The sequence below is a fragment of the Actinopolyspora alba genome, assembly GCF_900112765.1.
Classification (GTDB): domain Bacteria; phylum Actinomycetota; class Actinomycetes; order Mycobacteriales; family Pseudonocardiaceae; genus Actinopolyspora; species Actinopolyspora alba.
The window spans coordinates 115344-173014 of sequence record NZ_FOMZ01000013.1 but is presented as its reverse complement, the minus strand read 5'-3'; the positions used below and the strand labels follow the sequence as shown (position 1 = coordinate 173014).

At 68.7% G+C, this 57671-nt stretch carries 28 protein-coding genes and 1 pseudogene (2 of these 29 cut by a window edge); 20 read left to right on the top strand and 9 right to left on the bottom strand.

Translation table 11 applies throughout. From position 1 onward, the window contains the following. The coding region annotated (locus tag BM150_RS19035; protein ID WP_139219589.1) for a type I polyketide synthase crosses the window boundary (this coding region is incomplete at its 3' end): on the bottom strand, positions 1-3619 show 3619 of its 11119 nt. The annotated region extends 7500 nt beyond the left edge of the window. A gap of 339 nt (positions 3620-3958) precedes the next feature. Next, positions 3959-4720: a thioesterase II family protein gene (locus BM150_RS19030; protein WP_175496908.1), complete on the bottom strand. Its 762-nt coding sequence runs from the start codon at positions 4718-4720 to the stop codon at positions 3959-3961. Between the two features lie 575 nt (positions 4721-5295). Here BM150_RS19030 and BM150_RS19025 point away from each other — a divergent pair. From BM150_RS19025 to BM150_RS19015, 3 genes are all read left to right on the top strand, one after another. Beyond that, positions 5296-5991 (top strand): type 1 glutamine amidotransferase domain-containing protein, encoded by a 696-nt coding sequence (locus BM150_RS19025; RefSeq protein WP_092928676.1) that lies wholly within the window; start codon positions 5296-5298, stop codon positions 5989-5991. Between the two features lie 98 nt (positions 5992-6089). After that, positions 6090-6743 carry an SDR family oxidoreductase gene (locus BM150_RS19020; RefSeq protein WP_092928675.1) on the top strand — a complete coding sequence of 218 codons (654 nt, stop codon included), beginning with the start codon at positions 6090-6092 and terminating at the stop codon, positions 6741-6743. Between the two features lie 230 nt (positions 6744-6973). Beyond that, positions 6974-8020, top strand: coding sequence for a zinc-dependent alcohol dehydrogenase family protein (locus tag BM150_RS19015; RefSeq protein ID WP_092928674.1), 1047 nt, complete (start codon positions 6974-6976; stop codon positions 8018-8020). A gap of 57 nt (positions 8021-8077) precedes the next feature. On the opposite strand, the gene BM150_RS19010 is transcribed toward BM150_RS19015, so the two are convergent. The 4 genes from BM150_RS19010 to BM150_RS18995 all read right to left on the bottom strand — a co-directional run bounded on the left by BM150_RS19010 (position 8078) and on the right by BM150_RS18995 (position 9812). Further along, the gene (locus tag BM150_RS19010) at positions 8078-8740 is read right to left on the bottom strand and encodes a DUF4389 domain-containing protein (protein WP_092928673.1); all 663 of its coding nucleotides are present in this window, start codon (positions 8738-8740) and stop codon (positions 8078-8080) included. 345 nt (positions 8741-9085) lie between these two features. Continuing rightward, the gene (locus BM150_RS24235; RefSeq protein WP_175496907.1) at positions 9086-9229 is read right to left on the bottom strand and encodes a hypothetical protein; all 144 of its coding nucleotides are present in this window, start codon (positions 9227-9229) and stop codon (positions 9086-9088) included. Next, complete coding sequence (locus BM150_RS19000; protein ID WP_092928671.1) at positions 9226-9474, bottom strand: hypothetical protein; 249 nt, start codon at positions 9472-9474, stop codon at positions 9226-9228. The genes BM150_RS24235 and BM150_RS19000 overlap by 4 nt, the downstream gene beginning before the upstream one ends. Before the next feature lie 2 nt (positions 9475-9476). Next, complete coding sequence (locus tag BM150_RS18995; RefSeq protein ID WP_245755606.1) at positions 9477-9812, bottom strand: hypothetical protein; 336 nt, start codon at positions 9810-9812, stop codon at positions 9477-9479. Positions 9813-9923: 111 nt separating this feature from the next. Between BM150_RS18995 and BM150_RS18990 the strand changes: the two genes are divergently transcribed. Both BM150_RS18990 and BM150_RS18985 read left to right on the top strand, forming a co-directional pair. Further along, entirely contained in the window at positions 9924-10781 is an 858-nt protein-coding gene (locus BM150_RS18990; RefSeq protein WP_092928670.1) for a helix-turn-helix domain-containing protein, read from the top strand. A gap of 77 nt (positions 10782-10858) precedes the next feature. Further along, on the top strand, positions 10859-11053 hold the full coding sequence (locus BM150_RS18985; protein ID WP_092928669.1) for a DUF397 domain-containing protein: 195 nt from the start codon (positions 10859-10861) through the stop codon (positions 11051-11053). A 509-nt stretch (positions 11054-11562) separates the two neighbouring features. Here BM150_RS18985 and BM150_RS18980 read toward each other — a convergent pair. Continuing rightward, positions 11563-12791 (bottom strand): annotated as a pseudogene (locus BM150_RS18980) (RNA-guided endonuclease InsQ/TnpB family protein); the annotation flags it as partial. A 118-nt stretch (positions 12792-12909) separates the two neighbouring features. On the opposite strand from BM150_RS18980, the gene BM150_RS18975 reads away from it, so the two are divergent. From BM150_RS18975 to mycP, 4 genes are all read left to right on the top strand, one after another. After that, complete coding sequence (locus tag BM150_RS18975; protein ID WP_092928667.1) at positions 12910-13782, top strand: NsdA family TPR-like regulatory protein; 873 nt, start codon at positions 12910-12912, stop codon at positions 13780-13782. A 706-nt stretch (positions 13783-14488) separates the two neighbouring features. Next, positions 14489-15109 carry an L-threonylcarbamoyladenylate synthase gene (locus BM150_RS18970; RefSeq protein ID WP_092928666.1) on the top strand — a complete coding sequence of 207 codons (621 nt, stop codon included), beginning with the start codon at positions 14489-14491 and terminating at the stop codon, positions 15107-15109. 206 nt (positions 15110-15315) lie between these two features. Further along, on the top strand, positions 15316-17988 hold the full coding sequence (locus BM150_RS18965) for a hypothetical protein (RefSeq protein WP_092928665.1): 2673 nt from the start codon (positions 15316-15318) through the stop codon (positions 17986-17988). A gap of 71 nt (positions 17989-18059) precedes the next feature. Further along, positions 18060-19352, top strand: coding sequence for a type VII secretion-associated serine protease mycosin (gene mycP, locus BM150_RS18960; RefSeq protein ID WP_245755604.1), 1293 nt, complete (start codon positions 18060-18062; stop codon positions 19350-19352). A gap of 48 nt (positions 19353-19400) precedes the next feature. Here the strand turns inward: mycP and eccCa are convergent, their stop codons facing one another. Beyond that, on the bottom strand, positions 19401-23390 hold the full coding sequence (eccCa, locus tag BM150_RS18955; protein ID WP_245755603.1) for a type VII secretion protein EccCa: 3990 nt from the start codon (positions 23388-23390) through the stop codon (positions 19401-19403). 95 nt (positions 23391-23485) lie between these two features. Between eccCa and eccD the strand changes: the two genes are divergently transcribed. From eccD to BM150_RS18905, 10 genes are all read left to right on the top strand, one after another. After that, entirely contained in the window at positions 23486-24934 is a 1449-nt protein-coding gene (gene eccD / locus BM150_RS18950; protein ID WP_139219588.1) for a type VII secretion integral membrane protein EccD, read from the top strand. 91 nt (positions 24935-25025) lie between these two features. Further along, positions 25026-26447 (top strand): type VII secretion protein EccB, encoded by a 1422-nt coding sequence (eccB, locus tag BM150_RS18945; RefSeq protein ID WP_092928662.1) that lies wholly within the window; start codon positions 25026-25028, stop codon positions 26445-26447. A 155-nt stretch (positions 26448-26602) separates the two neighbouring features. Then, complete coding sequence (locus BM150_RS18940; protein ID WP_092928661.1) at positions 26603-26932, top strand: WXG100 family type VII secretion target; 330 nt, start codon at positions 26603-26605, stop codon at positions 26930-26932. A 46-nt stretch (positions 26933-26978) separates the two neighbouring features. Continuing rightward, positions 26979-27269, top strand: a complete 291-nt coding sequence (locus BM150_RS18935) for a WXG100 family type VII secretion target (protein WP_092928660.1) — start codon at positions 26979-26981, stop codon at positions 27267-27269. Positions 27270-27398: 129 nt separating this feature from the next. Further along, positions 27399-27800, top strand: a complete 402-nt coding sequence (locus BM150_RS18930) for a type VII secretion target (protein ID WP_092928659.1) — start codon at positions 27399-27401, stop codon at positions 27798-27800. Positions 27801-27925: 125 nt separating this feature from the next. Beyond that, complete coding sequence (locus tag BM150_RS18925; protein WP_139219587.1) at positions 27926-31402, top strand: WXG100 family type VII secretion target; 3477 nt, start codon at positions 27926-27928, stop codon at positions 31400-31402. A gap of 36 nt (positions 31403-31438) precedes the next feature. Continuing rightward, positions 31439-33121 carry a WXG100 family type VII secretion target gene (locus BM150_RS18920; RefSeq protein ID WP_092928657.1) on the top strand — a complete coding sequence of 561 codons (1683 nt, stop codon included), beginning with the start codon at positions 31439-31441 and terminating at the stop codon, positions 33119-33121. Positions 33122-33155: 34 nt separating this feature from the next. Next, entirely contained in the window at positions 33156-33626 is a 471-nt protein-coding gene (locus tag BM150_RS18915) for a YbaB/EbfC family nucleoid-associated protein (protein WP_217641751.1), read from the top strand. A 44-nt stretch (positions 33627-33670) separates the two neighbouring features. Beyond that, complete coding sequence (locus BM150_RS18910; protein ID WP_092928656.1) at positions 33671-34057, top strand: hypothetical protein; 387 nt, start codon at positions 33671-33673, stop codon at positions 34055-34057. Between the two features lie 380 nt (positions 34058-34437). Beyond that, a complete protein-coding gene (locus BM150_RS18905; RefSeq protein ID WP_092928655.1) occupies positions 34438-52437 on the top strand; it encodes a protein-glutamine glutaminase family protein in 18000 nt (5999 codons plus the stop codon). 120 nt (positions 52438-52557) lie between these two features. Here the strand turns inward: BM150_RS18905 and BM150_RS18900 are convergent, their stop codons facing one another. Beyond that, on the bottom strand, positions 52558-55392 hold the full coding sequence (locus tag BM150_RS18900; protein ID WP_092928654.1) for an AAA family ATPase: 2835 nt from the start codon (positions 55390-55392) through the stop codon (positions 52558-52560). 263 nt (positions 55393-55655) lie between these two features. Here BM150_RS18900 and BM150_RS18895 point away from each other — a divergent pair, with 263 nt between their 5' ends. Then, positions 55656-57671, top strand: the 5' portion of a protein-coding gene (locus BM150_RS18895) for a helix-turn-helix transcriptional regulator (RefSeq protein WP_175496906.1). 810 nt of this gene lie beyond the right edge of the window; the window shows 2016 of its 2826 coding nt (coding positions 1-2016); its start codon is at positions 55656-55658; its stop codon lies beyond the right edge, outside the window.

The following is a 57671-nucleotide window of genomic DNA, read 5'->3' as shown; positions in this document are numbered from 1 at the left end:
GCGTGTACGCGTCGATCCTGCCTGCGTCGCGCAACGCCTCGTTCTGGTACTCCTCGGTCCACAGACCGACGAACACACCGGTCCTCGACCCCTTCAGCTCCTCGGCCCGAAGCCCAGCGCGTTCCAGGGTTTCCCAGGTCGTTTCGAGGAGCAACCGCTGTTGCGGGTCGATCGATTTCGCCTCGTGCGGCGGAATCCCGAAGAACGTCGGGTCGAACCCGTCGATACCGTCGAGGAATCCACCGGATCGGCTGTAGGTGCTGCCCGCCGCGTCCGGATCGGGATCGAACACCGCGTCGATGTCGAACCGGGAGGCGGGAACGTCGGTGATGGCGTCCCCTCCGGTGCGCAGCAGTTCCCAGAACCCGTCGGGATCGACGACGCCGCCGGGGAAACGGCAGGCCGTGGCGACCACGGCGATGGGCTCCGCCGAGGAGTCGGCGACCGAGGCGGTGGCGTCCCCGTGCGGGACGGTGTTCGGGTCCACCGCTGAGTCCGCGCCCGTGGCACCCGACGCGGTGCCGAGTTCGAGCTCCTCGCGAAACCAGCCGGTCAATGCCCGAACCGTGCCGGTCCGGTAGAGCACGGGCGGGGGCACGCGGTGTTCGAGGGCCCGTTCGAGCCTGGTGCACAGGTCGAGGCCGAGCACCGAGGTGACGCCGAGTTCGTGGAAGGGCACGTCGAGCGGAACGTCTTCAGCCGCTTCCTCATCGAGCACGCGCGCGATCTCACGACGGAGGAACGACTCGAGCAGCGATACCCGCTCCCGCTGTTCGGCGGCTTCCAGCCGGGAGCGAAACGACGGAACGCGGTCGTCGTGCTCGTTAGCGGCGGAACTCGCCACCTGATCTTCCGGCGAGTCCGTGCCCACCGTGGCGGAATTTCCCGTCGTCTCGGGACGTCCAGCCGCGCCGTCGGCCTCGGGGGTCGCGGGGTCCAGCCAGTACGACTGGCGTTGCCAGGGATAGCTCGGTAGTGCCACCGGGGATTCGGGCTTCTCGTGGAGCTTCGCCCAGTCCACGGGAACTCCCCAGACGTGGAGTTCGGCGAGGTTAGCGAGCAGCGTCTCCCGTTCTGGGCGCTCCCGACGCAGTGACGAGACGACCTTCGCCGTCGCGCCGGCTTCGTAGGCGGTGTCCTCGACCGGTCTCCGCAAGGTCGGGTGCGGGCTCAGCTCGACGAACGTGTCGTATCCCTCGGCCAGCAGCCTGCGGACGGCTGGCTCGAACCGCACCGGCTCGCGGAGGTTGCGCCACCAGTAATCGGCACCGAACGGCTCGGTGACGTACTCGACGTCGACAGTGGACAGGAACGGTGTGGTGCAGCCGTGCGTGCGCACCGATCGGAGCGCGTCGAGCATCGGCTCGCGCAGCGGCTCCATCAGTGGGCTGTGCGAGGCGATCGGGGCGCGGAACGGCACGGTACGGCACGTGATGCCGTTCGCCTCGAAACGTTGTGCCAGTTCCGCGAGGGCGGCGCTGTCCCCGGAGAGGACCGAGGCGTGGGGACTGCTGTAGACGCCGACGACGACGCGCTGCTCGTACGGCTCGAGCCACGGCGTCAGCGCCTCGGCGGGAAGCTCGACCGACATGACCTCACCGGCGGTACCGCTGATGCTCGCGGTCAACCGGCTGCGCTCCCAGATGACCCGGACCGCGTCCTCCAGGGTCAGTGCGCCCGCGAGAAAGGCGGCGGCGACCTCGCCCATGCTGTTGCCGACGTAGGCGTCCGGTTCGACGCCCCGGGATCGCCACAGTTCGGCCAGCCCGACGGTCATGGCGAACAGGGCGGGCTGCACATCGTGCGCACCCGCCTCGGCACTGTCGCCGCCGGAGGACAGTTCCGCGAGCGGCGACCACGAGTAGGGGCGGGCCGCCGCGTCGATCCGGCGGATCGCGTCGGCGAACACCGGTTCCCGTTCGAGCAGTTCGCGCCCCATGCCGAGCCATTGCGAACCCTGCCCGGCGCACACGAACACCACGCGCCGCCCTGACTCGGCGATCCCGGTGGCTATGTTTCCGCTCGGCTCGCCGTGGAGATAGGCGTCGAGCTCGTCCGCGAGCTCGTCCGTCGAACGCACCACCGCGGCGAGGCGATGTTCGCGATGCATGCGCCGGGCACCGGTGGTGTGGGCGAGCCGGGAGAGCGAACCGTGCGTCGTCCCGTCCCATTCGGAGACACGATCACGGTGGGCCCGAACGTGCGCGGTGAGCGCGGCTCGTGAGTGAGCCGAGATCGTGACGACCTGAGCCCGTGCGGTGGTTTCCGCCGCATCCGGCTCGGCTTCGGGCGGCAGGAGCTCGGGGAACCGTCGCTTCGCCTCCGCCGCGGAAGCGAGCACCACGTGCGCGTTGGTCCCGGTGAGACCGAACGAGCTCACCCCGGCGAGTCGACCGCTTCCCCGAGAACCCGTCGCGCCGTTCGGGGAGTCGGGCTCGGACCACGCCTCGCACTCGGTGACTACCCGCAACCCCAGCTCGTCGAAGTCGACGTCCTCCCGTGGCGTCCGGAAGTGCAGGCTCGGCGGGAGGACTCCCTCGCGGAGCGCCCACACGGTCTTGACGAGACCGCACACCCCAGCTGCCGCCTCGGTGTGACCGATGTTCGTCTTGACCGAACCGATTCGGAGCCGGTCACCACCCTGCCCCCGGTACGCCGCCCCGAGGGCGGTGAGCTCGGCCGGGTCACCCGCGGGCGTCCCGGTGCCGTGCGCCTCGACGTAGCCCACTTCTTCCGGTGCCACGTCGGCGTCCCGACACGCCGAGCCGAGCACCTCCACCTGGGAGTCGACGCTCGGTCGCATGAGATCGGACGACGCCGAGCCGTTGCTGTTCACGGCTCCGCCGAGGAGGACGGCATGGATCGAGTCGCCGTCCGCGAGGGCCGCTTGGAACGGTTTGAGCACCACGAGTCCGACGGCCTCACTGCGCACGAAGCCATCGGCGGCGGCGTCACCGAACTTGCACCGCCCGTCCGGGGCGAGGCTCCCCGCGTTCGAGAACGCCATGCTGGTGCGCGGGGAGAGGATCAGATTGCTCCCACCCGCCAGGGCGACCGAGCACTCACCACGAGCGAGCGCCCGACTCGCCTGCTCCACCGCGACCAGCGAGGACGACCGGTCGGTGTCGATCACCATGCTCGGTCCCGAGGCGCCGAAGAAACGGGACAACCTGCCGGCCGCGGCGTTCCGCGAGCCGGCTCCGGTCAACGCGGACAGATCGACGTTATCCGCGGGGAGACGTTCGGCGTACTCGTTGGCGATCATCCCGAGGTACACGCCGGTCTCGGCGCCCGCTCGGAGCCCGGCGTCCTCGAACGCTTCCCACGCGACCTCCAGCAGCAGGCGTTGTTGGGGGTCCATGACGCGCGCCTCACGCCGGGAGAACGAGAAGAACCCCGCATCGAATCGATCGATTCCGTCGAGGAATCCGCCGTAGCGGGAACCGAGCGCACCCGGTGACCGTGCATCCGGGTCGTAGAACCTGTCGATGTCGAACCTGGAGGGGGGAACAACGTCGGTCGGGCACGACTCGCGGAGCAGCAGTCGCCACAGCTCCCGCGTCGAAGCGGCGCCCGGGAAGCGCCCGGCGGTTCCGACCACTGCGATGGGCACGTTCATTGAACCCCTCCAGGGGAACGTGAGGAAAGGAAAGCGACGATACCGGTCACACGAGGCAACGGAAAACCGAGAAAACTCACGGCCAGATTTAAAAATTCAATCCAAACTCGACCATCGGTAACACAGATACGGTTGGTCACGATTCCACTGCGTCACCAACGAGGATTCATCCTCGGGAAACATCCCCTATGGAACAGGACACGGGGAAGCCGACGGGGCCAGCGCCAATCCGTACACCTCTCGTTCCGATTCTCACTCCTGCGGGTCGTGAAGATTGCCCGTATTCTGTATGCGCCAAATAGCCCATGTCAATCCATCGAGGGAACCAACAGAGCATCATCACGCACCGTGATCGACGGTGAGTTCCTCGAGCAGTGCGGCGAGCTTCGGCAGGAACCCCGAGTGCTGGTCGTGGACGAAGAAGTGATCGCCGGGCAGGACAGCGGACTCGAAGGAACCGGCGGTGTGCTCGCGCCAACCTTCGAGCTCCTCGGCCCGTACCGCCCGATCCGCGTCGCCACCGAAGGCGTACAGCGCCGTGGCCAGCGGCGAGGCGGAGCCGAGCTCGTAGTGCGCGTACGCCTCCAGGTCCGCGCGCAACACGGGCATGAAGAGTTCACGAATCTCCGGATCGTCGAACCCGGAGAGCTTCCCGTAACGCTCGGAAACCCAGTTGACGAGGCGTTCGTCGTCGGCGACGACCTCCCGGGCAGGGCGACCGACGTCGATGTGCGGCGCCCCTCGCGCGGCCACGACGCACGCTTTCGGAGTTCGCTTGCCGCGCGCCTCGACGAGCCTGGTCGCCTCGAACATCACCAAGGCACCGAGGCTGTGCCCGAAGAAGACGAAGGGGAGATCGGTGAGCGACTCGATCGCTTCGACGAACGAGGCGGCGGCCGGTTCGACCCGGCGGAACGGCGGCTCGTGGTGCCGCGTCCATCGACCGGGCGGCTGAACGGGACACACCTCGACGGTCTCCGGCATCACCCGCTGCCAGGCCTGGAATGCCGAGGCCGCACCACCCGCGTGCGGGTAGCAGAACAGCCGGAGTCGGGCCCGCGGGTTGGCGTCACGGCGCTCGATCCACTTCGTCTGACTCACGCGCCGTATCTTGCACGATCCGTCCACTCCTGCGAAAGGGTTAACAGACAACGATCCGCCCCGAACTCCGTTACTCGATTCGCTGAGGGACCCCTTACTCGAGGCACGACCGGTCCGACGGACGAAATGAACAAGTGCCCACGAGACCAGAAACCGGACCGAAAACCCGAACGACCGACACCGCTCCCCGAACGGAACCCGGCGTGAAAACAAAAAGTCACGCTCGATTACAATTCGGAAAACATAGACCGAGAACGCTCAACCGAACCGACCGCATAATCTACTCAACAGTAAAAAAGATTCGGTCGTCGGCGAGTTTCCGGAGCTCTTCGATCTCCCCGGACTCGCGGCCGTTGACGTGTCCAGCGCGGCACCACCTCCACGGCCTACCCCTCGACCACCGTCGTGGAGACCGCGAACTCCCTTCGGGAATGCCACCGTCGGCTCCGCTGTTTTCCCGCGGGCCAACTTGGAAACCCTGTTGGTCCAACCAACTCGCGATCGCCCTGCCCCTCGACCACCCCGCTGAGCGGGTCGAGAGCGAGAAGAGATCCCGGATCTAGGAGTGTGGAAGCATGGCGAGGATCCTGTTCGTGATGACCGGCGCCGACCACTGGACGCTGGCAGACGGGACACAGCACCCGACCGGATACTGGGCGGAGGAGTTCACCGCCGCGTACCGCGTGTTCACCGAGGCGGGGCACCAGGTGGTCGTGGCCACTCCAGGCGGGGTCGTCCCACCGGTCGATCAGTCCAGCCTGGCCCCGGAGGCCAACGGCGGGCAGGAGCGAGCCGACCAGGTCGCCGCGACCCTGGAATCGGCCGAGGAGCTGCGGCGACCGGTGCGGCTGGAGGACGTGCGGCCGGACGACTACGCGGCGGTGTTCTACCCCGGTGGTCACGGCCCCATGGAGGATCTCTCCGTAAACGCGGAGTCGGCTCGGCTGCTGACCGAGGTCCTGAGTTCGGGCAAGCCGCTGGGCGTCGTCTGCCACGCCCCGGCCGCCCTGCTGGCCACCGAGGACGAGAACGGCACCAGCCCGTTCTCCGGATACCGGCTCACCGGGTTCACCAACGTGGAGGAGAAGCAGGCAGGTTTGGCCGACAAGGCGGCGTGGCTGCTGCAGGACAGGTTGGTGGCACTCGGGGCCGAGTTCTCCGAGGGACAGCCGTGGGAGCCCAACGTGGTGGTGGACCACAACCTGCACACCGGTCAGAACCCGGCTTCCTCGGAACCGCTGGCGGAGCGGATGCTTCCCTCGGTGAGCTGAACCGGCCCGGAAGGGCCCCGATGAACCGGCTCCTTGGAAACCGCGTGGACACAGAACACGTCCGGCGGCGTCCTTGGTGCGGAAAGGAACGGTACGACATGCGTGTCGTCATCGCGGGCGGACACGGCAAGATCGCGCTGCGGCTGACCGCGCTGCTTCACGAGCAGGAGGCGGAAGTCCTCGGCCTGATCCGGCAACCGGAGCACGCTCCCGATCTGGAAGCGGCGGGAGGCCACCCGCTCGAACTCGATCTGGAGCACAGCTCCCGTGCCGAGATCACGGAAGCCCTGCGGGGTTCCGACGCGGTAGTGTTCGCCGCCGGCGCGGGCAAGGGCAGCGGAGCCGAGCGAAAGTACACGGTGGACCGTGATGGTTCGGTAACGCTGGCCGGGGCAGCAGAGGACGCCGGAGTGCCACGTTTCCTGCAGATCTCCACGATGGGCGCCGGCCAGTCGCCGGATCCCGATTCCGGAGAGGTCTGGAAGGCCTACATCGACGCCAAGACCGGCGCCGAGCAGGACCTGCGCTCCAGAGACCTGGATTGGACCATCCTGCGCCCCGGGGCGTTGACCGACGATCCGGGAAGCGGTCTGGTCACCCTCTCCTCCCCTCCCGTCCCACGCGGCCGGGTGTCGCGGCAGGACGTTGCCGCCGTGCTGGCGGAGCTGCTCGCCACCCACCGGGGAAGTAGTCACACGCTCGAACTGACCGAGGGGGACACGCGGGTTCGGGAGGCCGTCGCCGCCCTTTGAGGCACCTCGGCGGCGGGGTGGCCGGTCCGGTGGGCGGCAGTGCGCTACTGATCGAAGTTTTCCGCTCGGGTTTTCGGGGCGCTCGGTTGGCGGAACCTCCCGCTGGCTCTCGCTCCGGGAGGCCCGACATCGGGTAGGTAAACCGAAAGAGCCCCGCGTCCCTCGACAACACGACAGGCAAGCATCAGTAAGCTGGCAGCGACAGCCGGAGCGGTTCGAAAGGGCCATTGATGCGTGCCGTTGTGTTCGACGAGTTCGGAGTCGCCCCGGAGGTGCGCACCGTCCCCGAGCCGCGGGTCGAACCGGACGGGGTGGTCGTCGCGGTCGAGGCCACCGGCCTGTGCCGCAGCGACTGGCACGCCTGGCAAGGCCACGAACCCGACGTCACCCCGCCGCACGTGGCCGGTCACGAACTGGCCGGGCGCCTCGTCGAAGTGGGATCCTCGGTGAGCGGCTGGCACCCCGGGGACCGGGTCACCGTGCCGTTCGTCTGCGCCTGCGGCACCTGCCACCAGTGCGCCACCGGGAACCAGCAGGTCTGCGAGCACCAGTTCCAGCCCGGCGCCACCCACTGGGGCTCGTTCGCCGAGCGGGTGGCCGTGCCCCGGGCCGGGACGAACCTCGTGGCGCTGCCCGACGAACTGCCCGCCACGTCGGCCGCCGCGCTGGGCTGTCGGTTCGCCACCGCCTTCCGGGCGGTGCTGCGGCAGGGGGCGGTACGCGCCGGCCAGTGGGTCGCGGTGCACGGCTGCGGCGGCGCGGGCGTCTCGGCGGTGGCGATCGCCGCTGCCGCCGGTGCCCGGGTGGTGGCCGTCGACCTCTCCGATGCGGCGCTGCGGCTCGCCGCCGAGCTGGGCGCGGAACGCACCGTGAACGGAAACCGCACTCCCGACACGGCCGAGGCGGTCCGGGAACTCACCGGCGGGGGTGCGCACGTGTCGCTGGACTGCGTGGGGCACCCGGCCAGCTGCGCGGCTTCGATCTCCTCGCTGCGCACGCGGGGCACGCACGTGCAGCTCGGGCTGCTGCCCCCTGAGCGTGGCCTGCCACCGGTGCCGATGCACGAGGTGATCGCCCGGGAGCTGCGCGTCCTCGGCACCCACGGGCTGCAGGCCCACGAGTACCCGGAGATGCTGCGGCTGGTCACCGGATCCCGCATCGACCTCGACCGACTGATCGGTCGCAGGGTCGGGCTGGACGAGATCCCGGCCGCGCTGGTGGCGATGAACGAGGCGACGCCGCCGAGCAGCGGGATCACCGTCGCCGAGCTCGGCTGAACCGGGACTGCCGTCCTGACCGGTTGTCTCGCGGTACCGTGTCGCAGGCCGCACCGATCACGGTGCCAGTCGGAACGGCGGATACCGGTCGGTGACGAGGATCCAGGCATAGGAGATGACACGGTTGTGCCACCGCCCCACCCCCACCAGGAAGTCGAACAACATTCGCGGATGGCGGCCGGTGAACACGATCGCGAACCACGCGGCCACCACGGCCACGACCGCCGCGATGTCCAGGAAGAACAGCACGACGTAGTGCGGAACGACCAGTAACCACTTCACCAGCGGAAGCCACCGATTGAGCGTGCGGTCCTCGGGAGCGTCGAAATCGAGGTGCACCGCCTGGTGCTCGTCGGTGGAGGGGTACCGGTCGTCCAGCAGAGCCAGGTAGACGATCACTCGGTTGGTGAAGCGCAACAGCTCGCGGTTCCAGTCGAACCACCAGCGCGGGTACTTGCGCCGGAACAGGAGCATCAGCAGCGGCGGAACGAAGAGCATCCCACCGGCGCTGGACAGCACCACCTCCGCCGACCCCTCGCCGAGTCGCATCGCCTGGCCGCCGACGCTGCTCAGCAGGACGAGAATCGGCACGGCCAGAATCAGCCTGAAGGCCGTGCCGACACGGTCGAGCTCCCTGTCCGGATACTCCACGTCGAAGCTGACCGGGTGGGGCCGCCGGGCCGAACCGGCTGAACCAGTTTCCGAAGCGTCGCCACTCACCCCGCACCTCCACGGACCGGAGTTCTGCGCTCCACCGAAGCGGCCCCGGAAGCTCCGCACCTACGTCAGCGGGAGGGACACCGCGTGCCCCGCACGGTGCTGTCCCCCACCAGCGAAAATCGGTCCGGTCACGGCGGCCGCGTGAACGCGACGGTACCTTCCAGCCCGCTCCTGCGCAGGATTCCGCCGCCCTGGAGAAGGGTCTCCCGATGTTCCTGCTGACACCCGTCGAGATCATCCGAGCGGTACTGCCGGAGCGGACCGAACGGGGAGACGACGCCTTCATCCTGACCACTGGAAATCACAGGAGTCCACCCCAGCACGGGATCAGCTCGTTCCCGGCGCTCACAGCCGTTCCAGTCCATCGAGAATCCGTTCCAACAGTGAGTACGGCACCGTGGTTCGTTTTCTCGGTGGTTCGTGCAGCTCGCCGGAGAACGCCGTGACGTAACCGCGTACGCGGTCTCTTCGGTGGCGCCGCTTCGTCACTGCTCACCTTCCGAGCTCTCGGCCCCGGACAGCTCGGCGAGCAGCGTCTCGGTGCAGTCCGGGCAGGTCGGCGCCTGGAACCAGTCGAGTTCGCTGGGTTTGGCCATCGCGCATGGCCTGCCGCACACCGAGGTGTCGGCCGACCGGCCGTCCCAGTTCCTGCCCCGGAAGGCGTGGCGGTGCCACTTGAACCCGGTCCGTTCGGGAACCGGTAGCCAGTAGTGCCACCGCTCGGTGGTTTCCATGATTATCCCTTCCAGTTCGGCTGGGCCCGGTGGAGCTTCAGGTACGCGGTGAAGCACAGATCGCAGAACGGCCGGATGTGCTGCATCCGGCGGTCACGGGCGGCGGGGGCTTCGGCGTAGTCGTGCCCGCCGAGCGTGCTCACCCCACCGCCGTCGAGCGGTAGCGCGTCCAACGTGGCGTGCTGGTGGGTGTCGCCGTTCGGCACGAACCACGACACGACAACCCGTCTGGTCTCCTCACCGATCTCCACGGAGTTCCCCGGTTCGACCGCAGCACGGCCGAGCTCCAGGCCCGCTCGCGAGGCGCTGATCGGCCTCGACGGTTGCGCTTCGCTCACGATCAGTCACCGTAGCGAACCGAAATCTTTAACTCAAGATTTGAATAACGCAGCTATATAGCTCATTTAGGTGATAGCTGTGAGCTAGCTGAACGACTACAGTGCTTTGCTATGGCACTCGGACCAACAGCACGTAGACGACGGTTGGGCGCGCATCTTTCCGAGCTTCGCGAGAAAACAGGACTTACCGTCTCCAACGTGGGCGAGCACATGGGCGCATCGCCGCAGACCATCCGAAACTGGGAAAAGGGCCAGGCCAGCATGAAGAAGATGGAGCTGGCCGCCCTGTTGGAGCTCTACGACGCGCCCCACGAAGTTCGGCAGACTTTGGAGGACGCGCGCCGGGAAGGATCGAAGCGCAGCTGGTGGTCGACCTACCGTCTACCCGAGTGGTTCAAGCCCTACGTGGGATTGGAAACGGACGCTGCGCTGGTGTGCAACTTCGAGCAGGAACTGATCCCCGGTTTGCTGCAGACCGAGGATTACGCTCGGGCGATCCACACCTCGGGTGGACACATCACCGACCCCGAGGACGTCGAGAAACGCGTGGCCGCACGGATGGAACGGCAACGCCGTCTGTTCGACAAGGACAACCCGCTGGAGCTACGCGCGGTGATCAGCGAGGCGGCCCTGCACCGCAAGGTGGGCGGCAGGAAGGTTTGGAGCGAGCAGCTGGAACATCTGTTGGCGATGGCCGATCTACCCAACGTCATGTTCCAGGTTGTTTCGTACGAAGCGGGCGAACACGCCAGCATGACATCAGGGTTCACCGTGTTGGAGTTCGCCGAACCCACAGACCCGGACGTGGCTTACATGGAAAGTCCGTTGGGTGGGCACGTGATCGAGGACAACTCGGACGTGACGCTGTTGCGGAACTTGTTCGACGAACTGCGATCCTCGGCGATGCCGCAGCGCGAGTGCATCGACCTGGTACGCGAGATCGCCCCAGGACAGCCCGTGACGACGTAGTTCGCCCCTGACCTGTCTCGCTAACCTGGGGCCGTACGATGCACCTCGGCGAGATCGAGACTTCGAAAGGGGCGGCAATGACAGACCTGTCGCGCGCGACGTGGCGGACAAGCTCGCGCAGCGGAAATGGCGGACAGTGCGTCGAGATCGCGATGACCTCCGAGGTCGTCGGTGTTCGCGACAGCAAAGACCGTGCGGCCGGTCACTTCGCAGCGGCCCCCGCGCAGTGGTCCGCCTTCATCGACGCCGTGAAGACCAACCGGTTCGACTGACCACCGGTCGAGCCACATCGCACCCCCGGATGCACTCCGGGGGTGCTTTCGTATCCCTCCCGAGTAGTGAGAGGTGGCACGATCGCGGTCGTGCCCCGCAACCACCACCTTCGACAGGCACGCGAAGCCACTCCCTCACCGCGCATCCCGGGCGCGGGCATGAGCCGTGCCGAGCTGGCCGAGCAGGCGAATCGGTGGCTCGCTGCCAACACGGGCAGTTCGGGCGCCCTGGACGCGCACGCTTTGGCCCGCTACGAGCGCGGAGCGGTGGTGCGGCCGAACAGGGATTACCGTGCGGCGTTGCGCGTCGTTCTCGGGGTGACGGAGGACTCGGAGCTCGGTTTCGACCGAGCGAGCACTCCCGCCGCTCGGAGCACGCCTTCCGCGCGAGCTCTGCCTGTCGACAACGCGATTTCCGAGCGGATCACCGATGCCCCGGCTGACAGTGAAACGTTGACTTCCTCCCTGCCCTGGGGGGCGGGGATTCCCATCGGGCTCGCGCCCGATAGTTCCTGCTTCACAGCCGACTGCCGAAGGGAGGAGACCCTTGCGGACTCACACCGGCTCCACAGGCTTCGCCGGACTATGGCCCGGCTACCGCTCGACCAGCGGCAAGGATGTTCTTCGCGGCGTTGTGGTCCCGGTCGTGCCGGGTGCCGCAGTCGGGGCACGTCCATGCCCGCGTGGAGAGTGTTAAGCTCGGCAGCAGGTGTCCGCACGCGGAGCACGTTTTCGAACTCGGATACCAGCGGTCGATCACGACCAGGGTTTTGCCCGCTCGGGTGGTCTTGTATTCCAGCTGGCGCCGGAACTCGCCCAGCGCGGCGTCCATGACGGCCCGGTTCAGTCCGGCCTTGGCTTTGACGTTGCGGCCGGGCTTGTCGGTGGTGCCCTTCGCGCTGCTGGTCATGCCGGACACGTTGAGGTCTTCGATCGCGATGACATCGGCACGTCGCACGAGGTTCGTGGTGGTGCGGTGCAGGAAGTCGGCGCGGGCGTGGCGGATCTTGCGGTGCGCGCGGGCGAGGGTGCGTTTGGCTTTGCGTCGGTTGTTCGAGTCACGCTGCTTGCGGGCCATCTGTCGTTGGTAGCGGGCGAGGGTGCGTTCCTTGCGGTCCAGGTGTTTGGGGTTGGCGATGGTCTCGCCGGTGGACAGCGTCGCGAAGTCCTTCACGCCGAGGTCGATGCCGAGGGCCTCGCCCGTGGGCGGGGCAGGTTCGGGATCGTCGGTGTCGACGGCGAACGTCACGTACCAGCGCCCGTCCTGCTCGCGAGAGACCACCACCATCGTCGGGTTGAGGTTCGCGAGGGTGTCGTCATCCCAGGACCACACGAACTCAAGCGGTGTGGATTGTTTCGCCAACGTCAACGTCCCGCCGCGCATACGGAACGCGCTGCGGGTGTAGTGCGCCGACTGCTTCCCGTTTCGGGATTTGAAGCGCGGATACTTCGCGCGTCCGGCGAAGAAGTTCGCGAATGCGGTGTGCTGATGCCGCAGGGTCTGTTGCAGCGGCACGCTGGACACTTCGGACAGGAAAGCCAGCTCGCTGGTGCGTTTCCACTCCGACAGGGCCGCGTCGGTTTCGGTGTAGGAAGTCTTCTTGCCCTCGGTGTGGTAGGCGCGGTGCCGCTGATCGAGAGTCTTGTTCCACACGAGGCGCACACACCCGAACGTGCGGCCCAACTGGGCCGCCTGGTCCGAGTCCGGGTAGGCCCGGCACTTGTACGCCATCCGCATACGATCATTTTACACGATCGTCGATCACGAGTAATCGTGAGTGCGTGGTCACCCAACAGCACTCGGGATCGGCTTCCTCTCCGGCATAAACGCCAGGGCTTCCGCCAATTGGAGAAGGGTGAACGAGCTGCGGGCCACGAGCGACCGCCTGGTCGCGCTGGACGGCAGTCTCGGTGGCGGCGAGGTCGCTCCGCTGGCACTGCGCGCCTTCCAACGCACCCAACGCATCCTGGACCAGGGCAGCTACCGCGCGTCAGTCGAACGTGATCTCGAAGCGACCGCGGCGGAACTCGCCGAGGTAGCGGGCTGGTGCCTGATCGACGCCGGACGGTTCACCGAGGCGCACCGGGTCAACGCGGAAGCCCTGCGCCTGGCCGTCATAGCGGGGGACAGGAGCATGGAGTGGTTCGTGATGTCCAACGACGCCCTGGTCAGCCTGTACCAGGGCAATCCGCACGGAGCACTGCGCATCGTGCGGCGCTTCAGCGAGGCGAACCTCCCCAACCGAGTGAGAGCCTTGTTCGAGATCCGGCAGGCCCGGGCACTGGCCGCCCTCGAATCGCCGGCAGCCCTGGATGTCTTCGACAAGGCACGCTCGGAGCTCACCGAGAGTTTCACCCGCCGCGATCCCTCGTGGACCTGGTGGGTGGACCAACGAGAACTCGCGGTTCAGCGCGGCCACGTCCATGACGGACTCGGACACTCCCACGACGCGCTGCGCGACATGCTCGAATCCTGGGAACTCTCTCGCGGAAAAGAACACCTGCGGTGGGCCACCCACATCACGGCGGCGAACGCCCTACGGCTGAGCCTGCGAGTGGGTGCCCGGCAGGAGGCCGAACGAGTCATCGCCGATGTACACCAGATGCTGGGAGAGGTTTCCTCGGGACGGACGGAAAGCATCCTTCGGAGAACCGTGGCGGAGATTCCGCGGAATATCCCTTCCACCTTGTCAGGAGAACTCGAACAGATCCGCACCGAACTGGACTGACCACGGACCGAATCGCATCCCCTCGACACGAATCCGAAATTTCTTTCATATTTGCTTTCTCGCACGAAAAAAGCGGAGCCCCCTGATCGAAACCAGGGAGCCCCGTGCTACTTTGTATCCGCCAAGACTCAAAATAGCAGTGCCGAGCGTAGCACGGAATACGCTTCCCGCCACATGCGGTCCAGGCAGCGTGTGGGTAGGGCTACAAGTCCTGGCCACGGTTCACAGCCGTGCGGGCCGCCGTCAGAGGGCGTGAAGTCCGCGCGTCAGGCAACGCACGATCTAGGCGAACCCGGCCGTGTACTTGGTAAGCCCTGGCGCTCATGCTCGGGCACTCCGCCCATCACCGTGGCTCTGCCCGTAACCCCCGGCTCGGCGCGGGTCTAACACCCCGCGCGGGGTGAAGCTCCAAAGTCACAATTCCGGTATACCGAGAACCTTCACCTCCCCCTCGATCCCGGGAGAAGTGTGTCGAACACACGACACACCCGAGATCGAGGGGGGACTCGCAGCCTTACGGGTCCACGCGGCACCCGAGCCCCCGCGAAAACCCCACGGGAGTTACCGAATATTCTCGGATTCCCTCGAAAGAATGGACGGCGGCCTGATTCCGGGGTCACCAGAGGCTGTCGAGGGTCGCGGTTCGGAGTTCCCCGGCGAAAGCGGCCGGATTTCGTGCTGGAGCCATCGGATCTAGGGTCGGAACATGGCGCAGTACTACGAAGTTCACCCACGCAATCCGCAGCGGCGGGCGCTCAACCAGGCGGCCGAGATCCTCCGCTCGGACGGCCTGGTGGTCTACCCCACCGACTCCTGCTTCGCGCTCGGCTGCCGGGTGGGCAACAAGGACGGGCTGGAACGCATCCGCACGATCCGCAAACTCGACCAGCACCACCACTTCACCCTGGTGTGCCGGAACTTCTCCGAGCTCGGCCAGCTCGTCAACATCAACAACGCGACCTTCCGCGCCGTCAAGGCCACCACCCCGGGCAGTTACACGTTCATCCTGCCCGCCACCAAGGAGGTCCCCCGCAGGCTGCTGCACCCGAAGAAGAAGACCATCGGCGTGCGCATCCCCGACCACGTCACCGCCCAGGCACTGCTGGACACGCTGGACGAACCCCTGCTGTCGAGCACCCTGCTGCTGCCCGACCAGCAGGAACCGATGACCAACGGGTGGGACATCAAACAGCGGCTCGACCGCGAGGTGGACGCCGTGATCGACTCCGGCGACTGCGGGACCGACCCCACCACCGTGGTCGACTTCTCCGAGGACGAGCCCGAGATAGCCCGCTACGGCGCGGGAGATCCCACCCCGTTCGAGTAGTTCCACCGTCTTCCCGTCCCACACCTGGCGAACCAGCACGACGAGGACCGAGCGGTGAGGGATGTCCCTGGGGACATCGGCGGAGCCCGGGCGGGCCGTTGCGCGCGCGAGCACGCGCGGCAGACTGTCGAAGCGGGACCGCTCCCCGATGGATCCGGGACGGGGTCCCGGCCGGGAGCGTGGCGAGACGAACCCCAGGACGGATCGTGCCCGACGAGAGCAGGTTGATGCCCGACCAGGAAGCGAGCAGTACGAGCCACCCCCAGGGCCAGGGTCTCCACGTCGAGAGTCTCGGCGGCAACACCGTGGTGCGCAAGCGGCACGACTCCGACGATCGGGAACGTGAACTCTTCGCCGCGATCCCCGCCTCTCGGGACAGCCGTGCCGTGCTGGCCACAACGGCGTCGATACGCGAGGCAGGCTTCCTCGACACGTTGTGGCACGCCTGCCGCCGCGCGATTCTTCCCGCCCTGGCACCGGCGTCCACCGCAGCGAGACGCGGAGCGCCGAGCCAACTCTGGATCGCGGTAGGGGGACTGACTCGACCCGGTCCCCGAGGCGGTTCGATGGCCGAGGCACTCGCCACCGAACTCGACACGGACGTGCTGGTCCCCGACGGGCGGTTGGAGCTGGTACCCGGCGGCTCGCTCTACGTCACCGGCGGACGATGGCGGTTGTACCGCGCCGGTCACCCACCTCGACCGCACGTCGTGCGGTACCCGACGCCGCTGTGGGAGAAGCAGCTACCCGCCGGTCCGGTGGCCGACTCCGGGCTGCTCGCCGAACCGGTTCCGGCGGGAATGCGGATCCGCGAGGACGGGCAGGAGTTCCCTTCTCGGGAGAAGGATCTCGCGGTGCCGCAGTCCCCGCACCACCCCCGCCTGCTGCTGGGCTCTCCCGGCGCGACGCCGATCCCCGCGACACGACTGGTGTCCATGCTGAACCGGCTGTACGGGGGGCTGCGGAGGCCCTGGGAACTCGTACCGACCACGGTGGAGGAGGCCGCACCGACGCGGCTGCGCGAGCTCGCCGAACGGCTGAGCAGCGACGTGCTGGCGACCACCGGTCCCGTGCTGCACGGCGGTTCGGGCGGCGAACGGTCGGTGGTGCGGGATCCGCACTCCCCCTGGGAACCGTTTCCCGTGTCGCTGTGGCACTCGGCCACCGGCCCCGCACGGGTGGCGCTGACCGCTCGGGCGCCGCGCGGCTGGGTGAGGTTCAACCAGCTGGTCTATCGACGTGCCGAGGCCGGACCCGCCCCCGCACCGGGTGAGATGGTGGCCAGGGTCGTGCCCGGTGGGCTGGCGCTGCTGCCGTTCGCCCAGTCCGGGTTCAGGGGCGCCGCGGACGAGATCACCTTCGAGCAGCACCGGATGACCGTCTCGGTCGGATCGCCCTACGTCCCGGTGCCGCCGGAAGCCCCGCACGTGCTGCGGCAACTGCTCGACGGACTCACCCCTCGGCAGCGCGGCAGGGTTCGGCTGCTGATCCTGGGCATCGCCGACGAGCGGACGCGTGGGGAACTCACCGCCATCGCGGGTGAACCGGACGGAAGTGGTCCGGCATACCCGCCGATCTCCACAGCCGACGGTGCTCCGGAAGCCACGAGCGCCCCGCTCCCCGAGACGGACGCCCCTGACACGACCCCGAACGAAACCACGGCGCACATCCCCGCGGTCGAAAGCAGCACCCCGGCCGACAGTGCGCTGACCGACGACGGCGCGTCGGCTGACGAGGCATCCTTCCGCGACACCGACGACGAGCAGCGGCCGGTGTTCCACGCCACGCCGATACCGACGCACCGGCCGCGCACGGTCTCCGAACCGCCCCCGGAACTGCTGTCCGAGCGGGCCGACCGACCGTCTCCGCTCGACACCTCGGGCCACCCCACCCAGGCACCACCGCACACGGGAGTTCCCGAAGAACCTGCCGACACTCCACCGGCGCCGCCGTCCGACCGGGAACCGGACTCCCCGACGAGTGAGGACCCCGAGCGACCGAGGCTCGTACCAGCGCGGGCGGGTGGGACCGGCACACCGCACGACCACCACAGCACGTCCGAGGAACGCTCGCGCTTCGCCCGGGCGGTGGGTGACGACTTCGACGAGGTGCTGCCCAGTGTGAACACGGTGCTGGCGACCCATCCGGCGCTGCGGGAGAACGAGGCCGACGAGGCCAAGGCCGACTTCGTGGCGGTCATCCTCTACACCGGACGCGGCGAGAACGGGGGAAACGCGGTGAACCGGTTACTGCGCACCGGAAACACCGGAGCCGCCCGGGACTACGTGTCCTGCCTGCTCTCGGGACTGCGACGGCTGCCGGTGCACCGCGGCCCGTCCTTCCGTTTCGGTGGTTCACCGGACGGAGACGTCGAGGGCTACGAGCCGGGCGCGGTGCTGTCCGAACCCGGCTTCCTCAGCGCCACGGCGGCGGACGACCTGACCGCGAACGAGGAGCACGGCGACGTGGTGATCTGGTCGCACTCGGCACGCCGGGTCTCGCTGTTCGGGCGGAACTCGCTGCCCGAGGAGGTCGTGTTCGCCGCCGACTGCCGGTTCAAGGTCCTCGCCACGGCGGACGGGGAGACCGGTCGGCCCACGCTGCTGCTGCGGGAACTGCGGCCGGACGAGCGGACCGACCACGGTGAACTCGACGAAACCGATCTGGCCGTGCTGCCCAAACTCCGGCGCGCGCTGCGACGCAAGCACGGCACCGAACCACGAGTGCTCTCCGAGCGGGACCAGTTGGACCGGCTGAGTTCCCCGGTGGGGCTGGTGCCGACCGAACTCCGCGGCGACGCGGAAGCACCACCCACCGCTTCCGGAGCCGAAGCGGCGCGACCGGACCACACGGCAGGCGTCGCGACCACCGCACGATGAGTCGACGCCGCCCGACACGGTCTTCGACGAGGAGCGCGGCCGCAGCGAAGCCGCGGTAGGGAGAACCAGCCATGTCCGCTCGCCGCCCAGGCGTGCTCACCGATCTCGTGCTGCTGCTGAGCGCGCTGCTGTTCGCGTGTGCTCCGCAGGCGGTCGCAGCTGGTCACACGCTCCCAAGGGGGACGGCGAGCGGGTTCGAGCTCGCGGCACGGTCGGCCACCGAGCAGTGCCGTCGGCCACCGGTCAAGACGGCGCGGGCACGCCCGTGGGCACAGGAGATGCTGGCACCGGAGCGGGTCCGGGAACTCACCCGTGGCGCGGGCGTGACGGTGGCGGTCGTCGACTCCGGTGTCGACGCGACGACGCCGCAGCTGGCCGGTGCCGTACTCGACGGTGTCGACGTCCTCTCCGACGGTGGGGGAACCGCCGACACCGACTGCCTCGGGCACGGCACGTTCGTCGCCGGGATCATCGCCGCACGCCCCGCCGAGGGAACCGGTTTCACCGGAGTCGCCCCGGCCGCCACGATCCTCCCCGTCCGCGACACCCGGTCCAAGCAGGGCGGCTCGGCCGAGTCCATGGCCCGCGGCATCCGCGCGGCCACCGAGGCGGGCGCGCAGGTCGTCAACATATCGGCCAGCACGAACTACGACGACGCGGCGCTGCGCGAGGCCGTCGAGTACGCGCTGTCACGTGACGTGCTGATCGTCGCGGCGGCGGCCAACGAGGCGCAGCGGGGCAACCCGGTCCCCTACCCCGCTTCCTACCCCGGCGTGCTCGCCGTCGGCGCGATCGACTCCACCGGCGAACGCGCGGAGTTCTCCCAGACCGGGAAGTTCATCGACCTCGTCGCACCAGGTGTCGATGTGGTCAGCGTCGGACCTGGCGGCCCGGGACACTGGCAGGACAGCGGGACCAGCTTCGCCGCACCGTTCGTCTCCGGAACGGCGGCGCTGGTGCGGGCCTACCACCCGGAGCTGACCGCGGCGCAGGTCAGGCACCGTCTGACGAGCACGGCGAGCCATCCCGGCACGGAGGTACCGGACGAGGCGACGGGCTGGGGCGTGGTGGACCCGTACTCCGCTGTCACCAGCGTGCTGCCCTCGGGACAGGGCACCGGATCCGGTGCCGGGACCGTCCGGGTGGAGCACCCGGACGTGCCCCGGGACGATCCGACACCGATGCGCGTGGTGCTGATCAGCACCGTGGGGGTGACGCTGCTGATCAGCCTGGCCGCGATCGGGGCGAGGTTGGGACCGGCCGGATGGCGGCGCGGGTGGCGCCGCCGGCGCGTGGCGCGTGTCGTCGACAGCGCAGGCGCCGACGGCAACGGGAAAGACCACCCGCACGTCTCGGCCCGGTGATACCCGGACCAGCGATACCCGGTACGGGAGAACTCCGCCGGGAACGGCTCACCGCTCGGCGGTCGCGAGGGGTTCGAGCAGCGGTGTCTGCACCAGCCGCACCGTGCGCTTGCGGTTGACGAACTGGGCCCTGCCGACCGGAAGCGTCTTCGGCGGCAGCTCACCGAGGAACTTGCCCTCGTCCTTCGGGCAGGAGAACAACAACCCCGGGGTGCCCAGCTCCCACATCCGCCGCAGCACCGGGTCCATCATGGACCTGCCCGCGCCCGAGGTGCTGCGGGCGATGATCAGGTGGAAGCCGATGTCGGCGGCCTGCGGCAGCAGCGAGGCCAGCGCCTGCACCGGGTTGTTCATGCCGGTCTGCACCAGCTCGTGGTCGTCGACGACGATGAACAGCCGCCCACCGGTCCACCAGTCCCGCTTGGGCAGTCGGTCCGGGGTGATCTCCGGCCCGGGCAGCCGATCGGTGAGCAGCCCGGCCGTCTCCTCGATGGTGGTGGCGAAGGTGTCGCCGGAGACCGAGTAGCCCAGCTGGTACTCCTGCGGCACCGCGTCGTGCAGTTCGCGGCGCAGGTCGGCGAACATCAGCCGTGCCTGGTCGGGTCGGTAGTGTCGTTGCACCGAACGCGCGATGTGGCGCAGCAGGTTCGTCTTTCCCGTCTCGGTGTCGCCGAAGATCATCAGGTGCGGGGTGACGTCGAAGTCGTGCCACAGCGGCGCGAGGTCGACGTCGTCGATGCCCAGCGAGATCCTGGGCAGACCGGTACTGCCCGCCAGCGGTTCCGGCAGCTCGGAGGCGTGCACCTCCACAGGCAACAGCCGCACCGGGGGCGCCTGCGGGACGCCGGGCACCGCGACCGCCTCGACCAGGTCGGTCACCGCGTCGGCGAGGTCGTCGGTTCGGGCACGACCGTCCACCCGGGGCAGCGCGGCGAGGAAGTGCTGCTTGTCGGTGGTCAGGCCACGCCCGGGCGAGTCGGGAACCTTGGCCGCGAGCCTGCTGTTGACTTCGGACTCCACCGGATCGCCCAGCCGCAGCTCCAGCCGCGTGCCGAGCACGCCGCGCAACCACGGACGCATGTCCGACCAGCGCGCGGCGCCGACGACCAGGTGGATGCCGAAGGTCAGCCCGCGCGCGGCGATCTCGCCGAGCCGGTCCTCCAGCTCGTCGAACTCGTTGCGCACGGTGTACCAGCCGTCGATGAACAGGAACACGTCGCCGTACGGGTCCTCGTCGACGAACCGCCCCGCGCGCTTGGCACGGCGGTAGGCCGACATCGAGTCCAGGTTGTTGGCCTGGAAGGCGACCTCCCGGCGTTCGAGCAGGTTGACGATCTCCTGCACGGTGCGGGTGACCCGGTCCCGGTCCAGGCGGCCCGCCACGCTTCCCACGTGCGGCAGGTCCCGCAGCGGTGCCAGTGAGCCACCACCGAAGTCCAGGCAGTAGAACTGCGCCTCGGCGGCCGAGTGGGTCAGCGCCAGCGCGGTGATCATGGTGCGCAGCACGGTGCTCTTGCCGCTCTGCGGGCCACCGACCACGCCGACGTGCCCCTGGGCACCGGAGAGGTCAGCCGTCAGCAGCTCGCGGCGCTGCTGCGCGGGCAGGTCGATCAGTCCCAGCGGCACCCGCAGTCCGTCCTCGGTGGAGCGCTCGGTCGACCGCAGGCCGGTGTCCGGGGATTCCAGCAGCGGCGGCAGCAGATCGTCCAGCGTGGGCGAGACCCGCATCGGCGGCAACCACACCTGGTGCGCCGCCGGGCCGTGATCGCTGAGCCGGTCGATGAGCACGTCCACGAGCGAGGTCTGCGGCCCGCTGTCATCCTCCGGCTCCGGTGGGGCCTCGACGGTGCGCCGAACGCGGGGTTCGACGTAGTCACCGCCGAACGGCACCAGCTGTTCCTCGATGACCTCCTTGCTGCGCTGCCTGCGCGGGGTGCGGTAGACACCCGACACGTAGGCGGCCTTGAACCGGGAGAGGGTCTGGGTGTCCGAACGCAGGTAACCGTTGCCCGGCGTGGTGGGCAGCTCGTAGGCGTCCGGCACACCGATCACGCTGCGGCTCTCCATCGCCGAGAACGTGCGCAGCCCGATGCGGTAGGACAGGTGGGTCTCCACCTTGCTGATGCGGCCCTCGTCGAGCCGCTGCGAGGCCAGCAGCAGGTGCACGCCGAGACTGCGGCCGAGCCTGCCGATCATGGCGAACACGTCGATGAACTCGGGTTTGCTGACCAGCATCTCGCTGAACTCGTCGACCACGACGAACAGGCTCGGCATCGGATCCAGCGGCACTCCGGAACGACGCGCCTTCTCGTACTCCCGCTGGGAACTGTAGTTCCCGGCCGAGCGCAGCAGCTCCTGTCGCCGGTTCATCTCCCCGGTGAGCGCGTCCTGCATCCGGTCGACCAGTTCGATCTCGTCGACCAGATTGGTGATCACCGCCGAGGTGTGCGGCAGCCGGTCGAAGCCGAGGAAGGCGGCACCACCCTTGAAGTCCACCAGCACGAGGTTGAGCTCGTCCGAGGCGTGCGTGGTCACCAGGGCCAGTACCAGGGTCCGCAGCAGCTCGCTCTTGCCGGAGCCGGTGGCGCCGATCAGCATCCCGTGCGGCCCCATGCCGTCCTCGGCGGACTCCTTGATGTCCAGTTCGATCGGGGTGCCGTTGCCCGCGATGCCGATCGGCACCCGCATGCGCTGCCATCCCGAGCGGTCCCGGCGCAGCTGGTCGACGTCGAAGGTACGCGCGTCGGGCACGCCCAGCAGCGAGGTCAGCTCGTAGTCGGTGGTCAGTGGCTCACCGGAGTCGCCGCTGGTGCCCATCCGGTGCGGCGCGATGTCGCGCGCCAGCGCCGAGGCAGTCACCACCCCCACTCCGTCCGGTCCGCACAGCGAAGTCGTGCTCTCCCGGCCCGCGCGGTCGAAGTCGACCGTGCGGATCTCGGCGGAGTCGACCTCCAGGTGCAGCACCGAACGGTCCGCCTGCCAGGTCAGCGCGCTGTCGATGTCGACGATCACGGTGTTGCGGTAGCCACCCCCGGAGAAGCGGTGTCCGGCCGGGATGTTCACCCCGTCGACCACGACCACCACGAACGGCTCACCACTGGTGATCGGGGTGGAGGGTTCGAAGCGGGGGCGCTCGGTGTAGGAATCTCCGCCCAGGAGCTCCTCCATGTCGGTGACGTTGTCCGAGATCAACCGCAGCGGCCCGGCCCCGTCGCGACGACCGTCGTCCTGGGCGTGCGGCAGCCACTTCGTCCAGAGCCACTCCTCGCGCCGCTCGTTTCCGACGCACACGGCCACGGTCAGGTCGGCCGGTGAGTGGAAGGCGACGAGCTGGCACAGCAGCGCCCGCACCAGCGAACGTTGCGCCTCGGGCTCGCCACGCAGCTGGATCCGGGCGAAGCCGCGAAGATAGACCGCGATCGGCGCGGAGGGCAACGTGGTGTAGGTGCGCAGGAACCGGCGCAGGGCGTAGGCGCTGAGCGGTTCGAGGTCCTCGACCGGTTTGGTCTGCGGTGGGACGAGCTTGACGGCGGAGCGCTGCTGCCCCAGTCCGAGCCGGACCTCCCCGAAGTCCTCGTGCGCCACGCGGCGTTCCCAGAGGCGGTAACTACGCACCAGCGACCACAGCGACCGCGGATCCGGATGTTTCCAGATCGCCGCGCGGTGCTGCTCGCCCAACGCGTCACGCACCTTGCGCCGCACCTGCGAGAGATAGCGCAGGTAGTCCCGGCGGTCACCGGTGAGCTGGTGCTTGCGGTCGGTGGATGCCCTGGCCAGCTGGCCGAGGACCATGGTGACCATGGCGACGCCCATCAGGCCGCCACCGATGTAGGTCATCATGCTCCCGGAACGGGCCGACGAGAGCATCATCATCGTCATGGCTCCGGCCATGACCGCCATCGGCAGATACATCAGCACCGTGCTCAGGCTGTTGCTCTGCGGCTCCGGCACGCTGGGCGGTTCCTGTAGCTCCACCTGGTCCGCGGGCATCGCAGGCCCCACGCGGCGGGCCGGCCTGCGGAACAGCGTCGTGCTCAACGCGCGTCTCCTCGTTGGTGCGGGATTCCCCTTGGTGTTGCGGAGGGGCCACCCGAACGCACCAATCCCCGCGCGCGAGTGACTACCTTCCGCCGTTGTCACGGTCTCGGCCAGCCAGCCAGCCAGGAAGGAAACCGGACACCAACGTGGACGACGCCACCAAGGATGTCACAAATCAGCTCTGCCGACTACGCCTGATCGTCAAGGACAGATCGGTCGAGATGGCGCTGCCCACCGACGTCGCCCTGATCGACCTGCTGCCCGCCATCCTGCGCCACGCGGGCGGAGAACTCGCCGACGAGGGGGTCGAGCACGAGGGGTGGGTGTTGCAGCGGTTCGGCAAGCCCCCTTTCGACGAGGAACGCACCACCGCCGAACTGGGACTGCTCGACGGCGAGACGGTCCACCTGCGACCGAGGGCCGAGCGCCTGCCGCCCATCGACTTCGACGACCTCGTGGACGGAATCGCCGAACAGGCACGACGCCGCTCCGATCCGTGGTCCGAACGACTCAGCCGGTGGATGCTGCTCGCCTTCGGCGGGACCGCGCTGCTCGTCGGCCTCGTGGTGCTCGGTTCCGGCGGGCCCGGGATCACCGGAACGATCACCGCCGGGGGAACCGCCCTCGTGCTGCTGCTGACGGCCACCGCGCTGGCACGAGGGCGGGCCGACACGATCACCGCCGTCGTGCTGGCCGGCCTGGCACTGCCCTACGCGGGGTTGTGCGGCTGGTACCTGCCGCTGCTTTCCTCGCCCCAGGCGCAGGCACCGGCGTGCATCGCCTGCGCCGCGATGCTGGTGGTGGCGGGGCTGGGCATCGGACTGGTGGGAACGGCCGAGGCCGCGTTGCTGTTCGTCAGCGGGCTGTTCACCGCCGTGCCGCTGGGCATCACCGCGGTCATCGACGCGGCGTCCCCGCTGGACAGCGGCCAGGCCGCGGGGATCGGCCTGATGCTGGTGCTGCTCGCACTCGGTTTCGTGCCCACCTCCTCCTTCCGGCTGGCCGGGCTGAGCCTGCCCCCACTGCCCACGAGTTCGGAGGAGTTCGGCCAGGACACCGATCCCTTCCCGCACGAGGTCGTGGTGGAGCGCTCGGCGGTGGCCGACCGGTACATGACCGGACTGTACGCGGCGCTGGGGCTGACCGCGGTGGTGCTGTTCACGGCGCTGCTCGTCCCCGGCGGGATGTGGTCGATGATCACCACCGCCGTGGCGGCACTGCTGCTCCTGTTGCGCTCCCGACACGTCGACAGCGCACGCCAGCGTTGGCCGCTACTGATCACGGCCGGTTACGCGCTCGCCCTGGACGGCGTGGTCCTGGCGCTGGGAATGGAACCGTTCGCCCGGCTCTGGTACGGCTTCACCGCCACCCTGGTACTCGCACTGCTGCTCGTGGTGGCCAGCACAACCCTGCCCGGCCGGAAACTGGCCCCGTACTGGGGACGGGCGGTCGACCTGCTGGAGACGTTCTCCGCACTGGCGCTGGTCCCGCTGCTGCTGGCGGCGCTCGACGTCTACATGTTCGTACGCGGCCTGGCGGGTTAGCGACCGCGACCACCCCCGGTGACCGAGAACCTCCGAAGAGGTCGGGCACTTCCTCCGAGATCACCGACCGCGAACCATCCCTGGGAGAACCATGCAGTCCAGACGCGACCAGGTGCAGGCCTACTTCTTCGTGGTGGGGCGCCTGGTATCCGCGCTGATGCGGGCGAGCCCGGACGACCAGACCACCCCGACCCGCCGCTTCGTGATGGGCACGGTCATCGGAACCCTGCTGGGTGCGCTGGTGGTGGCCGGTTTCGGCATCGTGGGGCTGATCTTTCCCGGCGGCAAGACCTCGTGGCAGGCCGAGGGCACGATCGTCGTGGAGAAGGAGACCGGAGCCCGCTACCTGTACCTGAACGGCACGCTGCGCCCGGTGCTGAACCACGCCTCGGCGCTGCTGGCCCGCAACCAGTCCGGCGGTGACCCCGAGCTGGTCTCGCGGAACTCGCTGCGGGGGACACCGCGCGGCACCCCGATCGGTATTCCCGGCGCACCGGACTCGATCCCGGAGCAAAAGCACCTGAGCCGGGCACCGTGGGTGGTGTGCGCGCGGACGGCCACGAAACCGTCCGGCGAGCAGGTTCCGATCACCCACCTCCGGGTGGGCGACGGCCCGAGTAGCGGGCTCGGTTCCGACGAAGGAGTCGTGGTGTCCACACCGGACGGCACGGAATACCTGGTGTGGCAGGGCAGGCGACTGAAGCTGACCGGGCGGTCCGTGACCGAGGCGCTGGGCTACGGCGATGTGGTCCCGTTCCCGGTCGCCACCTCCTGGATCAACACCATCCCGAGCGGCCCCGACCTCGCCGCGCCGGAGATTCCGAACGCGGGATCCCGGGCGCCGGAGGTGGCGGGGGAAGCAGCCACAGTGGGCCGGATCTACGAGATGCGCAACCCGGCGCTGGATTCGGAGTCCTCGTTCTACGTGATGCGATCGGACGGGCTATCCTCGCTGACCCCGCTGGCGGCGAGCCTGCTGCTCACCGCACCCTCCTCCGGAGCACAGCCGGTCGAGATCGGGCCCGAGGCCCTGTCCACCACACCGATCTCGGAAACCGACAGCGTTCCGGAGGGCTACCCGGCGGTGCCGCCCACTCCGAGGCAGCTCAGCCAGGGCGGAAAAACCCGTCCCTGCGCCTCGTTCCGGGTCGGTTCGGGACAGTCGAACACCCCCACCATCACGCTGACCCCCCGGAACCGGAGCACCACCACCGCGAGCTCGGGCGCAGAAGAGGTGGCCGAACGGATCACGATCCCGGCCGGGCAGGGCGTGCTGGCCCGCGACCTGCCCGCCCCCGGCGTGGCGGGCGGGACGAACTACCTGATCACCAGTCTCGGGGTGAAGTACCCACTGGCCACACCGGACGTGGCTGGAGTGCTGGGCTACGGCGGGGCGGAGCCGGTGGCGGTCCCCGGATCGCTGCTGTCGCTGCTGCCCTCCGGCCCCTCGCTGGACCCGAACACCGCGACGGTGACCCGAAAACCCGGCAACACGGGCGACGACTCCCCGTGAAGGATATCCCTGTCTCGAATCGAGCACGCCCTCACGGCTGCCCGCCCGGAGCGAATCGGTGATGGACTGACTCCCGCCGCCACGGGGACATCGGCGAAAGCAGGATTCCGCCGGCGGAGGACCGCTCCGTCCGGCGACCACGGAAGAGAGGTCACATGGCCACGCAGCAGACGAGGCTCACGCAGTCCAGTCTGGCCCAGCTCGCCAATCGCCACGAAGAGGTGGCGGGCCAGATCACCAGTCAGCAGACGTCGCTCGCGAGCAGCATCGACATGCTGGCGAGTGCCAACCGCGGCGACATGATGACGAGCCTGAAGAATGTCCACCAGCAGTGGGACCAGGCGTGCAGGGACATCGTGAAGAACCTGGAGCGGATGGCCCAGGAGGTCAACCGCACCGGGCGCGAGACCCAGGACCAGGACTCCGCGACCGCTCAGCAGATCGGCCAGATACAGACCCCGGGACTGTCCAGCTTCATGTCCTGACTCCCGTTATCGAACCCGCATTCCGCACGTACGAGGAGGCCCTCCCATGGCCGACGAGATCCAGTACCAGTACGCCGCGCTGCAGCAGGGCGTCGACGACATGCAACGGGTCACCCAGCAGATTCAGCAGCAGGTCGACGAGCTGCGCCAGCAGACGCAGCAGGCCCTGCAGGACTGGGACTCGCAGAGCTCGGAGAACTACAACCAGCTCGCGGGCAGGATTCGCACGGACTTCGAGGCGATGAACCAGATGCTCACCCGACTGCGGATGGCCACCAACCAGGCGCAGGAGGACATGAGCCAGACCGACCGCAAGCTGGCGAGCAACTTCGGCTGATCCCGTCGCGGATCGGTGCACACGCGCGGCACCGGAAGCGGTGACCGCACCGCCCGGTGCCGCGTGTTCACACCGTCCCCGAGTGAGCCACAACGCCCTCGACCGCACGCAACCGAGGAACCATCTCCCATGAGCACCCAAGGCAGCCAGACCTCACTCGACGCGTCCGAGGTCCGCAAGGCGGGCAATGCCATCGGCGACATCGCCGAGGACGTCAACGGTTTCTCCGAACTCAACGACGTGCACCCGAAGGCGGGTGACTTCGCCGTGGGCTCCTGGCTCAACCAGCTCATCGCCGCACGCCGGGACACCCTGCATCAGCACTGCAACGACCTGCAGCGGACGTTGCGGGAGGTCTCCGAACAGCTCAAGCACATCGCCACGGAGATCGAACGAACGGACCGGGACAACGGCGAACAGCTGGACAAGCTCAACGCGGAGCTGCAGAGCTCCGTGAACCAGCTGCGAAGCCAGAACCCCACGCTACCGATGGCCCCGAAGGGTCCCGACTCGCAGAACGGCTTCGTCTGAGTCGCTTTCCCGACCGACTGTCTATCCGTCCTCCGAGTTCCCCGAGATCCAGGTCCGTCACCTCGTAGACCGCTTCGTTGTTCCACGGGGACTCCGCCGCATCCGAACCGGAGCAGAACACGCCCATGGTTTCCCTCAATGACACCGACTACGGCCTCGACTACCAGGAGGACAGGGAAGCCCTGAACGAGAACAGGGAGAACCAGGAGGACGAGGCCACGGAAGAGGACGGTGAAAGCACGGAGGAAGGCGAGGACGACGAGCTCACCGAGGAGGAGAAGAAGCGCAGGGAGGAGCACACCGACGACAACGGCATCCGGCACTTCTACTCCCCCGAAGAGCTCGCCGAGGACGGCGGTGACTACGACAGAGTCTGGATCAACCAGGACTACTTCGACGACAGGGTGGACGACTCCGAAACCGACTCGGAGAACGTCCTGGACCGCGAGGAGGAGTACACCGACGAGGAGTCCGAGGGCGCGCAGGACTACCTCGACGGTTCCGAGGAGACCATTTCCGAGTCCGACGAGAGCGTGGAGGTGGAGGACGCCGAGGGCACCGAGTACTCCGGCGGCGACTCCGTCGGAGTGCAGGGCTCGACTCCCCCGGCTCCGCTGGAGGACTACACCCAGTTCTCCATGTCCCAGATTGTGCAGGCGCTCAGCGGTGACGCGGGCAGCCTGCGCGCGGCAGGCACGGCTTTCGGGAACATGACCGAGAAACTCTCCACCGCGCACGAGTCCTTCCGGAACCAGGTCGACAGGCTGCAGAATTCCTTCGAGGGCGAAGCGGGCAAGGCCTTCCAGCGGTACTCCGAGAGGTTGCTGGAATCGGCCGAAGAAGTGGTCACCTCGTTGCGCGACGGCCGCTATCAGGAAGGCATCGCCGAGACGGGGGACATGGCCGCACGCGGGAAGAACGCGGTCATTCCACTGGTGAAGGCCTATGCGGAGGCGGCTGCCTACGCCGAGGCCTTCGCCTCGCTGGGTTCCTCGGTCAAGGGATCGGCCGCTGCCGCCCGATCCGCCGAGAAGATCGCGAAGGAGATTCTGGACAACGCGCGCGAAGTGGTGGCCACCGTCGCCGACACCTATCAGGCATCGGGAAGTTCGCTGACTCCGCTGACCACTTCCCTACCCGGCACCGGATACGGCAGTGGGAACGGCTACGGCAGCCAGTACGGGAACGGCACCGGATACGGGAACCAGTACGGCAACGGCTACGGCAACGGCTACGGCAACGGTTATGGCAGCCAGTACGGGAACGGATACGGAACCGGATACGGGAACAGCACCGGGTACGGAAGCCAGTACGGCAGCGGCAACAGCAACGGCTACGGAACCGGGAACGGCTACGGCAGCGGCAACCAGTACACCAACGGCAACGGGTACGGCAGCGAGACCGCTGATTCGCTGACCGAAGGTGGCACGAACGGGAGCGGCGAACGCAGCGAGAAGGAACTCGCCGCGGAGCGCGCCCGGCAGGAAGAACTGGCCCGGCAGGCTCGGCAGGACGCCGAACGGCAGGGCGAGGAGGCCGTGTCGAAGCTGGCGAACGGCGATTCGGGCTACACCGGATCGAGCGAGCGCCCGCGGAACGTCGGCGCAGGCGGTGGCGACGGAAGCGGGTCGGGGGAAGCGGCACTGAACGCGGCTCGAAACGCGTCCGAGGACGCCCGAGCCGCGGGCCGGGAAGCGATGTCCGGGTTCGAGAGCAGTAACGGCAGCGGGGGCACCGGCCAGAGTGCTGGCGGCGGTGTGCTGGGAGGTACCGGTGGCTCCGGCACCCGGGGGAACAGCAGGAGCAGCGGCAGCAGGAACAACGCCAACGGTTCCGGGAACGGCGAAAGCGGGCAGCAGGAACCGGCCATCGATCAGAGCGCCGTGGATGAGGCACTCGACGACGCCACCGGCGCGGCACGCCAAGCGGGCCAACAGGCTCTCGAAGACCTCACCGGCAGCAGCGGCAGCGGAAGTGGTGGGAATGGCGGCGGCAGCGACATACCGACCAGCAGCTTCGACCCGGCCGGAAGCGGCGGGGGCTCCGGCAACAACCAGGGCTCCGGCGACGATCAGGCCGCGATCGATCAGAAAGCCGTGGACGAGGCACTCGACGACGCCACCGGCGCGGCACGCCAAGCGGGCCAACAGGCTCTCGAAGACCTCACCGGCGACGAGGGCACCGACGGGTCCGCGGATGACGGTACGGACGCGACCGGTTCGGGCAACGGCGAGTCCGAACAGGACGGGAACGCACTCGAACCGAAACAGCTGGGCAAAGCGCTGGATGACGCCGACGACGCGGCGAAGCAGGCCGGGCGGGAGGCTCTCGAAGCACTCAGTGCCGATGCCCCGGAGGGATCCGATGCGGCCGAGCAGGAGATCGGACGGGAGCAGGCCGGTGGCGTCGTCGACGACATGGCCAACGCGGCCCGCGCCGCCGGACAGGAATCCCTGAACGAACTGCTCGGCCCCGAAGCCGCCCAGAGCGAACAGGCCCAGAACATCCTCGACGACGTCACCGAACAAGCCCGCACCGCCGGGCAGAAGAGCCTGGACGAACTCACCTCGGACGGCGGCTCCATCACCGCGGGAGACATGAGCGGAGTCGTCGACGACGTGCTGGCGAAAGGCCGTTCGGCCGGTGAGGACGCCCTGGATGCGCTGAGCTCCACCGGCGATGGGGGCGACGTGGCCGGGGCTTCTCGGGTGTCCGACGCGTTCGACGAAACCGGCGGCTCCGAGGAGAACGCGGCTCAGGGGGCGATCGACGCGCTCAACGAGGAGGGCATCGACACCGGCGGCGGTTCGGTCGAACGGGGACGGGTCGACGACATCATCGACGACATGACGGACGCGGCCCGCGCCGCCGGACAGGAATCCCTGAACGAACTGCTCGGCCCCGAAGCCGCCCAGAGCGAACAGGCCCAGGACATCCTCGACGACGTCACCGAACAGGCCCGCACGGCGGGTGAGGAGAGCCTGCGACAAGCCGCCGCGGACGGTGAACCGCTGAGCTTCGACGAGGTCGGCGAGGTGATCGACGACGTGGTGGAGACCAGTCGCACCGCGGGCGACGAGGCGATGGCCTCGCTCGACGGAGCGGAGCAGCAGAGTCGGAGCCTCAGCGACTTCCTGGCACCGCAGCGGAACGCGGCGAGCGTGGCCTCGGAGGGTGTGAGCAGCCCGAGCCTGCCCGACCTCGATTCCGACAGCGGCACGGCGCTCACCGGCGGTGGCAGCGGCGGTGTGGGCGGCATAGGCAGCGTTGGTGGTGGGGGAAGTTCGATCCCCGGCGACATGGGCGGGGGTAACACGCTCGGAACGAACGCCACGACCACGGGACTGAGCGCCACGCCGCCGAGCTCGACACCACCCACCGTCGGCCCCGGAAGCGGCACGGCGGCGACGGCGCCGGGCACGGCCGCTTCCGGCGGTCGTGGGATGCCGATGATGCCGCCGATGATGGGCGGCGGAGGGGCCGGAGCAGGCGGTGGCGGCCAGCAGGACCGGGAACGTTCGACTTGGTTGACCGAGGACAACGGCGCGTGGTTCACGAACGACGAGGAAGTCGCTCCACCAGTGCTGGGTCACGACACCTAACGCGCCGATTCGGCAGCACGTCTGGAGAGGAATCGCATGAGCACGCCGAACGGTGCCGAGCAATCGGACCGATCCGAGATAGCGCGGATGGAAGAACACCACACGCTGGACACCGCCGCCGCCGCGGTGGCCGCCGCGGATCCGCAGCAGTTCTACCGGGACGGACAGCACTTCGAGAACACCGCGCAACGCCTGCGCACGGCCAACGACGCGTTTCGACGCGAGCTGCGCAGGGTCGAGGGCGCCTGGCAGGGTCCGGGCGCGCAGCGGTTCCAAACCACGGCGCGGCGGATCATGGACACAGTGGAGCAGCTGGTCGAAACGATCTCGGCGCCGAGCTACTCGGCGTTGCACGACCATCTCGGGGACGCGGCGTCGAACGCCGGAAGGCAGCTGCGGGAGCTGCGCTCCCAACGCGAGAGCGGGCGACAGGCCGTGGTCGACGATCCGGCCATGGCCGGAACACCGGAGGGGCAACAGCAACTCCGGCACCAGGAGCAGGCGCAGAACGAGCACGCCCAACTGGTGCTGCGGGACCTGGCGAGGATCTATCAGCAGGTCGGTGGGCAGTTGCGCGAACCCCCGCCGCACAGCACGCGGGGCAACCAGGTGAGCGATGCGGTTCACCGGGACGCCGGTGACGGGGTTGATGCCGGTGTGGCTGCCGGAACGGATGCGGTCACGACCACCACGACCGGAGTCGGTTTCGTCGGTGCCGCCACCCCCACGAGTACTTACGGCCCCGTCGGGGCGGGAGCCGCCGATACCCGGTCGATGTCCTCGGACACCGACAACACAGTGCGAAGCGGTGGGGTCGGCGGCGCGGAATCCGCCTTCGCGAGCGCCCGACCCGTGACGCACGTTGTGGGGAGCTCGGAGAACACTTCGGAAACGTTCGTGAGAAGCACCGGAGCACCGGTGACACTGGCCGGTGCGGCGCGGGAAGACGGTGGCGTGCTGGGACGCGGCGACGTGAACCGGACAACCGGGATCACTCCGGACAGCGGTGATCGGGTCGGGATGAGTTCGACGGGTACCGAGGTCCCGGGCGTGCTCGCCGCTCCCGGAATGTCCGTCGGCGCCACGAACGCTCGCGGCCGGGAACGCGGCGGAGAGGAGCAGCTCGAACACCGGACCGAGCTCGAATCGGCTTCGGATCTCCCCGGCGCCGGGAACGAACCGGGAATCGATGCCGCGACGTTCGGCACCGCGGTTCCGGTTTCCCGCCCCGAGTACTCCACCCCGAGCGCACCCACCGGCTACACCACGCCCACCACGCAGGGCGACGCGGCGAGCAGCAGGGGCTCGAAGCCCGTATCCCCCGGTGCCACGGTTCCCTCCCGAGTGTCGACCGTGGTCAGCCCGTCGAGCGCCTACGGAGCGAGCGCTGCCGGGATGAGCACCGCCGGCGAGCTCGGCGGCACGACCTCGTACTCGGCCGCGAACGCCAGGGCCGCCACCGGCGGAGCCACCCCGACCAGCGCCGGACGCCTCGCGAACAGTGCCGAAGTTCCCTCCGCCGTCACCCCGGCGAGCAACGGACGGGCCGGCCTGTCCGCGAGCCCGGAAAGGCTCGGCGGAGCACCGGGCGGCTCGGTGCCACCCACGGGAGGCAACGGTGATCGGGACGACCGCGAACGCGATCGGAACACCCTGCAGTACGAGGACGAGGACGTCTGGGGCGGGGCCGGTGGCTCCGGCGGCGTGCTCGGGCGTTGACCGACATCCGAATTCCGACGATCAGGGAGGCCACATGACATCCGAGGGTTTCCGGCGCGAGATGCCCGATCTGAGCTCGGCACTGGAGGTGTTCGAGGAGGAACAGCGCAAGCTGGCCGAGTTCCAGCGCAAGCTGGCCGAGACCACCACCGTGGTGGACGCGCCGAAGAAGCTGTTCACGGTCACGCTGGACGGTAACGGCGAACTCACCGAGCTGAAGTTCAACACCACCGGCTACCGCTCGATGCCACCGGCCGAGCTCTCCGCGCTGATCACCGAGACGCTGCAGAAGGCGCGTCGGCAGAGCCTGCAGACCATGCAGGAGCTCATGGGCAGCCCGATGGGAGGCACGGATTTCAACGACCTCGCCTCCGGGCAGGCGGATCTGGCCGACGTACTCGGCAAGGTGATGGAACCGTCGCTGGATCTGGTGCGCGAGGCCAACGGCGATTCGCCGTCGAAGAGTTCCGACAGGACCGAGGACGACGGCTGGGACCGGAGCTGAGCCCACCCCCGTGAACCTTCCCCGACAACACCACGGAGACGGACATGACTTCCGAGACCTACCTCGATGTTCCGGGTACCGAGAACGCGGGGCGACGGCTGTCGCAGGCAGTCGAGGAGTTCAAGGGGTCGCTGCGAAGCCTGGACTACGAGCTGGAGCGGGACCACGGCTGCTGGAGCGACGACGAGATCGGCGAACAGTTCGAGTCGTCCTACCTGGACGAGGCGAACAAGACGCGGGAAAGCCTGCGAAAGCTGCGGGAGTCCCTCACCGAGTTCGCCGACGTGGGGCTGCCCAACGTCATATCGAACGTTCAGGATCTGGACAGTTCCTACGGTGACGTCATGAAGCAGTACCGGAGCCAGGTCGAGGAATACCGCTCGAAGATGGCGGAGCACATGCTTCCCCCGGACGACGAGGAGTCCTCGTGATCGCACGGGTCCGGTAACGCCCTTCCGGAACGGCGGTCCCACCGAGCACGGCCCGGTGGAACCGCCGCGTCACCGGCCCCGGCGCGAGCGACGAGCGCGGTGACCCCACCACGCCCCGTCGGTTCCTCACGGAACCACCCGAGCAGACCGAGAACCTCTGACAAAAGGCTGCTTCCTCCCCCAAGCGCTTCAGCCTCAGCAGGACGAGGAGATCCGGTGCGTGAGTCGGATGCATCGCAAGGCGGGGAGGGCACGTGGCGTAGGCCGCTACTCGAGGTGCCCTCCAACGCAGCAAGGCGCCGACTCACGTGACGGCTACCCGGCCGGCTACGCAGTTCCGTTATGAGTTGTAAACCGCGCACGCTAAGGAATCGTGTCCCATGCCCACAGAACTCCCGGAGGGACTCCAGAAGGCACTGGAGATCGTCGGCGGGCAACGTTGGCCCGAAGGGGACGAGGACGGGCTGCGCAGGATGAGCGTGGCCTGGTCGGACATCTGCGCGGCGATCGACAAGCTGGAAGCCGCGGTGGAGCGCTCGGCCAACGACATCGGCACCACCATGCACGGCGAGTTCAGCGACGCCTACGGGAAGTACGTCACCGACACGTTGCGGCCGCTGTTGCGGGAGCTGCGCGAAAAGACCACCAAGCACTCGGAGTTGGCGAAGAACACCGCGGCCGACATCCAGTACGTCAAGATCAGCATCATCGTGCAGCTGGTGATCGTGGCCGCGACGCTGGCCTTCTCCTGGCTGCCCGGGATCGGGCAGGCGATCACCGCCGCCGCGGCCGCCACGGCACGAGCGGTGATCACGTCGCTCTTCCGCACGGTGCTGCAGAACATCATCGTCGGTGCGGCGGCGGGAGTCGCCCTCGAGGTCGGGCTGGACGTGGCGATCCAGGGGATGCAGATGCTCACCGGAGTTCGCACCGACTGGAACGAGGACTTCACGAAGGGCGCGGCGATCGGCGGGGCGCTCGGCGGTGCGATGGGCGGTGCCGTGTACGGCGTTTTCCAAGGGCTCGGTGGGTTCGCACGGGGCGGTATCGGTGACGTCGGCGGTGCTGGCGTCGACAAGGTAGTCCGCGGTCCAGGCGCGGAGGGAGCCGAGGGCGTCCTCGGGCAGGGCGCGAAGGACTTCCTCGACACCACCGGAGGGAAACTCGGCTTCGACGCGGCCAACATCCTCGGCCAGGGAGGAGCCGGGTTCGCCGCCGACGGGGCGACCAACTCCGCGCTCGGCTCGGAGGAGTGGAACCCCTTCTCCTTCACCTCGTCGATGGCCGACGGGTTCGAGAAACGCGGTGGCGGCTCCTACTACGGGGGCAACGGCGACGGCGGGACGGACACCAGCGGACTGGACGGGTTGGGGGACTTCGACGACGTCGCCACCGACCTCCCCGGCACGGAGGACCTGCCGAAGACGATCGGTGATCCGGAGAGATCGGGAGTCACCGATGCGCAGGGGCCCGGAAACGAGTCCTCGTGGACCGGCGAGGACAGCGACGGCAACACCCTCGACGGCAGTTTCTTCAATGAGGACGCGGGCGACGACGGGGCCAGCGACAGGAGCTGGCTGAGCGGCACCACGCTCGGTGCGACGGAAACGACCCGAAACACCTTCGGACTGGGGCCTGACGGTGTGGATCAGTCGAGCTACGAGGTGATCGACGAGAAGACAGCAGGATTCGGAGAGATAGCGGGCGACGACTCGTCAGTGGTCGGTTCGCAGCACGACCCCCCTGCCGAGAACGAGCAAGAGGGTCACGGAACGGGGCCGGACAGCGTCGTCCAGGACAGCGTCGCTCGGGACAGCACCGAATGGGACAGCACCGGAGCGGACGCTCCGGACGGACACGAATTCGATGGCCGGCACGATTTCGGGCCGGGGAACGAAACTCCCTCGGACAGCGGGACGCAGCGGCCCCTCGAGGACATCGACCGACAGCACGACAACCCCCGGCAGGACGACAACGGCGACACGGACACGAGCGGTTCCACCGTCCTGACGTCCGCCTCGGAGGACCACTCCGCGGGTCAGCCTCCGCCGGCTCAGGCACAGAGCCCGGCTCACGACGAAACCGACCCTCTCGTCGCGGGCGGAGGGCGGATCGAGCCGGAGGACACCGCGCAGCAGAACGGCCCGAGCTCCACGCGGTTCCAGGACCAGCACAGCGATCCCGGAGACCCACCATCGCAGCCGACCCAACCACCGCGAGGGGATGCCGGAAACACCGGTGGCACGGAAATACCGAGCACCACCGGTACGCCCGATTCGGACAGCGCGGAGACCACCGTCCGATCGTCGAGCACCGACACGGAATCCACCCCGCACAGCACCACCGGACAGCGCGACACGCACGGCACCTCGAACGCCGCGGCCCGGCAGGACGGCTCGACGACCGACGGCACCACCGACGCTCGCCCCCCGACGGAGGTGGACGGCACACAGCGCGGCACCGACACCACCGAATCCTCGCGGCAGGACCGCACGAGCACGGACTCGACGGACGCCTCCACGACGGAGCGTAACGCGGTTTCGAACTACCCCGCTTCCGAGCAGAACGGCTCCGAGACACGTACCGAAGGGGCGGGGCCGTCCACACGCCCCGGGGAACCGGCCGACTCCCGGTTCGAGCAATCGTCGCGAACCCCGACTCACGTACCCGACGAAACAACCGGCAACGCCCCACGGCCGGAGCAGGCAAGCGGCGAGGACACCACCGCTCAGTCGGAGACAGACGCACCGAACACCCGGAACACCACCGAGCAGAATCCGACACCCGTGCTCACCCCGCAGGCGGGCAATGCCTCGTCCGCGCCGTCGAATACCAGCGGCGGGAACGGCGACAGCACCGGCAACACGACTCCGGGACGCCCGGACACCGCTGACCGCACGGCCGAAGCGCCCCGGAGCACCGCCCTCTCGGAGAACAGCTCCGGTAACGAAACCACCTCCACACCGTCCCGCACGGACCTCGACTACTCTCCGGTGAACACGGCTTCCGAAGGCCCGGAAGCCGGGCCACACCCCACCGGGAGCGAGCCGAACGCGGAAACCAACCGGCCCCCGGACGCCGAGAAGGCCACCGGGCGGAACACGACTCCGGAAAACGGCGCGGAATCCTCCAGCACCGTGACACCCTTGGTCGACCGGAACGGTTCCAACTCCCAGTGGAACAGCCCCGCCCAGCGCGGCAACACCGGGCCGTCCTCGTCGGGTCACCCGGAATCGACGACTCCCGGCAGGAGCACCACTCCGAACGCCGACAACCCGTCGAAGGTTCGCACCGAATCCTCGAACTCGACGAGCAGGAGCGAGACTCCGCGTTCCACCGGGCGTCCGAGCACCACCTCACAGCCCACACGACCGGCCCCCGAGTCGGGGACGACGCGCCAAGCGCCCGCGGGCACCACCGGTGACCCCAACCGCACGAGCGAGTTCTCCCGGAGCAACGTTCTCCGGGACACCGCCGCCAGCGACTCGGCACCGACACGACCGGCTCCCACGGCGGAGTCGACGCAGCGGGCCGAGGTGCTGCACGGCTTGCTTCTCACTCTCCCGGTCGACAGCGGTGCGGTTCTCCGCGAGCTCCACCAGCTGCGGGGCGATCCCGCCGCGAGCCAGTCGCTGCAGGAGAGCTTCCGGGCGCGCACCGGCGGCATGGACCTGTGGATGCCGTTGGCGTTGAACCTCGACCAGCCCGACTACTTCCGGGCGATGGACCTGCTGGGGCTGCCACGCGACTACGTGACGGGTCCGGCCCAGCCAGGAGCGCCGTCGACCTCCGCACCGCCGGGAATGGGATTCGCCCCCGCCTACAACCAGTCGGTGTGGAACTTCGCCGGTCAACTGGTCCAGCACAACTCTGCGGGTCGGTTCGACGACGCGATGACGATGCTGCACGGAGTCGGCCGCGACATCCGCGCGCTGTGGGCGATCCAGGACGCCTACCGGACGCAGACAGGCAGCGAACTGAGCTCCGATCTGATGAGCACGGCACCCTGGCGTTCCCACGAAGTGTTGCACGCCATGGGCTCCTACTCCACCGATCCGGTGTCGATGGAGCAGGCATCGTACTGGCACGAGCAGCTCAAGCGGTCCACCTTCGAGCACCACGCGCGGGGTCGTACCACCATCCGCACCGATCATCCCGAGGACGGCTGCTACATCCGCGCCCACCTGTGGGCGCTGGACCTGCAGCGCATGGGGGCCGCGCCGAGCAAGATCTTCGTGGCACGCATCAACCCGGACCTGTCGGTGCGAACGCCGTACTCCGCCGACGCGCTCCCCGGTCTGGCCGGACAGGTCAACTGGAGCTACCACGTCGCCCCCTCGGTCATCGTCAGCACCCCGGACGGCCCGAAGCTGCACGTGCTCGACCCCTCCACCAGCGACGCCCCGGTATCGTTCGACAACTGGCTGTCCAACATGGGTGTCGATGTCGGAAGCGAGACGACCCAGATCCTGGGCGGCTCACCGCAGCGCGTCCAGCAGGTTCTCGACGCCGACTTCACGAGCGATCCCGCCGGATGGGGACTAGCCACCAACGGCAGTTGGATGCCCAGTGGACGCGCCATGGTGATCGCCTCCGATCCCAGCGCGCTGTTCTTTCCCCAACCGTGGAACCCGACTCAGAACCCGCAGTCGCTCCAGGACGCCGACGCACAGGTCCGCGAGTACTACGAGGACCTGCTGGTGCAGCACAACGACTCGGCCCAGCAACGGGCCGAAGACCGTGCACGGTTGGAGAACCTGCTCAACAACGTGGGCGCGATACACCAGAGCGATCCTGGCGCCCTCTCGATCGACCCGAACGATCCGAACTCGCTGAGCTTCGACCCCACCAACCTGAACGGGACCGACGCGAACGGCACCGACCTGTTCTCGTCGGGTTCCTTCGCACCGGGCTTTCAGGACCGGCTGGACGCGCTGCTCAACGACCCCGTTTTCAACGCGCTGCTCAACGACACCACCGGCGGCTTCGACCCGCACGCGTTCGACATGGGCAACTTCGGCCCGAACGAGCCAGGTGGGAACGGTCCCGCCTCGAACGGCGGCGGTGATCCCAGCGGCAACGGCGCACCCGCGCCCGGTTCGGTGCCACCGGGCGCACCGCCGTCCGACGGGACGATCAATCCCGGCGCGCTGTTCGCCCCCGACTCGTCGAACCCGCACACCTTCAGCGAGTGGAACGACCCGCGCACCTTCCGGGACCATTCCGGTGGTTCCGGCAGCCGCCCCTCCCCGCTGGGCATCGACGAGGACACGGGCAGCTCCGACCGAACCGAGGACGCTTCGTCGCGGGAACACGACTCGAACACCGGCGGTAGCGAACCCTCCTCGTGGGACAGGTCGTGGCAGCACAGCACCGCCTCCACCGCCGACTGGTTCGAGCCCGAGAGCACTCCGCTCCGTCCCGATCAGTGGCGCGAGCAGCGCGAGCACACTCCGGCCCACGAGGTCGCCACCGAGGTCCGCGACGTGCGCATGAACAGCACGGCCAACGACCTGGAGTTCTACGAGGGCCGCATCCGCTACGACCTCCGTCACATGGACGTGGCGGGGCAGGGCGTACAGGAGTACACCTTCCGCGCCCACCTCTCCCCCGCCCCCACCATCACCCCGGAACAGCTGCGCGACCTGCGCGACCGGCTCACCGAGACCGTGGACAACCTGTTCAACCAGGGGAACCGGCTGCCTTCGGGTGACCAGTTCCACGCCCGCGTCGAATTCGTCGACACCCCGGCCGAGGCCCACGACACCATCCACGTCAGCGGCGAGGGGCACACCGACCAGAACCACTGGAACATCCACGCCTCCCCGAACATCCACGCCCACGAGATCGGCCACTACTTCGGTCTCCCGGACGAGTCCCCGGACCCCCGAGGTGCGCTCGACAGCCCGGACACCCGCCGTGTGTTCAACCGGGGGGATCCGCCCCGGGCCACCGACTTGCGCACCGGTGACCCGCACCCCTCGCACAACTCCGTTCGACTGGACGACGGCCTGATGGGCCACTCCGTCGACCACGATCCCCACCTCAAACCCCGTCACCTCTGGGCCATCGAGAACACCGCCCACAGCCAGGGCGCCCGGCCCGACATCATCCCCCGCTCCGCCGGTTCCCCCCGGCCCGAGAACGACCTCCCGTCCGAGAACGGCCCGAGCACCGCGAATCCCGATCCCGTCACGGAACGGCCCGACGCCACGAACCCGCCACTGCGACCGGGGCAATCGACGTCGAAACCCGAGGAGATCGAACTCGGGGAACCGGCGAGAGACGGGAAACGGGAATCCGCCCCGGAGCACGGCCCGGAGAACTCGGGGCCGAAACCAGCGAATCGCGACACCGAGAGCGACGGTCGAGAGCAGCTCACCCACCGCGAGGCCGAACAGCGCGACACGAACCAGCACGATGCCGGAGCGCAGGACACCCAGCGGCGGGACACCGAGCAGTCGGGCACAGCGGAGAACGCCGCGAAACCGACACCGACGATCACCCTCACCAAGCCGGGCGAGACACGGGAACAACTGGTGGATCTGGGCAACACCCCCGGGTACTTCCAGGAGGGCAAGGCACTGGGGAACGTCGCGCTCACCGAGCTGGACACCGGCGGGGTAACCGACCGAGTGCGGCAACTGCTGCCGAACCCGAGGGGGCTGACGGTGGAGGGAGTCGACGCGATCGAACCGGCGGCCAGGCAGAACTTCGAGTCGTTCATGGACCGGGGCCGCCAGTTCCCGGTGCGCGTGGGCACCGAGTGGTTCGAGGTACGCGTGCGCGCGACGCCGCGCCTGCCCAATGACCTCGGCCCCGTGTCCTCGGCGACGCCGGCCAAGAGCAAGGTCGACGTGACCACACAGTCGAGCAACACCAATCCGCGCACCACCACGGTCTCCAACTCGAACAGTGCGGCGTTCAACGCCACGGGTGGGCCGCTGGTCGGTCCCTACGGCTCGCTGGGCGCGGGCGTTCCCCTGGCAACACCGAACTCCTCGCAGCACAGGGAGTTCGCCACGCAGGAGCAGCGCAACTTCCGGTCGGGCAAGAGTTCCTCCACCGCCGAAGTTCCCGTCGACTTCGACGTCGACATCCGTGACACCTCGGGACAGTCGGTACGAGCCGAGGGGACAACGGAGATCCCCGGCATCACCACCGGCAGCGCCGAACTGCGGATTCCCGAAGACGTGGGAAGGATGAACCGTTATCCAGAGGTGGAAACGAGAACACCGCCCGAGGGCTGGGGATCGCGCCTGGAACATCCGGGAACCGAAGCGGTAGTCGACGTCGGGGACGGATTCGACGCGATCGCGGGGCAGCTGCATCCCTCGATCACCAGGTTGGGGGCGCCAGGGCGAAACGTGCTGCGCGAGTTTCTCGGCGCCACGAACATACGCAACAGCATGGAGCAGCTGCAGCACGGCTGGGTGACCTCCCCGGATCTGCTCAGCCCGCACGGCAGCCGGGGCACCGCGGTACAGATGCGTGCCTCCTTCGGCAGGGCCGAACTGGTCGGCACCTCCGAAGACACGACCATGCGGTTGCACGAGTCCTCCACCACGAGCAGCAGCGTCTCGGCCACGAGCAAGTCCGGTTTCGAGGTCAACGCGGGCGTGGGGGGCCGCGCGTTCGGGCTCGGGACGGTGGGAGGTGGTGCGGGGATCACCGGCGGCTACGGCTCCAGCCGGAGCTCGAACTCGGTGACCGGTGTGGAGTCGACCTCCCGCTCGGGAATGCAGGTCAAGGGAAACCAAGGTCTGTACAAGGTGGACACCACCATCGAGGTCCGCACTCCCAACGGTCGAGCGACCAGCTTCACCGCCACCAGCTACCTGCGGGCCGGCCTGCCGGAAGCCGCTGAGCAGGGACTCCCGGTGCCACCGGGAACCAGGAACTCGATCACCACGCCCACCGAGCAGCGGTTCCCGCCACCGTTCCTGGCTGACAAAGCCACGGCAGGCGACGTCAAGGTCGGCGAGCACGGCCCCATGAATCGGGTGCAGGCCGAAGTCGAACGAACGCTGGGCAGGATCAAGGGCTTCGACAAGTTCCTGCCGGACTGGCACTCCCAACGCACCGCGCGCGAGACCGGCAAACACCTCTCGGACAACCAGGAGAGGTTCGACAACCTGCGCAAGCTCGGCGCCGAGCTCTCGCCCGCCGCACTGCGCACCAAGCTGGACAGCCTGCTGGGGCCCGGGGTCCGGGTACAGCTCAAAAAACGGGGCCTGTTCACCAGCGACTACGTCAACATCACGGTCAAGGCCCGGCTCGGCACCCCCGAGCACATGGGGCAGGCCGACCAACGCAACGTTCGCTCGATCGCGGCCGATTCGGCGAAGTGGGACAACTCCACCGGCGTCGAGAAGGGTTGGTCCGCCGGAGTGGAAGGCCGAGTACGACTGCTCCCGGACACGGGACTGACACGATCGGTGCTATCCCCGACCGTCGAGTTGAAGTACAGCGACACGACGACGCACAAGATGACCGCAAATCCGACAGCGGGTCACCAATCGCTGCTGGTGGGCGACTCGAAATCCCAGCTCTTCCGCTACCCGGTGGAATTCGACGTCGAGATCAGCAGCTACAGCCGCAGCCGCTCCTGGGTCAAGCGGATCACTCCCGGCTCTCCGGTGCGCGAAGTGCCGGAACCGAAGGTCTTGGCCCGCACCGCCGGCCCGAATCGACCGGTGGACGAGGGCGTGGTGGAGATCCCGGCGCTCCGGGACCCGATGACGCTGTGGCTGGCCGATTCGACGACCTCGGGACACGACCTCGCGGAGTTCCGTCCCGGCCAGCCACGTACTCGCGAACTCGGGGAGTCGGACCCGTCCGACATCCGCGAGCTGCTGAGTGACCGGAACCGGCCAAAGGCACCGAACTGGCTGCACGTCGAGGCGGTGACACACACCGGGGCACTGCGTGACGAGGCAGTCCGGTTGCTCGACCAGGCAGCGGACGGGGACGGGGCACTCGGTGTGCCGGGCAGCGTCTCACGCAACGTGCTCGACCGGTTCTTCAGCCCGGAGAACGTCAAGGCAAAGCTGCGCCAGTTCGTCGATCACGGACTGGTGGAGGACGGGTTGGTCCACGGCCGCAGGGTTCACGACCGCAGGGGTGGGGTGGCCATGGGCTTCGGGCTGAGCAATCCCCGGTTGGTATCCGCCTCCGACGGGATCAGCACCGAGAACAACGATGTCGGTGGGTTCAAGGCCGGTACGAGCACCACCCACAAGACGGGGTGGGAATTCAACGCCTCCTTCAACGGCACCGCCCGCCCGACCGGTACCTCCGCCGACTCGACCAGCGGGCTCGGCGGTGGGGCGCTCGCCGCCAAACCGTGGAGTAGGTCGAAGTCCGAGACTCACGGCTCCGAGATCTCGGGCAGCCTGGAGCGCAACGTCATCACTCCGAAGGACGCACGGACGATGCTGGTGCAGCTGGACGCCGATGTGACGTTGCTGGCCGAGAGCCACGAGCGGAACGTACTGCACAACGGCACACCGCTGGCCGAGGGCTCGGTTGTCACACTTCCCGGCGGGGTGTTCCTACGCGTCAGCGAGGAACAGGCGCGCTCGCTCGGCGTGCTCGACGAACCGACAGCGGCTCCGACTCCCCGCCCGGAACGTCTGGACGTGCCGAGCACGATCGCTCGGGAACAGCCCAGCTCGCTGGGACTGAGCGCGGTCGACGACGTCCCGGACCTGACTCGGCTGATCGACGAGGTACGCGAGAGGCTCGGCCCGGAAGGCGCGAAGCTGCTGCCGGAGTCGGTCCTCAACGACTCGATGCGCAACCTGCGACAGCTGGCCGGACTGACCTCTCGGGAGAACGTGACGGCGCTGCTGGACACCGCGCTGGACGGGGGTGTTCCGCTGCTGGTGCACCGGCCCGGGGTGTTCGGACGGGACAGCTACCAGGTGATGCTCAACGCCAAACTCGGTGACGCCGAGTTCGTCGACGTGGTCAACGATGGAGTCGGCGTCGACCACACCCTCAACAGAGGTTTCAAGGACACCGACACCAACGCCGAGGGGCGCGGCTGGAGCGGGGGGCTGAACGCTCTCGGCGGAGTCGCCCCGGCCACCGGCGAGCCAAAGCTGTCGACCACGGCGGGCACCGGGCTGGGCGCCGGGACGAGCGTGGGGCAGAACCACTCGACGAACCGGACGGAGTCGTCCTCCAAGCAGGTCGGCTACGCACGCAAGGCAGGCGGTCCGATGGCCCGTTACGAGGTTCCGGTCCGGTTCGAGTTGACCGTGCTGCGCGACGACCGGGAGCCAACCACGGTTTCGCTGGACGAGCAGCGGGTACGGTTGCGTCTGCTCGCCGACAACCAGCGGATGAGCACGGACGACGAATCCGATCGATCCGGTGGTTACGCGCCGGAACAGCGGGTGGGCAGTCCACAGGACGCGCGGGAACAGGAGTTGCGCGCCTGGCAGCGGCACAACCCAACCCTCCCGAAGACCGCCGCGCCGGAGGGGATTCGAGGAACCGAAGCGCTGCGGGAGGCCGCGGTGGAAGCCCTGCGGCAGGCGGGCGCGGGCAAGGGATTGACCGCCGACGGTACGGGTGGGCTGCACACGCTGCGTGCCACGCTGAGCTCGGAAATGCTGCAGCCGCACCTGCCGGAGATGCTCGACGGCGCGCTGCCGGTACCGAAACTGCACGAGGCCACACTGCTGCGGAACCGGCACGCCGAGGTAGAGGTCTACACGCGGGTGCACAATCCACGATTGGTCGCCCTCAGCGACGGGCTGGAGATGGCCAACCCACGCGCCGACTCCACCTCCGACACAGCCGAGGCCAAGCACGAGGACACCGGAGCCACCTCGGTGGCCCCCGGGCAGGGCCGGGCGTTGTGGAACGACGGTTCGGGTGGATTGCTCAACACGCGCGGGGCGGATTTCAAACGCAACGCCGAGGTCGGCGACACCTCGACAGGGGGAACCACCGGAGGACGGACCAGCGCCGTCAAACCGGACGAACGCAGCGGCCTGGTGGAGTACGACGTCGAGTACCGCGTCGTGGGCAAGGTGGACGGGTCCACCGGGGTCGTCGACCTCTCGGTTCCAGGCTCGACACGGCTGCGGGTCAGCGAACCGGATCTGGCCGGACTGCTCGGCCGGGATCTGCCCGAACAGCTCTCCGAGGCGCAGAGCACGCTCAAGCGGAAGGCCGACGCCTGGCGCGAGGCCGAGATCGCGGCGGACAAAGCTCGACACGACTCGGTCGAGCGGCTCAACGAGATCGCGCCCCGCCGAGCGGGGGCCGAACGGACACTGACCGAGCGGCGAAACGAACTCGACCGGGCCGAACAGCGGGTACGCACCGCCGAACAGCGGTTCGAACGGTTCCGAGTGAAGCAGGAGACGGCGCAGGCCCGGTTGGAGGAGGCACGCGACGATCCGCGGCTCGACGAGGTCTCGCGTAAGGCCGATGCGGCCGTGAACCGGTTGGGAAGGTACAGCGCACATCGCGCCGAACTGGAAGCGGACCTGGAACGAGCGCGTAATCGGCAACCGCACGACGCCGGACATCTGGTGAAGACCGAGCGGGAGCTGCGTGACGCCGTGGAGCGCGAACGCGACGCCGAAGCGGAGTACGCCCACGCCGACGCCGAACGACAGCGAATGCGGGACGAGGTGCGAGGCGCCCAGGACCGACTCGACTACGCGAACGAGTCGCTGCGCACCGTCGAAGATTCGCTGCGAGAGGCGCGGGCGGCGCGGGAGACAGCCCTCGGTCGGATGCCCGAATCGGAGAGCACGCTCAGCAATGTGGAAAACGAGGTGTCCACCGTAGAGCGCGAGCTCGAAACGGCCCGGGGCAAGGCCCAAGACGCCCAGTCCGAGTGGTGGAGGGCCAAATCGGCGGTGGACCGGCAGCTGTCCGAATTCCGGGACGATGGGGAGACCGAACCGCGTGCCGGGCTCGATCTTCCCCGTACTCGGGAAGTCCGTGGCGATGACCTCTCCGGACCCGCCGCTGCCGGAACGGCACCGACCCGACCGCCGCCGTGGGGCGCCCTGGATGACCGGGCACGACCGGATCGCCTGCCCCCCATCCCCGAAGAGATCGAGCTGGAGACCTTCCACCAGGAATCAAACATCGAACAGCCTGGTCGGAACACCTCGACCACGAACCGCACCGCGCACGAAACCGTCGAGCAGCAATCGATCGCTGGCGAGTTCGACCGGATACACGACGCGGCGAACGACGGGACACGGACCACCCTCGACAGCACCGGGCGGCAGGAGACCAGCGGACAGCAGGAGACCACCGAGCGACCCGCTTCGCACACCGCCTCGACACCACCCCGCCAGGACAACACCACGAGCTCACCCGAGACCCCGCTCGACCGGGTCAGGGCGGACCGCCCCAAGGTCGCCGAGGACATCGACGGCGCGTCCGTGCGTGAGTCGGTACTCGAACTGCTCGCCGGCAACAAGCGACTGCGGGGCGATCCGAATCTGCGGGACTTCGTAGAGATCGCCTTCTCCGACGAGAACCTGCGGAAGAGGTTCCACGAGTCGGCCGAGGGTAGCTACGAGGTGGAGCTGGGCCCCCGGGCGGGTAAGCACGGCGGGCGGATCAGCCTGGACCTGGTCGGGCTGCGCGAGGCGGCGCGGAACGACTCGCGCGAGGGAACCGAGGAGTTCACCAGTTCGCGGACGCACGACAAGGCCGAGCACAGCTCCACCAACAAGCGCTCCCCGCTCGGGACCGGAGGGTTCAACATCCGGATACCGTGGCTGCACCTGCTGACGCACCTGCAGGTGGCCGGCCTGGTCAACTCCCGGGACTCGGACCTGACCGCGCGGAACTCGCACGAGAAAACCACCACGCTCACCGAGCACGGCAGGCCGAGCCGGACTGCGGAGCACACGGTCGATTACCGGATCACCCTGCGCACCCCGGGCCGGTTCAGCTGGAACGACGAGGTGACCCAGAGCGGGGCCGCCGACGCGAAGGTGCACCTGACCTGGCCGGACAACACGGCACGGGATTCGACCGAGCCCTGGCGGCACCCGGGCGAGATCGAACACGTCGAGCTCTCCGGTCTCGGTGACGTCCACCGCGCGGTGTCCGAGGAGTTGGGACTGCGGGTCGGGGATCCAGCGGGCCGGGAGCTGCGCGACTGGTTGCACTCGCTGGGCGAGGAAGTGTTCGAGGGGCCGGTTCGCAGGAGCTTCGCCTTCGGCGGTGAACGGACTCCGACCGAGATCGTGGTGGGCATCGCCGACGGCGCGAACGCCCAGCGACTTCCCGACGTCGAGGGGACGGTCAAGCACACCGCCAAGGACAAGGCGGAGTCCACCTCCGGGCAGGCGAACACCCGCCAGCGCGGGGGCGGACTGTGGGTGGCCGGGGGCGACATCACCGGCCTGACCGGGGCACTGGCCGGACCGAGTGTCTCGCACATCCGCAGCACCCGGAACGAGGACACCCTCACCAGTGGTCACGAACGCGAGACCACCAGCGACTACCGCGGACGGCTGCGCAAACAACGCCTCGACACGCGGTACCTGGTGCGGGTGGGAAACGAACAGCGTGAGGTCCCGAACGACGAACCGCACCACGACAACGAGAGCGCCTCCGGCGACAACGAACCGAACCGGGACGACGAACACACCACCCGCGGGAACGCCGAACCGCACAACCCGCGATCGGCGAAACGATACGAACCCGAGCGCCTGCTGCGGGTGGACGGTGCGGCGACGGTGTGGACGCGCGACACCGATGACGGGTCGACTCGGGATTCCTTTCCCACCGGGATCGACCGCCACCGCGTCCCGGATCGGCTCGACGCCCACCACCGGCTGCCGGAACAGACGGTGCGGGCCATCACCGGACCGGTGCTGAGCAAGCTGCACGCCGACGGGACGCTACCGGGCAAGGACCTTCCCGACCTCGCCGAACGGCTCAACACCTTCGTCCGCAACCATCCCGGGGAGATCACCGGTGGAGACGGGTTGCGCCTGCCACTGGGCTCGATGCACCCGGGGGCTCCGGACGTGTTCGTACGCGGCACGATGGACCGCTCCGGGGCCAGATATCTGGGCAGCACTGACGGCAAATCGGCCAAGAGCAGGCTCGGGGGGCACGACGGGCACAGCGCCGGACGTGGCCACGGCAGTACCACCACGGCCGGAATCAGCGGGATCACCCCCGCCTCGATCCCCAACCCGATCGGGCCCGACGAGCACAACAACTTCTCCGGACTGCAAGCCGCCGTGGAGACCTCGAGCAGTCGGGGCGAGACCAGTTCACATCTGAGCGGCTACGAGCGGTCGTCGGAGAGCTCCCCGGTACACGAGTTCGGCTACCCGACCGAGTTCGAGGTGCGGATCGGTGGTCGGTGGTCGGACCCGCCGGACCCGGACACCACGAGCAGGATCAACTCGGACGTGCGGGTGTCGGCCCCCGAACGCACGGGGACCCGCTTCGATGAGCCGCACTCCGAATCGGACACCAGGGGCACCGGGCGGGAAAACCGGAACACCGGAGCGGAGACCCGCCGGAGCGGAACGACCGACTCCTGGCAACGGGGCCGGGCACCGCGTCATGACCGGGAAGGGCACCTCCCCCCGGGATTCGAGCTGGAAACGCTCAAACCCGTGCCGGGGTTGCGCCGCACCATGACGGACATGCTCGGTGCGATCACGGGGTCACGATGGCCGGGTCGCCTGATGGCTCCGTTCGTCGGTGGCAGGCCCCCGGCTTTCGACGAGTCCGTCGATCACGGGATGACCAGCAGCCGCGACCGGAGCAGCGGCGCGCTCGACGAACGCAACGCCGCGCTCGACGAGGTCGAGTCCTTCACCAGCACCGATGCTCGTGCCGCCCGGTTCGAACGAGCAGCGCTGCACCGCGACACCACTTGGTTGCAGAGCCACAACTCCGGTGGAATGGTGGGCAACCGGGAGTTGACCGCCAGAGCCGACCTGTCCACCAGGCTGGACACCCCGCGCGTGGTCGGCAGGGACGACGCGCACCGCTTCGGCGGTACCGACGAGCGCGCGGAGCGGGGTCTGGATTCCAAGACCAAGCGGAACCGCAGCTACCGGCTCGGCCTCGACATCACGCACTACTTCTCGAGCGGGAACCCGGCGGCACTAATCGGCCCGTCCTTCGAGGCGGGCGGGAAGTACACCACCGAGAACGCGGAGACCTCGAAGGCCGACACCGCCAAGAGCGGCTCTTCGCACCACCACTCGGACCGGGGCTACCTGGTGCGCTACGACGCGGTGCACGAGGTGCGGACCTCGACGCGGCGATCCTGGCAGGACCCCTTCCGACTGCTGCACCGGGGCGATCCGGACGAGCGGAGCAAATGGGTACGGGTACCCGACGCCGTCGAGGTGTGGGTCCCCGCCTCGGAACTGCACCAGGTCGGCAGGCTGAACGAATCGGACATCGAACGGCTGTCCGATGAGGACGCCGAGCACTACCGGAACAACATCGAGCGGTCGGACACCGATACCGGGCATCAACAGGGCACTGCCGCCGGTCCCACGCAACAGGCGCCCCGGGAAAACGACGTCTCCGAACGAGCGGCGGACGAGGAACGCTCCACGGTGCGTCCCCCGGCGAACGTGGGTCGGGGCAGCGGACGGGTCGAGCTCTACCGGCTGGGCGCCGCACGGGAGCTGCTGGAACAGGTGCGGCAGCGGCTGGACGGGTGGTCCCGCGAGCACGGGCGGCCCGGTGCCCGCGCTCGGATGCTCGACCTCGCCTACGAGGCGCTGGGCAAACCTCGGGTGGAGCGACAACCGAGCGTGGCGAAGTTCGACGCGATCAACGAACGAGTCGTCGACGACGTGCTGAGTCAGCTGGGCAGCAGGCACGGTTTCAACAACGCCGTCGAGGAGATGCTCAACGGGGGACGGCACGTGCACCTCACCGGGGACACCCCCTTCGGCAAGGTCGAGCAGCTGGTGGTGCTGCAAGCACGTCCCGGTGCGGGGCGGTACCAGGGGACGCTGTCCGAACACGCCACCACCGACTCGCACGGCGACAGCGGCGCCACCGGACGAAGCGATCAGCGTGGGTGGGACTTCAACACCATGATCGGGGTATCGCCCTTCTACGGGACCAGCGGAAACCCCGGCAGCGTGCACATGCACGGCTTCACCGGTTCCTACGGCAACAAACGCGGCTTCGAGAACACCACGAGCACCGAGCACTCCGCCACCACCACCGGTAAGGAGGGCGGGGTGCGGTTCCTGCACGACCTGACCATCGACATGGAGGTCTATCCCTACGCCCGGCCGGGCACCTACAGCAACCGGCTCGGCGAGTGGTTCGACCGGCTCGCCCCGCGCCGCTTCGGGGAGCCGTGGCGCAGCAGCTTCGAGCTGCGCGGGGCGGCGCGTTCCACCGTCCCCCGCTCCGAGGTGCTGCCCGTCGACGGGCCGGCACCGGAGCCCCTGACCCGGGTCGACGGCTCGTTCCGGCGGAGCCGGGGTGACCGGGCGGATCAGCCCGCCTGGTCGGCGGAGGCGAAGGTGCGGGTGCGGCCGTTCGCCGCACCGGCGTTGCACGAGGAGCTCGGCAAGCTCGCCCACGGCGACCCCGACCTGGAACCGCCCAGGCCGGGCCTGCGTCCGGGCAACGCCTCCCGACTGCACACCGTCACCGATGTCGGCCACCTGCGCTCGAACCTGCGGAACGCGCTGTCGACCGGTGGCCACACCGTCGACCTCTCGGGAGGACACCTGGAGTCGGTGCGGATCAACGCCGATCTGAGCCGTCGCGAACTGCTCGGCGAGATCGAGCGGGGCTCGCTGACCCACACCGGCACCGAGCGGCGGGAGACGAAGTCGACCTCGCAACGCGGTGCCCAGGCGGGAGCGATGAGCTCGATGGACTTCCGCCAACAGGGACTGGAGGGAGCACCGCTGCGACCGCACCAGGGGCTGGTCAGCATCAACCGGACCCTCGGGGACTGGAACACCGATGAGTCGGCGGAGAACTCCACCGGCGAGGAATCCACGGACAAGAGCGAGGAGACCCGCTACCTGGTGCGGGTGACACCGGAGTGGGAGCTGACTCCGTCCTACCGTGGCGAGAATCCGGCGGAATGGAAAAAGCCGCTGCGCACCGGGCCGGACGAGCCGATTCTGCTCGAAGTGGACCGGGACGGACTGATCCGGTTGGGGCTGCACGAAACGGAACCGTCCCGCGAAACGGCCGGGGAGCGGGTCCGGGAATCACCCGGGGAGCGGGCTCCGGAGTCGACTTCGGAGCGGATCGAGCAGCCGGGTTCCGGAGGCGGAGAGCACGACGAACGGACCGACTCCGATCACCGACCCGTCGATTCGGAAGAGCCCCACACCTCCGAGCCCCAGGAAGACACCACCGAGGAGGTGCGATCCGAACTCCACAGCGGGCAGACATCGATCCCGCTCCCGACGGGTAGCGAGTCCGCTGGGGATATACCGCCCCGACCGGCCCCGCTTACCCCCGACGAACCGGTCAACCCTTACGCCCAACCGCCGCAGCAGTACACCGAGGTGCGTGACGGCTTCGCGCCCGTCTCCCGGAGCCACGACGGTTCCTGGGAGGTGCGTGGTGACTCCGAGACCGGTTTCCTGGCCTGGCACGGCGGATCGGGGCTGATGGCCTTCTACGAGGAGGCGGGTCCTTCGGACGGGAGCTTCGTCAGCAGCACCACCGGCAGGCTGCTGCGTGACACACCGGTGTTCGAGTGGTATCGGGGAGAGTCGACGGACGAGCCGATCGGCCACAGCCAGTTCCGGACCGAGAGCCTGCCCGAAGTGGCCTCGGCCTCCCCGGTGCCACCACAGGGTGCGGACTCGGTCGCCCCGGACGGTGCCGACACCGGGTTCACGCTGCCGAACGCGCTGTGGCGCCAGGACGACGGGGAGCTGTACCACTTCAGCAACAAACCACCCGAGCGGATCCTCGCCGAGGGCGGGCTGCTGCCGAAGGGCAACGGCACCGGACGACATCTGCTGGACTACGTCGTCAACGGCCACCGGGACACCAACTTCATGAGCGCCACCAGGGATCCGGAGATGATGTCCCGACTGCGCTGGAAGAACCCGGACCGCGTGTTCGGCTCGACCTACCGTTACCTCTACACCTTCCGCGCCCCGGGAGGCATCGACGTCAACGCCACCCTGGACATAGCCTCCCCCTTCCCGGATCAGAAGGAGATCGTCTTCCCGGGCGGGGTGCGTGCCGAGCACGTGGTGGGCTACCGCGACGTGTTCGAGGACGCCCCCTCGGGTGAGGTCCGGCCGTTGCAGGGGAACGACGCGGGAGCGGAACCACCGCCGCAGAGCGCGTTGGCCAGTTTCCTCGCCCCGTCACCGCCCTCGGGTGGAACGGACGGCGGTTGATCCGCCGGGAACAACGCTGAACCGTCGCCGGTGGGAGCGAGCGGGATTCCGCCTCCGGGTGCGCCCCTCCACCCACCGGCGAATCGGTGCGGGGAACGCGACCGGCGAGCACCCGGCTTCTCAGGGCGTGTACTCGCCGGTGAGCATGGCGGCGGCCAGCTCCACCCGCGAGCGGTAACCGGTACGGGCGAACATCCGGGTGAGCCTGCCCTCCACGCTCTTCTCACTGGTGCCGAGCACCGTCGCCAGCTGCCGGTTTCCCAACCCCTCGGTGACCAGCACCGCGAGCAGTCGCTCGTTCTCGGTCGTGGCCGCGCCGCGCCCCGGCACCGAGACGTCGTGCTCCCGCATGATCCCCCGCGTCCTGGCCCGCCACAGCAACGCGTCGAGTTCGCCGAAGAGCTCGTAGGCCTCCGGCAGCAGCCGCGAAGTGTCCACACCGGACCGGGCTGCCCGGAGGAACGTCCAGGCCATCTCCTCCGGCATCGCACGCTCGCGGGCCAGCCGCACCGCGGCCCGGCCCGAATCCCGATCGCCGTGCACCAGGGCGCGGGAGAGCAGCCAGGCGATCTCGGACCGACCGGTGCCCAGTGCCTCGGCCACCGAACCGCCCCGACGCACGCACTCCTCGGCAGCGCCGGTAGCACCACGCCGGTGCTCGCGGACGGCGAGATCCGCCCACATCCAGTCGGTCCCCAGCACGAAGCCTTGCTCGTCGGCCGAGCGCAGGCCGGAACGCAGCAGCTCGTCGGCCTCGGACTCCTCCCCGAGCGCGTAAAGCGCCCACGACTCGGCGTGGTCGAGCACGTGGCCGAGGTGCCTGCCGCGAACCATCCCGATCAGCTGCCGGGCCCGGCTCAGCCAACCACGGCCGGTGAGCACACCGGCAGCACCGTGGGCCATTCTCACCGGCGCCAACGGACGTGCCGAGTAGACACCGTCCGCGATGCTGCGGCGTGCGACGTCCAGCCCCTCCGAGTGCTCGCCCCGCAGCAGCAGAACCAGCGACTGGTCCGGGGTCTGCAGTTGTTCGAGTACGAGCTCCCGGTCGTCGAGCACCCGCATAGCCTCACCCAGCTCGCCGAGCTGGAGCAGCATGTCCACCTCGTAGCGCGCCTGCTCGAAGCGGTGCTGCGGGTACTCCGAAGCGGACCAGATCCCAGGATCCGCCAGGGAGCGGCGCAGTGTGCTCGGATCACCCAGCAGCACTCCGGCACCACCCCGGAACATGTGGCCGAAGTCGGCGGTGATCGGATTCGCCGCCGACCACAACCGCTGGTTCTCGGCCAGCAGCCGGTCCCCCTCGGCCCAACGTCCCTGCACGATCAGGGCGAAGGCACGGGTGACCAGTTCGTTGGCCGGGCCGCCGGGCACCGGTGGCGGTTCGCCCTCTCCCAGCCGGTACAACTCCGACCAGCGCTCGCAGGCGGCGAGACCGGTCACGTACACGATCGCGACTTCCTGCAGCATCTCGACCGGCAACCGGTCGGCGTGCTCGAGCAACGTGGCCCGAGCACCGTCAACGGCCTCGGTCATCCGACCGTGGATCGCGCAGGCGGCGCTGTACGTGAGCACCGCCACGGCGCGCTGTTCCGGATCGCTCGCCCGATCGAGCACCGCACGCAGCCAGCGGACGGCGTGCAGCCCGTCGGTGAACATCACCTCCACGCTGCGCGTCAGCAACAGCTCGGCGGAACGCCGCGAATCGACCAGTTTGCCCGCGTCGGCCAGCCGGTCCGGCAGGTAATTCTCGTCGACCGGTTCGGCGGCGCCGTCCCAGACGGCGGTCGCGGCCAGCGCGCAGAGCCTGCGGCGCTCGTAGGGTCCCAGTGAGGATTCGAGCGCGTCCCGCACCGCCGGGATCCGGAACCGCCACCGCTGCCTGGCTCCGCGAGCTCCGACCAGCACCCGGTCGGTCACGAGCGAGTCCAGCGCGGCACGCACTGTTTCCGGATCGAGGTCGAGTGCCTCGGCTGCCAGCCCGACCGCGTTCTCGTCCAGCGGGGCCAGCACCGCCATCGCCCGCGCCACCGACCAGCGCACCGAACCGGTTTCGTGGATCGGGGCGAGCAAGGGGTGCGATTCGGACAGCGACGGCCACTCCACGGCGGGCCGCGTGTAGGCGTGCTGGTCAACGACCCGCAGCACCCCTGCCTGCCGGTGCACCTCGATCATCGAACGCAGCGCCGCGGGGTTGCCCCGGCTCGCGGTGTGCAGCCGGTCGACGAGCTCGGCGTCGGGTACCGCCCGGACCGAATCGGCGAGAAAGGCCGCGCTCTGCGCCCGGGTAAGCGGGCGCAGCGGAACGAACCGGGCGAACCCGTCGGCCTCCAGCCGAGCCGGCTCGGCGGCACGACGCCGCCCGTCCTGACCGGTGGAGTGCCCGATTCGCCACGTCGCCACGATCGAACACCCCTGCCCGGCGAGCAGGCGGGTGAGTCGGCCGAGCAGCGAAGCGGTGGCGGTGTCCGTCCACTGCGCGTCGTCGATCAGCACGGTCAGCGGCGCGTACCGGCGCACCGAGGAGAGCACGGTGTTCGCGAGCCGGTCGGAGACGTCTCCGGCCCGACCGGTGTCGGCGCTGAGCCTGGCGACAAGACCGAGCACCGAGTCCCGTGTGGAAGGGGCCTCCCGGCCTCCGAACTCCTCCACAGCGGTGAGCAGACGGTAGAGCACCCCGTACGGGGTGGACCGTTCGTGCTCCCCGACGCGTATGGACACCACCCGGGCCCCTGCCGCGGCGAGTTCGCCCGCGACGGCGTTGAGCACTGCCGAACGCCCGCTGCCCGCCTCCCCGGTGAGCAGCGTCAGCGGTGGGAAGCCGGACAGTGCGCCGGAGCACAGTCGTTCGACCAGCGCCCGCCTGCCGAACATCGACGTCACCGACCGCTCGCCCTGTTCCGGGGAGGGCGCCGGACGCGGCTCCCATCGCGAGGAGTCAACCACGTCGATCACCGATTTCCGCGCGACGACGGTTCTCGGCGGTCACGCCCTCCGAGTTCGCTCGCGCGATGTGGGGCGGAACTTCGGACAGGAGGACGTGCCTCGATCTCATGGTGATCCATTGTGCTCCACGCGAGGGATCTCCCTCCATCTAGGGCATCATGATTAGCAACACTGGTGTGACATTCACATCCTCGATAACAACGAGGTGCGGGCGTGCCCCTCCGACGAACGTGACCGCACATCGGCCCCACCTACACCAGGAAGAAAGACGAATGGTTCGCGAGCACACCCCCATCCTCGGCCGAGACGAGCAGTGGGCCCGGCTCGACAGCACCGTTCACACCTCCGACGGAACCGGAGCGTTGCTCGTCGTACGTGGACCGAGTGGCTCGGGAAAGAGCGCACTGCTCGATGCCGCCTCGCGGAACTGGCTTCGACACGACGTGCGGGTGCTCTCCGTCTCGGCCGCCGTACCGGCGCCACGAATGTTCGACGCGCTGCTGGAGGCCGTGCGCGGAAGAGTGGGCGACCAACGCGAACCCGAACTGCTGGAGGCGGTCGCGGCGGCGGCACGGCTGCGTCCCGCAAGAGAGGACCCGACGCATTTCACCCCGCTGCCCCTGGTGCACGAACTGACCCGCGCGCTGACGCGGCTGGCACGAGGGAAACGCACCGTGCTGGTGCTCGAGGACGTCGACCACGTGGATCGGGAGTCGGTCTCCGCACTCTCCTCGCTGGCCCAGGGCGTTCGGGCCGCGGGCGGCGTGGTGCTGGCCACGCTCGGCAACGCCTCCCGTGGAGCCCACGAACAACTGGTGGACCTGTCCGACTCAGTGCTGGATCTCCCGCCCTTGTCGGACGACGACATCACGGCGCTGCTGCCACGGTGGACCGGTGGGCAGGCCGCCGTGGACCCGACCACGACGGAGGCGTTGCGCACGACCTTGGGACCGCTGTTCGGCAACCCGGCGACGATGCGCTCGCTCGTGCGAGCGCTCCGCCGCGAGGACCGTCTCACGGTGATCGACGAACACCTGTGCCTGCGTTCGCCTTGGGAGCCGATCGCGCTGCCCGGCGACCACGAGCTGCTGCGCCCGGTGCACGAGTGCGGTCCCGAGGGCGGTCGGATCGTGTGGTGCGTCGCGGTGCTCGGCGAGCTCGACGTGAACGACCTGCCGGTGCTGGCCGAAGTAGCCGACGTCGAGCTGCACGCCTGCGGACGCGTGCTGGACCGGCTGGTGCACGACGAAGTGCTGCGCGAGGACAACGGTCGACTGCGACTGTCGGTACCCGCGCTGGGAACGGCGCTGGGCCGCGAAGGGGCGTGGTCGGCCCGGGAAGTGCACAGTGCGCTGGTTCGGCACATGCTCGACCGCCGCGAACGCGGGGGCGCGGTGGATGACTCGGCGCTGGCGCACCATCTCGTCGAGGCGGGTCCGGATTTCGGCGGCGAGCGCGGTCTGGAGATCCTGCTCCACGAGGCGGACAGAACCGTGGAAACCGATCCGGAACGGGCCGCCGAGCGATACCGCGCGGCGGTGCACCGGATGCGGGCATCGGACCGGCGATTGCCGAGTTCGTTGGAAGCGATGACCCGGCTGCAGCTGTCCCGGGGGTATTTCAGGGAGCTGGCCGACGATCTCGGGATCGTGCTGCCCGCGCTGCTGGAAGCACTGCAGCGCGAGGGCGATCCGGCGGGAACCAGTCCGTACGCGCACGACGACGAGCGGATGTTGGCCGAGCTCGCGGTCTGCTGGTTCCTGGTGCAGCTGCACGAGGGATACACGGTCGGGATCCACGATTCGACACGGTTGTTCGACCTGGTGACCACGCGTGACGAGAGCACCGAACAGGTGCGCCGGCTCTTCTCCGCGCTGTTTCGCGGGCGAACGCGCGAGGCGGTGATCACACTCGACACTCTGGTGGAGATCTTCCCCGCGAAGCGGGGGGAGGCACGGCCGGTGATCGCTTTCGACGAAGTACTGCTGCTGCTCCAAGCGATGGAGGGCGAGCACGAGCGGTTCCTGCGAGCCCTCTCGCGGTGGCAACAGGGTCACCCGGCGGAGCGAGATGCCCCCGACATCGAGCGGCTGCGTGACGCGGGAAGCATGCTCGACCACGCCACGGCGCTGGAACTGATCCTCGGGCACCGCCCCGGAAGTCGCGGTGGCGGTGCCGCCCACGCCTACCAGCGGGCGCTGCGTGCCTATCACGCCGGTGAGTGGGACGAGGCGCTGTCGGTGGCCCGTTCGCTGGAGGCCGACCGATCGCACCCCCGAGGCTCGCTG

What these genes read in the sequence shown, in the direction of transcription:
- eccB (WP_092928662.1), top strand. Translation starts at nt 25,026, where the DNA reads ATGCAGTCCAGACGCGACCAGGTGCAGGCCTACTTCTTCGTGGTGGGG.
- BM150_RS18920 (WP_092928657.1), top strand. Translation starts at nt 31,439, where the DNA reads ATGAGCACGCCGAACGGTGCCGAGCAATCGGACCGATCCGAGATAGCG.
- BM150_RS19000 (WP_092928671.1), bottom strand. Translation starts at nt 9,474, where the DNA reads ATGGAAACCACCGAGCGGTGGCACTACTGGCTACCGGTTCCCGAACGG.
- BM150_RS18970 (WP_092928666.1), top strand. Translation starts at nt 14,489, where the DNA reads ATGGCGCAGTACTACGAAGTTCACCCACGCAATCCGCAGCGGCGGGCG.
- BM150_RS18910 (WP_092928656.1), top strand. Translation starts at nt 33,671, where the DNA reads ATGACTTCCGAGACCTACCTCGATGTTCCGGGTACCGAGAACGCGGGG.
- BM150_RS19025 (WP_092928676.1), top strand. Translation starts at nt 5,296, where the DNA reads ATGGCGAGGATCCTGTTCGTGATGACCGGCGCCGACCACTGGACGCTG.
- BM150_RS18905 (WP_092928655.1), top strand. Translation starts at nt 34,438, where the DNA reads ATGCCCACAGAACTCCCGGAGGGACTCCAGAAGGCACTGGAGATCGTC.
- BM150_RS19020 (WP_092928675.1), top strand. Translation starts at nt 6,090, where the DNA reads ATGCGTGTCGTCATCGCGGGCGGACACGGCAAGATCGCGCTGCGGCTG.
- BM150_RS18940 (WP_092928661.1), top strand. Translation starts at nt 26,603, where the DNA reads ATGGCCACGCAGCAGACGAGGCTCACGCAGTCCAGTCTGGCCCAGCTC.
- BM150_RS18930 (WP_092928659.1), top strand. Translation starts at nt 27,399, where the DNA reads ATGAGCACCCAAGGCAGCCAGACCTCACTCGACGCGTCCGAGGTCCGC.
- BM150_RS19015 (WP_092928674.1), top strand. Translation starts at nt 6,974, where the DNA reads ATGCGTGCCGTTGTGTTCGACGAGTTCGGAGTCGCCCCGGAGGTGCGC.
- BM150_RS18985 (WP_092928669.1), top strand. Translation starts at nt 10,859, where the DNA reads ATGACAGACCTGTCGCGCGCGACGTGGCGGACAAGCTCGCGCAGCGGA.
- BM150_RS18935 (WP_092928660.1), top strand. Translation starts at nt 26,979, where the DNA reads ATGGCCGACGAGATCCAGTACCAGTACGCCGCGCTGCAGCAGGGCGTC.
- mycP (WP_245755604.1), top strand. Translation starts at nt 18,060, where the DNA reads ATGTCCGCTCGCCGCCCAGGCGTGCTCACCGATCTCGTGCTGCTGCTG.
- BM150_RS18990 (WP_092928670.1), top strand. Translation starts at nt 9,924, where the DNA reads ATGGCACTCGGACCAACAGCACGTAGACGACGGTTGGGCGCGCATCTT.
- BM150_RS18915 (WP_217641751.1), top strand. Translation starts at nt 33,156, where the DNA reads ATGACATCCGAGGGTTTCCGGCGCGAGATGCCCGATCTGAGCTCGGCA.
- BM150_RS18925 (WP_139219587.1), top strand. Translation starts at nt 27,926, where the DNA reads ATGGTTTCCCTCAATGACACCGACTACGGCCTCGACTACCAGGAGGAC.